This window comes from Providencia sp. Me31A, assembly GCF_050487165.1.
GTDB lineage: Bacteria > Pseudomonadota > Gammaproteobacteria > Enterobacterales > Enterobacteriaceae > Providencia.
Genome location: NZ_JBKQGZ010000018.1, coordinates 1 through 56,986, shown reverse-complemented (window position 1 = coordinate 56,986; position 56,986 = coordinate 1). Strand labels below are relative to the sequence as shown.

Here is a 56,986-nt window from a genome sequence, read left to right as displayed (position 1 = left end):
CTTGATTGCCTTTACGCTTGCTTGGTGCTTTCCCTTCCCATACGTCTTGAACGGCATTGAGTAGGATAGATTTAGACACATCATCCATATCACCCGAAGGGTTCGCCAACACGATGAGCAGGTCACGAATACTTTCTGCAGCCTCTTTAATGTCCACGACCCCCGCGAACGGATTAAACTTAAGGTCACGGGCATCAACATAAACACCCCCGAGGCTGTGACACAGTTCTTTATAGGAATCCCCCATATCCAGCACATACGCCCAACCGCCTGAATCAAGCACTTGACGGATCAGCGCTTGCATGAGAAACGATTTACCACTGCCTGACGTCCCACACACGGCGGCATTAAAGTTGTCGTTACCGAGACCAGAACCCCGCTCAAAAATGTCGAGAAAGGAGAGTTGATGCCGATACGACGGGATAGGTAAGCCTTTTTGACAAATTCGATTATCAGCCACCACAGGCAATAAGTTGGCGACATTAAAGGTTTTGGCTCTCAGCGTGCCGCCAGAACGTACCATGTCACCCCACAACCCTTCTTGCATCACAAAAGGGAACAGCGCCAAGTAGTTGCGTAATTGCATAAAGGTCGGTGGACACAGCTTCAAATAATTGGTGGTGTAGGTATTCATCAACGCCATTTCTGCTTTTAACGCTTTATCATCATCGTCTTCGCAAAATAAAGTGATACCGTAACTGAAACGTGCGAGGGCAATTTGATTGGTATCCAGCCCACTCTGTAGCCCCTTCCACTCATCAGCTTTACGCTTGACCCCAGGCACCCAATTGATGTACTTAGAGTTAGCCCGACTGTTATTGGTAATAAATTTTCTCTTGGCCTCATTTTGGGTTTTCACCAAATCTTCAACATACACGGTCATGGTAATGGCGAATGGGCAGGACACACTGGACGCAGGATCAAGCAAATTACTCAAGTTATCGCCCGTTTGCCACAAAGCAAACTGTGTCGGGTTTTTCTCCAACATATAATTCATGATACGGGTTTGGCTTTTTTGCCCTTTTTCCATCGATAACGACTGATGAATGGCATCAGGCCGAATTTCAAGGGTCAAAGAGCGGTCAGCACATTGATCATTGAGTGACTCATACGGATCAACTTTGCTGCTTGGCAATGCAATCTGGTCATGCCGAAAGTTGCTGATTTCACGTACCAGTTGAAGTAATCCTTTATCGTTCATTTGCTCACAATGTAGGGATGCGCCAGCCAAGGACTCCATGACGATACTGAGGGTTTGATTCACTTTTTGTAATGTCAGGGCATCGGCTTTTTTATGCTCTTCCGCATAACACACAAACAAACGGTAATTGCGTAACGATAACGGAAGATTGAGCTTGTTATCTAACCCCACCAAGGCACCGCGCTCGTAAAACGCACGAGTGATATGGTTAAACTTCTCCGCTTCTTCACCTTGCCACCCAAAGTCTTTTAGCCCATAGCTTAGCTGCTCGCTGATACACTTACTCCCCAATAACATGAACGTTAAGGGTATTTTGCGTGGGAGTTTATTACGCAAAAAATAATCCAGTGCATCGACAATTTTGTCATTGGCCCCCACTAAGGGCGTGCACTCTAACGCAAAACCAATGGTGGTTTTATTGATAAACAGACCGGATTTTGCATCATAATTACGATACGGTAAGAGGCTGCAAAAGGAGGGGTAATCCATGTTCTCCAAGGCCTCAGCCGCCCGTTTATTTCCATCCGGCTCTCGCCATGCGGTAAATAAGTTCTTGAATAACGCTTCTTGCAACGATACCGGTTCTGACTCGTCATCAAACACAATGTCTTTTGACTTGGGGAGAAACGGGGCAAGCAGCTTATCGATTAAGGACGGTTTTTCATTCATGTTACTGGACTCTCCACTGACCATCTTTCACCACAAAAGAGACAACCGCAGGCTGATACAGGTTATCTTGTTCATCTATCCACGGGGCTATCCATAAGCGAGCCGTCGTGGTCGGTAATCGTTGAGGCGGTGCCATGCCAATATCTCCCCAACTCGACCAGGTTTGTGCCGTGTGTTGAATGGGGGGAAGTGCATTGGATGGCACGGATTTTTTAACCGATGCCGGTGAGGGCTTAAATGCGCCTAACGTCCTCACGCTTTGTGAGGAAACGCGATTATCCTGCATCACAGTACGAACAGACTGAGCCGGAGATGCGGTTGTCACAACCGGTACTGTCAGGGTTGCCAACGGCGCTAACCGCGGCAACTCAACTCGCTTTTTGGATGTGTCCTCCCCATTAGCAGGATGGTTCCACGTGATATTTTGCTGTGCTGCCTTTTGATTGGCTTCTTCCATCGTCATGCAGCTATCTTGCGCGGTGGCATTACAATCAAAGGAATCTTTCATGCCCGCTGTACAACCGGCGAGCAAGGTTAATGCGCCTAGAATTAGGAATTTTTTCATAAAATGAACCTTATAAATGAATGACAAAAAGAAGTGTTTTGTGGAGAAATAACGATGAATTTGTGTCGCCGCTTATTCAGTGACGAAAAAAATATTTTTATTCATAACCATTTAATTAAATACGGTTAATTAACGGATAATCATGTACTTTTTGAGACAAGTGAGTTTCTAGGAATTTGAATTTAAACGAAAGACGTTACTTGATGATTTTATACCAAAGCCTAAACCCGTGAAATTTAACACCACCAAGGCTTCCAATAGCTATTTGGATTTTATTTTCTCAAATAATAATTTGATTAAAAAACACAAGTTAAGCAGCACTGACACAATAAGTATGAACAATATTACTTCGCCGTAATCTGATACAAAATCAGAAAGATGATAGATATCAGAAGGTCCTCTACACCCTAAACAGTGAGCCATTAGTAATCTCCAATTTAATTAAGCACAATTATTAAGTGCTTTTATTTAAATTAATCCGTATAGAACAATTATCAATTGCAGCTCTCGCCGCATTAAAGTACGTCCTTTCTGCCTTAATCTCCCTATCCGCCCACATTAAATAATATATTTCATCAATCACCATTGATTTTTCTCTTTGCAGCAACAGTGAATGAAGCAAGATAGTAATTATGGGTATTATTAATATTTGGCATTAAATGACTTAAACAAATAAAACTCAATTCTTTAGACTTTATTTTCATTTCTTAAACTCTCTTGGTAAACTTTAATTGCATAATCGTAATCTACTTTAGAAACTTCGATTTGATTTTTTTCATTACCTAAATAATAGATAACCTCTCCATTTCTTTCTATTGATTTGAAAATTTCAAGCTTAGAATACCGCTCACCATTTGGAATGTGTTTTTCAATATCCTCACGTTTCCCCGAGTAAATTAACCAAGAAAAAAGAATAACTAAAAAAATCACCATATATAAAGGCAACCACCATAATTTTATTTCCATGTTAACCTTACCTTTTATTTAATTTTAAAACACAATTTATATTATGTTCGTTTTTACTTATTGATTTTTAGCTTTAATTTTTTTGATTAATGAAATTAGTTTTGCTTTTTCCGCATAAGCCCAATATCCCGTCACAGGGTCAAAAACAACAAAATCAGACTCAACAAAGCGCAATCGATAATAAATAGTTTTTTTCAATTCATACTCACACTTCAAACTGGCATTTTCTTCTTTTATTTCTTTATTTCTCGCCCCCGAAAAGTAAATGCCATACACCGCAGTGCAAGCTATACCAAGAACAATCAGTGTAATACTGATAATCATTTGGTATTTTTCTATATTTATTACGGGCATAACCATAAATAGCAACATGATAAAAAACATGGGAATTGCCAATACATTATAGTCAGCAGGCCTAAGCTTTGGTGCCTTTTCCAGTACATCTAAGTTTCTGGCTAGTTCAGACCGTGATACTGATTGTCCCGCCGCACCGCCAACAACTAGACCGCCGCTTCCGACACCGACACCCGCACCATTCCAGTCATTATTGTGTGTCCCATTAGCCACGATACTTGCTAACGAAACGCCATCTGTCGGTAAATACGTTCGTTTCATGATATCTCCTTGCATGTCCTATTTTTTACTGTCCGTAAATTGGTAGTGCTTGGGTTTAGCTTTGTATTCGTCATACGTTTCTTTTTCTACCGCAATCCACTCCTTCAAATAAACAGGGAAGTTATCCGGATTTTCAGCTGTTTCTTTCTTTAAATGGTCGTATGCTTCAGGGTTATTTGGCTTATATTGGCTGAGGAGTTTATCTAAACGTTCATGTTTAATCGGAAACTTGCTTGCCAAATTAAACTTAACGCACATAATGGCAGTGATAACAAACGCAAGCAAAATCCCGGAAACATAGATTGGTAGGTTTAAATCATTAATTAACAGAGAGCCTATCCAATTTAAAATATAAATCATAACAACAACGATAAATAGATAGGTCAAAATAAGTGTTCTAGCTTGCCTTTGATTAAACACGTGATCAGGAATATTGTTTACCATCATAATATAATTAAATAATTTTTTATTTTTCACGTTGACTTTCCTTATAAGCCTTGATCGCCTCTTGATATTCATCCACTGACACATTTTCAATCACATCACCACACTTGAGCTTATTGGTGTTTGGCTGAAATAGCCCATTATTAATATTGGTTTCAATCAGCTGACATTGCGTTGCGTAATACTTTCCTTTACTCACATCTTCAGCTTTATCAAAGTAAGTTGAGTAACACAATCCAGCAATACAGAGAATAATGACGGTTAGCACCGCCGCCTTATCAAACGCTCTATCGATAAATGCACCTATAAGGGAAAGTGTCAAAGCAAGCATGATAAACATAATAACAACCGAGGTCAGTATTGACATTGAGATCCTCCACTCCAGGTTATTTGATGGTTTCAAAGCTACGATTATCGACAACTTTGGGAACGTCTCTATTGAGGATTTTAAGGAGCAACACCGAACGTGCTTCACCATCGGGTTCGTTATAAATTGCTTGAATACCCGCAAAAATACCGTCCGTAATGACAACTTCATCCCCTTTTTGCGGCAGGTTATCACTCATTTCTTTCACGAAGTCAGGTACAACCAGTGTCGCAATCACTTCATTCGGCACTACCACAGGGTTCTGGCCAAAGCGCACAAAGTAGTTCACTCCGCGTGTTGAACCAATTGTTGAAAAGTGGATAACTTCATAATCAAACTTCACAAATAAATAATTGGGAAATAACGGCTCCATCACTTTCTTGCGTCGGTTTCTCACCATTTTTTCCGTTTTGTAGGTCGGGTTATGCACAGTTACCCCTTGACGCTCAAGGTGCTCAATCGCACGTAAAACCTGGTCACGTTTACAATATAATAAATACCACTTTTCCATGATGACTCACTTTAGTTGATGGTCAGCACTCAGGATTTGTACAACCCAAACACTTAACCCGATATAAATGGCTAAAAAGATGACCGAGTCCCAACTCACATGATGGGAAACAAATAACGCGGCCGGAGAAATCGTAATGAGCGTCATAAGTAACGTACTCAAACGCATCCGCTTTTTTAGCTGACGAATTCGGTTTTGCATTGGGCTGTACCTGAATGATGACAATGAAAATTAAGAATAAATAATGAAAGGACGTCTATTACTGCGGGCTATTCTCAACGGGGACGGCATCCCCTAAAGAAATCCGCTCTAATGCTTGTTTTGAAACGGTGATACCTTGGTTAATGGAGTTTTCCAGCGACTGACTCTCTTGCTTTTGCGATTTGGCTTTCTTCATTTGTTCAATAAACTTCAGCTGAAAACCTTCTTGGAAAACCACAGTAATTTCAATGCCCGCACCGATTGGGATAACTGGATGGTATTGCTCAGCGCGTTTAATGAAATATTCCGATAACATTTTTCCGGATTGCTGCACCCCACCGCCAACACCACCGCGCGCCACATCCGCCATCGTGGTTGTACTGCTGGCTCCAATCCCCACTGTTTTATCACCCACTTTTGAAAAACCAGAACCGACCGCTTCAAGAAATCCACCGCCAAAGGCATAGCCGACTAACTCACCATTTCGGATGACCGGTTCACCTTTAATACCATTTTTCCCCATAAAAGAGACGTGGCCTTTAAAGGGCATATCAATGGTATGATCAAACAGTTTGCAAGACAGTCGGTCGGTACGCACTAATCCGCGTTCACTGGAAATATCGCCATACACCCCAGCGGTAACGGCACAACCACTTAAATCATATTCTTCATTATTCGGCATAATCAGCTTGCCTGTTAACCGAAATTGCATCGGAGAGGGATTACTGTTTCCCGTCACTGAAGCATTGGCATCAGCCCCTTCAATCACCATCGCTTTAGCAAAACTGCCTGACGGGATGTAGGGCAAATCCGGTAAATCGGTGTTTTCCTGTTCATCCTCATACTCAATCGTCATCGAGGATAAACCTTGTTTTAGTACGGGATTCACATTGATTTGCGGTTGCCCGACAGGATATTGTCCCCCTTGATAAAATGCCGTTGGCGGCGGAATGATTGGCTGACTAGCTTGTGCATTCGGTGTGGGTAGTGTTCCTACGGGCAGTTGCTGTGGTTGAGGCAAACCGTTATTGCTATCACCGTGTATGAAATCGTTTCCCATTTTCGTGAGTTCTTCACCTAAGGTAGCTAATTCTTTATCCTGCTCAGCAATTTTATCGCGATACGCACGATTTTCTTGTTCCAGCTTCGCAATACGCGCGTTCACTTGCTTCATTTGCTTATCCATTTGAGACGCCGTGGATTGCAAATCTGCCATCGCTGATTTTCCCACATTCTTATCAAATGAGGATGTCACTACGCCTGTCATGTTGGGAGCGGGTCGTGATTGCTTTGTGGCCGCTTTTGGCTTCGCGGGTAAACTCATGTACCAAGCTGCTGTGCCAAGCCCCGTTAATCCCAAGGCCAATAACACAAACAACGCCGTTTGTTTTCGCTTTGCGCGAACATTAATATTTACCATTTTCAACCTCATTACTGACGGTTAACCAGACCGTTGCCGTGGCACCTGCCAACACGGTATCGCTATACGGATAAATAACGACAGAGCGCACCGCGTGTTGATTGAATAATCGCTCACTTAGCGGTTGTGAGACGGCACTGGTGTTCATCACATCCAGTTGGTAGACCCGCAACTCTCCACCATTCCACATTTTGTTTGCCGTCACACGATAGGCTGACGGTAATGCGAATGACGGTAAAGCCGTCACGGGTGCGGGAATAAACCCATTTGGTGTTTGTTGGTTCAGTAACGCTTTGTGAATTTCAACTAAGACACGTGGATACGGTAAAGCGCGCTCCCAACGTTTAGCGACGGCACTTTGTGCCGGTTGATTGGAAATAAACTGCAACACGCGACCATCACGCTTTTGCGGAACAGCCACAACAGATACCGTTAAGCCCCCTGCTGTTCTGACGTAAAAGGTAAAGGGTTTGGTTTGTGCGGTCATCAATACCACGCCTCCATTCGCAACACCCGTTGCCCCTTTTTGATTGCCATTGATAAACATGCCTTGAGCACTGTCGATGGCCACAATTCTGTCACCTGGCACAACCAACATATTCGGTTCACTGTTACTCAGCCCCACTTTCACTTGTGAGTCCGGAGATACCGGAATTTGGGTTGGCAACTGCGCCATTGGCTCAGCACGTACTGTCGAGACAAAACCACAAAATGCGAGCGCTAAACAGAGAAGCTTTATCGGATTACTTTTTTTCTTCATCAATAATGTCCTCAAAGCTGATCACTTCACTAATTCCATTGGCATACTTCATATGCAGCCGCAATTTTTTATGTTCAGGTAACGATTCACGCTTACCTATCCACGTTTTCAGGTCACCTTGAATATCAATAATGCCGTCTGCGGGATAGACTTCCATTTTGGTCATATAAAATGCCGAGGTGACGTTGTTATTGATGATTTCTTTGGCTTCGACCGCCAACACATCTTGCATTTCTGGACGCGCCTCTTTGGCCACATACCGTAATAAGGATTGATGGTTTGCTTTGACCGATTCGGGACTGATGTTATAGCGTAGAAAAAGTAACGACTGCGCGACGGACTCAAGGTAGTTCGCATCCGCATGGGAGCGCGTTAAGGTAAATGGGGTATCAAAAAACATCGGGATATACGTTTCTTGTCGGCTATTGAGTAAATCATCTAATCTCAGCCACGCGAAAATATTACCAGTCAAACTGAGTCCTAACATAAAGGTCAGTGTAATAAACAGTAACGAGGTGTATTTCGTGGCGGATTTAGCTGCGCTCAGTTTCATGGCAGCCTCCTTCCTATTTTAAATAAAGTCTGAACGCAGAGTCAGGGAGAGTTTTATAAATACTTTTGAAGCAGTAGGCGGGTAAGTACCAATAACAGGCATTGAGTAACCACTGACTTCCCCGCCCTTTCTTGAAGTACCTCAGGGCATACCAGAGCAACGTACCAACCACAAGGCCAGTCATGTAATGTCCGTCATAAAAGCCCCATGACATGGGGCCTAGTAGAACGGCGGTTTCATCATTAGGTAATGGAAGAATACCGCCTTGCTCGGTTAATGTCTGAGGGAAAATGAATCGCTGGGCACGTTCGTTTTCCATCATCCAACTCCTTATCCATTAACCGCCTGTTGATGGTGCTTCAATTAAACCAAAGACGATTTTAGTTCCCACAATAAAGACAGGAATGAGAAGGAGTAATGCCGGGTTTTGTGCGCGCATAAACGCTAAGAACACCAACACCGCCTCACCGATCATGATGTAATACATCACGGATGACCCTTCACCGAAGGTATCGCCTGCATCCGCTGCCCCTGCTGCGGCTAAATCGGCTGCTTGAGCAAAACCACGTGCTGCCATCCATAAGAGTAATGGTGAAGCAACATATTTATACAGCGATTTAGCCACTTTAGAATTCAGTGAATTCCAAGCACATGCAAATAACCCTTTTCTTTTTGTTACCGGTGAATCAATAGCAATTTGACTCATAATATATCCTCTTATTAAATGCCCTATGAAGTAAAATATATAAGTACCTAAACGACTGAGCTAATTAGCTCGCTTTATTCCCTTATCCAGAAAAGTCTTAAAACAAATAACACTTAACTTAATAAAGAAATAAAACGCGATAATTTTCCCTGGCTCTGGGTAAAGCTACCGCCCCAGGTGTGCATTACCTTTTTTTAGGCAAAGCGATCCCGTTGCTGTGTGTAATCAACAAAAATAAAAACCAAAATGGAATAAACCCAGTAATAGAGTAAATTAATATTTAATTAACAACTCTTGGTAATTCCCTTCAATATGTTCAACAAGTCGTAGATGATCAGATAATCGTAAAACGGCTTCGACTTTTTTAGAGCGTCGTGCTCGTTTGGCGGATTCTGTTAATAAACGATTTGTTTCAGCACTAATCGGTACACTTATTGTGACCGATTTATATTCTTTTTCTTTCATTTTGACTCCTTTTAACTGGAGTCTACTAAAGTAAAATAAGTTAGGTAAGTCCATTGCTCGGACTGGTTTTATATACAGTCCTGAATTTAATAAGAGTATGCTTGATGAAGTATGCAGGTATGAAATTCTCCCAACCAAGTAACTTTGCTACTTTAGAATATAGATTTCTATTATGTGTAGATGTTTTTTCTAAAACATTTTTAGTTAGTTTTTCTACATACGAAATTGAAATACCACTTAAATTTGATATTTGTTTAGCTGTAAAATTGAAGATTAATAACCAACCTACGATCCATTCCTTTTCCGAAAATAAAATTGATGGTTTCTCATTTGACAAATAATTTATACTCAAATTTAAACTTAGTTTTGATTCGTTGCGATCAAAATAATTAAAGCAATCTTGCGGAAGAATAAAAAACTCAATTGATAGCTGACTCAGAGATATATAAGTGAAGTCAATATAAGAAATATTATTTTCAAAATAATTTGGATTTACAATAACAGTAAAAGGATAATAATTATTAGAATCCTTTCTTTTTAAGAACTGTATGTAGACAATCTGATGTATTCTATGTTTTTCTGAAGTGTTTATAGGTGGGAGAACAAAATTTTCGAATGAATCGACTAAAAAACAATCATCGTTGTCACATAAATTAGAACCACAACACTTTTTAATTGAAAAAATATGATAATTCGCCATTATTGGCGTAAAAAACACTTGAGATCTATCATTAAGATCAATAGGATCATGAATAGACATATAACCGTCTCCTACATTGGGGGTTATGTGTTTAGCTCAATAAGGGAGGTCAGAACTCCTTTATTGGGCGACTCTTAAATTTTAATTAAGCAATCAATATTACCTAAAGTAAATATACCTATATTTACAGATTAAATCAATCATTATATTCAATAAAAACAGCATCCCCATATGCGATTATATAACTTGAGACGCTACCACTTCCTGTCCTTTGAAAGGACCCAGTTTCATATTTGAAATTAATTATTGCATTTCCACCTTTATCTTTAGTTAGATTAATTAGCTCTACCTTTGCCACTTCATCTTCATCTTTGAACTTACCCCATATTTCAGATATAACGACTTTTACCATACCTAGATTTTTTGTTATATTAGCATTATGGATATAACACGATGAGTAAATATTACTGTTAATCAAAGAGTCATGCACTATTGGGTTTGATGTAAAAATTTTCATAGATAATATCACCTGTCATTAATATTAAAAAATTGTTCAACCAGCTTTTCAGTTTCTTTTTTCATCTCTGTAATTCCTTCTCTAAAATCATAGCGGCTATCTTCTTTTATTTCGTTAATATTAAATAGCATCTGAAAAATCATTTGAATACATTGACGTGTTTTAGTTGAATCTTCTAACATTTGTTTTTTATAGAGATCCTCCCATGTCATTCCGTCATCATCTGTTTCATTCGCTTTCTTTTTTAAATTCATCGTGACACGAACGCCAATATCCAGCATTTCTGAGCAGACGCTCGACATATTTGCATCTGCATGACTTGCCCCATCAGCCCGTCGTTCATCAACAATCGTTCTAATTGCATCATAAACTTTTTGTGACATATATACGTTTTGTCTTGCCATTTATTTAACCTATTTATTTGAGTGCTAATTGAGTGCCTATTAAAATCGATAGTATCATATTCTTAGTGCTTTAGAAGTGCTAATCTTAACTTTTTTAAGCACTCCATTAGTGCTAACATCTAGGCACTAATAGAGCACTGCAATTTTCAACTTATTGTTTTAACTTAATTAGCCACAAGATAGCCACAAAACAGCACTAACTTAGCCACATCTCAGCACTCTTTTAGCACTTAACATAAAGATTTTTAAAATTTTCACCTATTTATTTTTAATTAACGCCCTGATTTAATGATAAATTCTAGCAAAATGAAATTTTGCGTGGGGTGTGAGTTCTTTCTTTCAGAGGAGCATATTTATTGCTCCTCCTTTCTTTTGGCTTGCATTTAAATAGTGCTTTATTTTTTTATTAAAATGGGCGATTCTGAGCTAAGAGAACTTATTATTAAATGGGGTTTTATATGCGAATGATCTGTATTCTCATTGCGTTATTTTTTTCGCCTTTTTCATTTTCGTTTGATTGCTATGATAAAGCAGGAAATGATTATCAAATTGACCCTGATTTATTACGCGCAGTTGCCTTTCGTGAAAGCTCATTCCAACCAAATGCGATTAACCAAGCTTCACCGACGCGATACGCTATTGGCTTAATGCAAATTCATTCGCAAAACTTTAACGAATTAGCACAGCATGGCATTACCGAAAATCAATTAAGGTTAGATCCGTGTATGAATATTTATACGGGCGCGTTTTATCTCGCTAAATTTATTCGTATACAAGGGGATATCTGGAAAGGCGTAGGGGCTTATAATGCAGGGTTGAAAAAATCCGAGGCTCAAGAACAAAAAAGAAATCAATATGCGCTTGAGGTCTATCACATTTATCTTAACATTAAAAAAAATAACTAAACTTACTCCTTTTACTTTCTATTTTTAACGCTATAATCACGTTTAATATTAAGTAATGCATGTGGCTTAGTATTAAAACGAGAAACGCGCCTTTATGGCGCGTTTTCTTTAATAACTGGTTTTTCTTAATTCTCGACCAATTTCCCCACCTATCCCATCATTTCCAATAATTTGTTCTCGTCCAATTTTGTATAACTTACCTTGATGATAATTTTCAACGGTCATTAACGTCGTATCAAACTCATAAGACTCGCCATATTTATCAATAAGTGATTTGATTGCCAACGCGATTATTTCATCACTGTAATGACGATTTGTAAAAACATAATCAGCACCACCATAAACCATATTAAATGGTGAGCTTTCATTGTAAGAGTAATCAGTATAGCAATCGAAGCGTGACGTTTTATATTTTTTGACAATCGAGTCGACTTCATCCACTGTCGGGCCATCTGTCCATGATACATAATAAGAACTGTAATATTGTTTACGAACTGAAAATTTAGTTTTTGGAAAATGTTTTTTTAACTCTGCACGAATATTTTTACCCACTATTTTTACTTTATTGTCTGAATTAGCGGTTATCTGGGTTAAGTGTGAATATTGATTATTATTTTTTTGAAATTCGACACCTTGATTAAATTCGATTTGTTTTTTTTCTTCCTCAGATTTTTCCGTTTGTTCGAATTCTTCTGATTGTTTAATTAATGATTCAATTGTTTCATTATCAACAATTTCATTTTTAACTTCCCACTGAATCCCCCCTCTTAAAACAGATTCTGGTAAGCGATTTGATTTATCACCATTGTAAAATACAATATCAAATTCTGCGTTGCCTCCACTTACAATGACATTACATAGATTCGTCACTGTATCTGGTTTTTGTTCTCCATGGATTTGAGTGATCACTCCCAAGCCATGATTATATAAATTTGTATAAACAACCTGACCAACCGATAATAATGTTTGCTGTTCCATAATTTTTTCTCTCTTTAATTAATGAAGTTTGATTAAGCGCAAGCCCGAGACTTGCGCAGGATTTAATTAATCAATGGCATTCAATATCTTTGTTTGTGATTCAGGGGGTAATGTGAAAATAAAATCCCGTAGTTGATGAAAATAAGCAGAAATACGCTCACATTCTTCTGTGTGCCCTTTTTCATCAGTGACGAATGAGAAATGACTTAACATCATTAAGGTCACAATGATCCCCGCTTCTTGGGCGCTAACATCGTCCATAAAGCCGTTTGGTGAGGTGAGCATATAGCCTTTTGTCGGTTGCAAATAAAAACCGTTATTCGACAACGTATAAAAATCCCAATACCCGCCGTTATAGGCTACAGCATTCCGAGTCATCCAGTTATAGATTGCATTTTCAAATGCAATGCAATACCGCCCTAATTTTGAAGGTAAAAATTTTAAACGGGCTCGCTCGTTCTTCACCTCAATAGCAGTGATTACAGTTTCGTCTTTTCCATTTCTTTCGTTAGATTCTTGAGCTGCAAGGCTTTGTTGTTGAGTCATTTTAGTGTCTCCTTTGGGTTAATGATTTCTTTCGTTGAGTTCCTTCGCTGCAAAGGGCGTACATAGACGAAATGAGGAAGGAAGCAAGGGCGGAGGCAAAATTGTTGGAAAGCGCAGCGACAAGAATTTTGCTGGAGTGCACTTTACGCTTGCTGGATGACGAATTGAGTCTATGTTTAAGCCCGAGCGGAGGGGCTTGGCGAAAGATTAACAACACAGTGGCTGAAAATGACGCAACCCGACTTGCGGCGAGAGAATCGAACCGCAAGGCGTCCTTTGAGCTTAACAACGTTAAGCGGTTTATCAGGGGCGGCTCCCTTAGGGAGCTTGCACCCCTGTCCTTTGCGCCACGCGTCAGCGTTAAAAGGCGCAGGGGTTGTCTTTGTCGGATTGAGCCTGGCTCGATGCCAGGATTAAGCCGATGCGCAAATAGGGGAATAAATCCCCTTGAAAATAACGTGAATTAGGCTGTAAGAAAGGATTTAAAGCGGAATGAGTTTAACATTAACATCGGGGTATACAGTGTTTGGCGAACTTCCAAGGTCAAGCTGTTGCCGATATTCACAATCGCAGGTATCCCCAATAATGCCAGTTGGACGTAACACATTCGGGCGGCAACTTCATCAATATCCGTACACACCGCAATCATTTGCGTTTGTGAGTTATAGCCTTGTTGTAAAACAGAATTTGCACAGGCAATCACCATTCCGCCCGCCCCGCACGTAGGCTCGCACACACTGATATAGCCATTTTTTTCAATTATCTTGCTGCAATCACCAATGATAAAATTTGCCATTAGCTGGCTGATATGAAATGGGGTGAAAAACTGCCCCCATGCCCCTTCGCCAAGTTCTAATGACATAAAGAGTTCCCCTAAAAAATCAGTCGCTTGACTGTCTAAGGCATTAACACAAATTGCCATTAATTTGGCGAATACATCTAAATCGGCTCTTTCATAACGCGCAATCACGTTAAAGTAAGTTTGTTCCAACTCAGGACACTGTTTTACGCTGTTTTCTAATGAAATCGCGGCAACATGAATAAAATCTCGAAATACGTCTAAGCGACTGTGATAACGTGCCGTTTGATTAAATAATTGAATAAATTCCTTGTGAAAATCGCGCTTTGATTTGGCGTTAACCGTGGTTAGGTTTGCTTTCTCGACTATTTTGTCTGTCTTTGTGTCTATCTTACTGGGCAAACCTGAGATAATAGGGCTGGCTCCTTTCGCGGGTTGGCTTAAATCCACATCAAAAAAACTCAATTGTGACATATCGACGCTCCAGAACTGCCCCTGAAACAAAAACAGGGGCAGTGATTTAACTTAAATCCACGATTTACGCAGTTCTAAACAACGCAAAAGTTGCCCCAAACACTGGTTATTCATTGCAGGGATGCGAACGGGCTGTTTTCGTTTAAGTTGTTTGTCGATATGCCGCGCCATTGACCGATAACACGGCTCAATTTCACTTATTGTCATATCGTGACGCACGACCCGACGTTTTGACAGGGCGGGCATTTGGGGCTTTACAGGGTTGGCAGCGTATGCCATGATTGTTGAGTTCATAGGAGCTACTCCTTTGAGTGAGTTGATGCCTTGAGTTCCTCGCTAAAGTCATTCAAGGCACGGATTAAGCAGGCGCAAGCCTGCTTTTTTCATTGTTGTGCCAGCAATCCAGCACAACGCACACGCGAAATAATTTGCGCATGGGATAACGTTAATACATCCCGAAACGTAAAATAACGTTCGTCCTCTTTGACAAAAATGTCAGTCACGTTCCCTAAAACCATCTCTTGCAATTTAAAGGACTCCGTATTGTTATTGCCTTGCCAATCCAGCGGGGGCATAACGGATAACGCATCCATAAATTGCATTAAGGTAATCTCTGTCGGGGCAGTTTTAGCCGCTTGTTCACGTCCTATCCAATACATCAATTCCGCGCTTTGGGTTTCTGAGTAACTGTCTGTTTCGTACTGCTCTAATGCGTGATACATACTCTTTCTCCTTTTATGATTTAGTGGTGGGTCAATATCGAACTGGCTCGATATTGAATAGCGCGTTACGATTTCGCGCTATTCAATAGGTCGCTTTAACGGTATTGGCGAACCTGTTTTTTAAACGGTTTAAGGTGGTTGGCGTTTTCAATTTCGCAGTAAGTTAAATCGGTGTTTTTTGTTCCATCGGTTAAGGCATATTGGTAATTCATGTTCATTTTTTCCGCGAATTTCGTTTTTTTCAGAAAAGTGAAGAATTCCGCAATGGAATTGAAGTGATAAACGTCATCCGTTTGCCCTGTCACATTTTTCTTATGGGTTTCCGCAATAAAAATTTGATAATTCATGTTGATACTCCTTGTTTTTGGCTTTTAACTCATCTTTCTGGAGGTTTTGGCGTGGCGGTGTTGACGTTCACCGATGGCCTCGTAGTTCTCTTTGAAAGTGTTAATTCATCTTACTGTCAGTTCAGTCGCGGCAAGGGCGTGCATAGCTGAGACGAGGAAGGAAGCAAGGGCGGAAGCAAAATTGTTGGAAAGCGCAGCGACAAGAATTTTGCTGGAGTGCACTTTACGCTTGCTGGATGACGAGTTGAGGCTATGTTTAAGCCCTAGCGAATGGGCTGATAGTAAGAAAATAACCGTCGGGTGAGGAGGCAATCGGCCGACACGCAACGCGTGGCGTCTTTAACGGCCGTGCGAAGCACGAAATGCCGTGCAGTTAGGTTTCGCTTGCTATCCGAAGGACAGAGACGCTTGCGGCTCTGCGGAAACCCATTCCTAAAACGAATGGAGTTGGAGTGTAGGCGACAGCTCGATAACGTCGAGCTGCCGTAGGAACCCATAAGGGGTTATTTTATGTTTATGATAAAAATTTCTTAACTCATTGTTATTAAAATTAAAGCTGTAACTTACTTAATCACTCGCTCAGTAAAACTCAATCTCTTTTTAACCGTATAGACTGGTTTTACACCGAAATACTGACTTTCTTTTGCTAACCAGATCTTAAGCTCAACAAGAAAATGTTCGGGTGTATACCGAACATTTTCTTGCAATGCGCGGTATAATTCGACATTCATTGGGGTATATTGATGTAATAAATGCATTAAGTTTCCATTCACTATTTAAAATGAGAAATAACTTTAATTTAATGAAAAGAGTGATACTCAAGCACCAATAGACCAGTACTACGGGAACAACTAAGCCCACAATCGGTAAATTCGCCAAGATCAGCCATACAGACCCGACAGTTAACGTCAAAAACCAAACGAAAAGTCCCATTTTTTCAGCGAAATAGCGTGTTCTTACGCCGTGTTTTATTTTGCATAAATCCTGATAGGCAAACTCAAACCGCTGCTGTTCGGTGATTTCAGTAACATCATTTTCGATATTTTTCACTTATCTCATCCTTAAAATAGCACAAGACTGGTTGCCAAAAATGCGCCTTTAACGTCCTGACTCGAGGGGTAATAATAGGTCACATGCCCTTCTCTAGGCACTGCCTTGTAATAACCCACATTGATATCTTCACAGGCTAACCACGTTTCTCGATCACTCTGTGAAATTTCATTCGCGGCAATTGCTGAGTTAATGACCGTTTCTTTTGTGTGCTCACCGCGCATCATTAGCACCAAACTGTCTTCAGTTTCGAGTAAAACCACATTCCATTCATTCATGGTCAACGCCCTTTTTACCGATTAATTTATTAGGAATGGTATAATTATCCAGTAATTGCTCACCGTATGATCGGGTATCGATATCCTCATTGAAATCCAAGAGAGCCGACCACAACGGGGCAAAATCAAGGTATTTTCACAAGTTTAAATTGTTAAATCGCGTCGTCCAGTTTACAAGCAATTCAATCAAATCATACTCTTCAATCCCATCATGATTAAACCGGTTGTACCACGATTTAAACTCACTGGGGGTAATAAAGGCTAACTCAATTTCGGCTTGGGCTAATCGATTTTGATACTGTTGCTGCGCTTTAATTTGGGCTTTTTGTCGGGCACGGCTCACTACCTGTACTTGAGAATGAATTTTTCGCCCCTGCCGTTCACGGTCGCGGTAATCCAGCTCAGGAAAAAAATCACGCACATGATGATCGCATAACGGCAATGGACAAATATAACCACGGGACTGAATAAACGTATCTAGAGCCGAAAGATAGCGATTTTTTGACGGCATTTCACGTTTATCATCAAAAGATAACACCAACGTAGAGTGCAAATCTTTTGCGGTTATTGCCCCTTTATTCCCTGTAAAAAATCGAATTAACGCACTCGCATAGGGATAGCTTTTTTGGTATTGCCCTTTTTGCATTTTATCTTCGACAAAAAGGATGGCTTTTGCTGCGGCATATTGACGGTCATTAAACGGCACAAGGGCTAAATGGTTTGGAATCGTTGTCATGATTATTCACACTGCCCTTTCGGGCAGTGTCTCCAGTCTGATTATTGCGCGTTATCGGTGTGGTGAGTGTCAGCGTTTACATTCAGAAAACAGCTCGGCAACCAATGGGTATCTTTGAGGGTATTTTCAGCCAACTCCGCAGCATCCCCTTTCTTCATTTTGACAGCTTCAAGGGCTTTATCTGCTGCCCCTGCATCCACTAAACAATCGCTGATTTGGTCTTTACTGATACGCCCAAAGAAATTGGCTTTTGTTGGCTGCCACCACTGACGAAAATCAAAGGCAATTGCCTGTTCAATTGGGCGCAGGGCTTCGGCTAACGTGTTATCGTGCGGAGCATAATGATTGACTTCACTCAACGTTTGCGCAGAGCAAAACGCCAGTAACGCGACTAAATCCGCTTGCTCCCATGACAACAACCAAGAAAAATCGGCTTGCCATGCGTCAGGGAGACGCGCTGACCACGACTCAAATTGCGTATTGAGTAATTGCAATGCTTCACTGTCTTGGGCGGTCGGGGCATTTTTGAGTAACTCTTCCTGAGAAAGCGAAAACTTAATGTTAAATGCAGTTTTGGCATACGGTGAACCAAACACTTGAATGCATGCATCATGAACCAAAATCGCCAGTGCCACGTTTGGATGTTGTGTTAATGCCGCTTGAACCGCTAATGTGCGCTCCGAAGAAAGACTTTTGCACAAGGCTGCGCTGTAGGTAGAAACCGTCTCAACTTGAGTCGTTGATTGCTCACTTTCACTACTTTCCGTTTCGCTTTCCGCTTCACTGCACGGTGACTCTTGCTGTGCTAAGTCAATGACGCCACGGATGACACACGGTTCTCCATCACGGTCAAGGTAGACAACAACGCCTTTTGTGGCTTTTCCATCGGCTGTCCACGCTTGATTTTTAGTCCGACTTTCAATGCCCTCGATTTGATTTTCGCAATCATTCACGGCTTGCCAAAGGTCGATTTGTTCATGATATTCCTCTGCATTTAATGCTTGTTCCCGTAAATCCGCTTCACGAGCACGCAATTCAGCCAGTAAATCCGCAAATTCAGGGGGAATGACCGCCTCGGGCGCATGACTGAGAGACAAGGTTTCCCCACCATTACCGTAAAAGCTCGGACGCTCTAAACGGGCAGTACCGAACTGCCAACCCTCAATATCCGCTAACAGTTCCGCACACGCACTGAGTTTATCTAGTGCCATTTTTTCTAATAGCGGGGCGTTTTCAATAAATCCTGCTTCGGTAAATAGGTCAATTTCAAGGGTTCCCCCTGCTTGCTCGTAGGCATCCAACCCCACAAACTTCACCAGTCGATTATTTTCGACGGGGGTTTTGGTTTCTTCAATCGCTTCACGTAAGTAAGGTGGCTCTTTTTTCCAACCCATTGCATTGTTCCACACCATCACTTGACGGTCATGGTCAGGGGTTCCGGCTAACGCTTGCAGTTGGTCTAGGGTAATATTATCCGCATCCAATTCGGCTAACAGCTCAGGCGCCATGTTTGCTAAACGCAGACATTTTTTAACGTGATGAGTGCTGAACCCTAATAAGTCACCGATTTCAGCCGCATTTTTGCCTGTTTTTTGTAGCTCGATAAAAGCATGAAGTTGGTCGGCTGGGTGCATAGCTTCACGTTGGCTATTTTCCGTCAGGGAAACAATCAGCGCATCGGACTCTGAAACCACTTTGACAGGCACAGGGAAACTCGACGCTAAATGCCCTTTTGTCACCAATTGTTGTAACGCCAGTAAACGACGTTGACCCGCAGCAACCCCGTAGACGTCATTGTCCATCGGGTAAACCACCAAGTTTTGTAATACCCCGACCGCTTGAATACTGTCTGCCAGTTCGGACAAGGCTTTTTCGTCGATTGGACGTTTACGGACATTGAGTTCACTCTGTACCAATGCCGATAACGGCAATACATGCGCTTCCATACTGTCCAATGCCTGATAAATCGCGTCGGTTTGTGCGGATTTTGTGCCTTTTTTTGCTTTACGTTGTTTTGGGTTAATGATAGTTTCTAATGTAGACATAATTGATACCTCTATTGTTTTTAATGTGTCTTTGCTAAGAGAGTGACAAGGCTCTCTTAGCACCTAAGATGCCTGAATCAGTTCAGGACGCAGATAGAACATGTTGTTTAAATTGTCACTAAAGCCAATCGGATAACCGTCTTTCATAAAAATACTGTTGGAATCGTATGCATCACTGTGCAGCGTGATTTCTTCGTCGTACAACTCAGGTGAGATATCTCCCTCGAATAAATCCAATAACCGTGTTAATGGCGCAATGTAATGCAATAAATCGGCTTTCTGACTATCCGTCAGTGGGTTTTTAACCCTTCTTTCGTTAGATTCTGGAGCTGCAAGGTTTTGATGTGATGACATTTTTGAATCCTCCACCGTGTTAATGATTTCTTTCGTTGAGTTCCTCCGCTGCAAAGGCCGTACATAGCCGAGACGAGGAAGGAAGCAAGGGCGGAGACAAAATTGTTGGAAAGCGCAGCGACAAGAATTTTGGTGGAGTGCACTTTACGCTTGCTGTATGACGAGATGAGGCTATGTTTTAGGCCAAGCGGAGGTGCTCGATGAAAGATTAATCACACAGGTGATGAAAATGACAGCACCCGACTTGCAGCGAGAGAAGCGAACGGCAAGTCGCCATTAACGCTTAGCGTAGCTAAGCAGTGAACCAGGGGCGGTCCCGCAGGGAGCTGCACCCCTGCCCTTTGCGCCACGTTGAAAACGGAAAAAGGCGCAGCGGTTGACCTTTCAAGCCGGTTGTCCCCATTTTCCACATTTGGCGAGCCAGTGAACGCGCCCCAAACAGGCGCGTGAACGGAAGTGTACGGGGAACCTGCGCCAACTGTGTGTAAATGGGGTCAATCCGGCGTTCGGCTTAAGCCTGGCTCAATGCCAGCATGAAGCCGTTGCCCCGAAACGCAAAAAAAGCGTATCCACAAAATCAGTGGATAACTTGAAATAGCCCTGTTAATAAAAAGGTTAATAGCCTGATTAATGAATGAACATCAACACTGCTCAAAAAATCACCACCCAATGATTAGCATTTTACGATAGGAATATCCGAGAATTGCGTTGTCCAGCGAGGCGAGAGAAATTGCTGCTTCATTTTCCATAAAGCTGATTGCGATTGAACACCCTGACCTGCAAACCAGATAGCCCCTTTTCCGCGATTAATCTGGTCAATCGTCTGCATCAGTTCACCACTTTTGCGAAAAGCATGGCCACTTTCAAACAAATTCAGCTGCACTTGCCCTGAAGGGGAAAATTCACTGAGTAATATGCCACTTTTGCTGTATTTCACATTCGGAAGCCAAAGTCTGTCAAATAACCCCACGGCTGCCTGAATAATCTCGCGTGTATCTTGGGTCGGATAAATGAGCGCTTGGGTTTCTTGTCGATAATAGTGCGGCTCATGATGAGAAAAATGGCTACTCTGCACCCACAATGTGACTAATCGACAATACTGTTTTTCTTCACGCAATTTTTCTGCTGCACGTTCAGCAAAGGCACACACCGATTGGCGAACTAACTCATAATCCATCACTTTATGGCCGAATGAACGGGAGCAAATAATTTGCTGCTTAGCGGGCGCAATTTCTTCCAGCTGAAGACACGATTCACCGTTCAGTTCGCGCACGGTTCGCTCTAATACCACTGAGTACATTTGGCGTGCCTGGGTCGTTGACAACCGACTTAAATCCAAGGCAGTTTCAATTCCGCTTTGATTCAGGCGTTTTGCCAGTTTACGCCCTATTCCCCAAATGTCCCCAACCGGGACGAGTGCCATGAGTTTTTTCTGACGATTGGGTGAACTTAAATCGACGACACCACCTGTTTTCTTCCACGTTTTGGCGGCGTGGTTCGCTAGCTTAGCTAACGTTTTGGTACTGGAAATTCCCACGCCGACAGGCAAATGTGCACACCGGAATACATCCTCTTTTAATTTATGGCCAAGTTCATGCCATGAATACAATGTATTCATGCCCGTCAGGTTACAAAAGCTCTCGTCAATACTGTAAACCTCAATTTGAGGCACGATTTGAGCAACCACCGCCATAAATCGATTACTGAAATCGGCATACAATGGATAATTTGAAGAAAATACAGCCACTTGCCTTTTTTTGATTATCTGCTTAATTTCAAAATAAGGGGCTCCCATACGGATATAGGGCTTCGCCTCCGCCGAACGCGCAATCACACAGCCATCATTATTCGAAAGGCAAATAATCGGCTTTCCTTTTAAATCGGGGCGGAAAACGGATTCACAGGAGGTATACATAGAATTGACATCGATGAGCGCAAACATGTTATTTACCGACAGGTATGCACGGCATAACGAACAACGCCGAAAATTTTCACGTCCGTATCGTCATTGATGGGGATAGCGGGAAATTGACTGTTAGCAGGAATAAGCGCTTTAGTCGGTGTGATTTGCAGGTACTTGCAGGTGAATTCGCCATCGTATTCAGCAACCACTATTTCCCCATGACGGGCAGTCAGGTGACTTTCAACGACTAATAAGTCACCGTCAAAAATCCCCGCATCCTTCATCGAATCGCCAGAGGCGCGAAGAAAATAGGTACTTTCAGGATAACGAATAAGTTCGGCATCAAGCGATAAACGACGCTCAACGTGGTCTTGAGCTGGACTGGGAAAACCACAGGCAATTAGACTTTCGAAAATGGGAATTTGCATAGCGCACCAATACTGTATAAATACACAGCATAAGTATACTTTACTCCATTTTAAAAAACAAACATGTGAATTTATAACTCACATCTACTATTTCGCATGCGAAATGGTTTTCTAATTCCTTCTATACAAACGTAATACATCAGATGTTAATTTATAATGTTGCTTACCCCACCGTCCAAAAATGTTCTCCTCAATATAATCTCGATTATTTTTGTCACCTTGATCTCTATAGTAGTATATTAAAATGATTCCTTTATCTTTTAGATAGTTTGCAACTTGAGTTATATTTGTCCTTACATAACCAGTATTTGATTGGAACAAATCCAGATCAATACCATCTAATCCGTTATCAAAAGCATCAAGTAAATATGCTAGCAAGGATGATGATATTGAACGACGTCCTGAAGATGTAATTATTTTTTCTATTCCCGAAAAAGTCATTTTCTTTTTTTATGCCTTCTAAAATTTGCATCTTCCTCTATGGCTGCAGTAACCCAGCCTGCTGCAATATCTTGATTTATATGTTTAGGTAGATAACTTAACATCTCAGCTATACTATTTTTCTTATATAACCGTTGCAATAGCGATGCCATTCCGCACCATTCTACATGTGTGCTTGGTTTCCATTCATTAGCAAATAATAATAGAAGAGCGCTTTGTGCAGCCCAAAGTGGCGTGTTTGTCGGTGTTGTTTTTGTCCATTGGATTAATGCAGAACCTGGAATTGATTTAGACCTTTCAGTAAGACCGAGCTCAATTGCTGTTTGACATAATATTTTTGATTTTTCTGTTGCTGTACCAGATATTTGCAATAACCATGTTTTAATAATCTGGCCACGAAACTCTGTGGCCATAGTTGAAAATGGCGTACCTATCATTTGATCTGTACTAACCCTTTTACTATTAATTTATCAACATTGACAGAGTTGATGCTATTTTCAAGCTTTACCCATACAACCCCGTCACTTTCAGGCTTTTTATCCGTGAGAATAATACCTATCTTGTTATCAAACTCCACCTGAACATGCCACACATCATTTGTATTAACTTGAGATTTTGAATGAGAAACTTGTTTTGATTTCGCATGCGAAATTTTTTCTTTATCTCTATTTTTTATTTTACTTAATTCATCTTTTGCTTCATTACGAGAAACACCATTTTTTCTTGCTTTTTCAACAAGTTTTTCAGCAATTTTGGGGTTAATTTCATTTATCTGAGTAAGTGTATATGCTAAGTCTACATCTAAAGTTACTTTATCTTTTAGTAATGTGGTAACACTTTCAGGAGCACTTATTAATTTTAAATGTTTACTCACAAATGATGTAGGTTTACCTACAGTTTTTGCTATTTCTTCTCCAGTCATTCCATGAACTGTTTTAAGCTCATTAAATGCTATTGCTGTTGCTAAAGGTTTAAGGCCGGATTGTTGTAGGTTTTCTATCAACTGACCAATAATTCGAAATTTATCGTTTTTGGGTGGAGAACCGACATAAATATCAATAAAGGTATCTCCTCTTTTTTTTGCTGTTCGCCAACGAGTTTCACCCATCCAAATTCTATAACCAGTCCTATCTTTTGGATAACAACGCGGTGGTGTTAATATCCCTACAGTGTTAAACGTATCAGCCATTCCCTCTATTATGGAGTCATCAAAATCTTCCTCTGGACGAACTTGACTCTCTGCATAAACTTCATCTATTGAAACTCTAATTATTTGCCCTTCCGTTTCTAATTCAGGGCGGGCAATATCAGTCATAATTTGGTGAGCAGCAATATCTCTGATTTCCTCATTAGGTGACTTAGTTTCAATAACTTTGTTAATTGCTTCGGTTGCCGATTTACGATTTTGATCACGTAGTCGACTCAAAAATTGTTTTTTAGCCATTTAATTTATCCTACCTGTTTCACAATTCGTTTTGCTAATTCTTCATATTGAATTGCTGGTTTAGATTTAGGCTCATATTCTTTAAATGTCATACCTAATTCTATAGCTTCTTTTGCTGTTGCTTGAGCAAACGAAATATAAGCTAAGATATAATCTTGGGTATAACCTTTATCTTCAAGTATTTCGACTAGCATATTAAGGTTATGAGTATCCACAGCCCCCAAATAACCATCAAAAAGTGGTTTTGAATAGTTCGCAACTGTAGCTTGAGTCACATAGGTTCCCAAAAATTGTAACGATGGATTATAGTTTTTCTTTATTTTTTGCATGTAAGTTAATTGTTTAGCTACAGCATTCCTTGATTGTTTTTCTAGTAAGGTTGGAATTAATAAATAATCAGCAGCCATATGACTTGCTACCATTACATTAGAATATGAAGGGGCTGAGTCTATAAAAATAAAATCATATTTTTCCTTCAATTCTAATATACGATCTCGGAAATCAAACATACAATCAGAGTGTCTATAGTTAACCTCATTAAGTTCACTCGTTGTGCCTATGAAGTCACGTCCATCATCTAGAGTTATCGGTTTAATGTCAGTATTAGAAAAAAACAATTGATAGGTATTAGCCTCACCAGGGGTGAACTCATGCTTTAATGGTTCTTTTTCAATTTCCAATGGAAGTTCATTCGGAAAGGTACGTTCTGTTAACCCTGTAGTCCAATCCGCATCAATTTCTAGAACTGAATACCCCATTTTTTGCAAGTTGAAAGATATTTCATTAGTAGATTGAGACTTAACTACACCACCTTTCTGGCTGCACACTACTATTAGCTTGCCAAGTTTTTTTCCTGTTTTGAGTTCCATATTAGAATCCTTAGTATTTCGCATGCGAAATGTTGAGAAAGGTGTGGTGTGACAAGAATATACTTATATTAATATCAATTTTCATATCCACTCCTATGAGTCAGGCGTTTCGCCTAAAAAGACACAACTTCATGTATCTTTGAAAGCTATGAATCTAAATTCATATCTTGAGGGGATTATATCATAAATTCATTGCATATCAATATTGATATGCAATGAATTTCGCATGCGAAATTTTCTAAAAGATTATCTTATTCTTACATTAAGAACCTTCAACATACCATTTAAGTATAACTATATAATAAGTATATTTTAGTTATCAATTTTCATATCATTGGAGTTATATTTTTGATTTAAACGATACACTGTCATTTAAATCACAATGGAAGGTTCTTGAATGGAGTGGCGAATGGAGTTTGGCGCGATTAAATATTTATCTCGTAGATTATAATCAACACTGATAGTCAGCTTTGAGCAAAAAGATGAAGCAAAGCATAGATCGCACAATAATGATCAGCAATATTCTGAAAAAGATACAGTTTAAACCTTAAAATGAATTAACATTGATGAAAACTTAAGCTTAATTTAGTCAAAAATGCAAAGGGATATTTATGATTCCAACGTTCACTAAAGCAAAATTTTGGAAATGTGAACTTCAAGTTAATCCCTCGAACTACATTAGTTATAGAGGGAAACAACAAGGGTTGACTGAGGATGAATACAACCAAAAACTTCTAGAAGTTTGCCTTGAAGAAAACATCAAAGTTGTTGGCCTTGCAGACCACGGAAATGTTGGCTCAGTAAACAAAATTCGAGCCTTAATGTCCAAGCATGGCATTGTTGTTTTTCCAGGGTTTGAAATTGCGTCGAGTGAAAAGGTGCATTTAGTTTGTCTTTTTCATGAAGACGAAACAGTTAAAAATCTTGAGCACTATCTTTACGAACTAAATATTGATCCTAACCAAGGCACATTGCCTTCACCACATAGTGCAGACTATATTTTAAATAAAGTGCGTGATAAAGGAGGATTCATATATGCAGCCCATTGCACAGACGACAATGGGGTACTCAAACAAAAACTGAACAATATTTGGAAAAATGAGTTATTAGTTGCAGCTCAAATCCCGACAACACTTCAAGCAATAAAAGAACAAGGTGACCAAGCAAACTTTCAAATTCTGACAAACAAAGACATGGCGTATCATCGAAATGTTCCTATGGCGTTAATTAACGCAAAGGATATTGAAGAGCCTGAAACTTTAAGGAAAGACAACGCGTCGTGTTTAATCAAAATGACAATACCCAGTTTTTCAGCATTTAAGCAAGCATTTAATGATCCAGAATCAAGGGTCAGATTAAACTCAGACATCAGCGAACAGTATTACTCTAGGTTGGAGTCTGTTGTTTTTATTGGCGGGTACTTAGGCGGCGTCGAAATAGACTTTTCCGAACACCTAAATACCGTTATTGGAGGTAGAGGTACGGGTTTGAATGTATTCGTTACGCGCTCGATATTACTCCAATCGGCAAGCAAGCCAGTGAACAACACGAGAAAATAGTCAAATCGAACTTAAGCACTGGACAAATCAAACTTTCGATAAAGTCGACAACTAAGCATGGTAATAACTATCAGATTACAAGGAGGTATGGACAATCTCCTATTATTACAGAAATGTCAGGGCAAATATCAAGCTTCGTACCTAGTGATTTATTGCCAGAAATCGAAATATTTGGACAGAATGAAATTCATGAAATTGATAAAGATTCTAGTGAACAGTTAAAAGTCGTCGATAGATTCTTGAACAGGGGCAAGATTGAGCAAGAGTTTGGCGTTGTCAAAATTGTAGACGATTTAGCTCAGGTCAGGCAGAAAATAGTAGATTTAACAGTCCAGTCATCAGATCTTGAGTCCGATGTTAAACGGCTTGAACAACTGGAAGAGGATGCTAAACGCTTTAAGGAATTGGGAATTGATGAACAACTAAAAATTTTGCCGTTGCTCGCATCAGAGAAAACGCTATTTAGAACCGTAAGTGAAATGCTTTTTGATTTTTCCACCGCATTAGGTGAGATGGTAGAAGGTATTCCCTCAACAGACTACATTTTGGAAGAAGATATCAAGGATTTTCCCGATATATTAATCTTTAGAGAACTTAGAAACATCATCACAAATTTGAACAAAGATTTAGGTACTATGCTAGGGCAAGCAATGACTAGACTTGCTAGCGACAATATCGCGATAGTTGAACTAGAAAAGCGCCTTGATACAAGTATTCAAGCCAATGAGGCTACAATAGAAAAAGAGTTTAAGAAGATTAGCCCTATAGCTGGAAAAACAGGCTCTCAGATTGGTGATGAATATAACCAGTTAGTGAAAGACATTGCGCTGTTGAAATCGAGCAAAAACAAAATTAATCGAGTCAAAAACTAAACTCGCTCAAATGGTAGCTATGAGGAAAATATTACTGTCTTCGCTCTCGAACAAAATGTCTCAGCGAAGTAGTCAATTTGAACAAGGTGTGAAAAAACTAAATCGAAAGCTGAAAGGCAACATAAAAGTAAACTATACTCCAGAGGGGAATCGCAATTCTTTAATTGACAAACTCGTATCCTTCAGAATGCCAAACGTTGCTAACAAAAAGCTTCAGTGGATTAGTACCGCAGAGCATTTCTCTCCAATGCTATTAGCAGAAAAAATTATTGAAGGTAAAGACGCAATCCTCACACAAAATTGGGGCTGTACAGAATCTGTTGCGGAGCAGCTAACTAAAATTTCAGAATCTCAAATCATGGAGATTGAAGAATTTATCGTTGAAGACTTAGTAAGTATTGAACTCAATGTTTCCAGCAGCGAGACACCTACACCTATTTATAAAGTTCTCAACTCATTATCAACGGGTCAACAATGTACAGCCTTACTACATTTGTTGCTTTTAGATAACAAAGATCCTCTGTTACTAGACCAACCCGAAGATAACCTAGACAACGCATTTATTACCGACAGAATAGTGTCTCAGGTGAGAAGTGCCAAATTAACACGACAATTCATTTTCGCTACACATAATGCAAATATTCCAGTATTTGGTGATGCTGAATGGATTGGTGTTCTTGAAGCAACAGCAGACAGCGCGGCACTACCAAAAAATAATCAAGGCTCGATAGATCAAAAATCAATACAGTCATTAGCCGCAAAAATACTCGAAGGCGGTAAAGACGCATTCAATCGTCGAAGAGAAAAATATGGATTTAATTAACATAGTCAAATTCTAATCATTTAAAGAAACTTTAATATCTGCTTCTTTCATAATAGATATCAAAGCACAATGATTAATCGGTTCACCTTGAGTATACCCGATTGCTATAGGTAAGCCGGTTCAAAAAACAGGCTTACCGTACAATAATTTTCGATATCCAAACTGCCCCTAGGAGGGTGTTTTTATAAACTCAATCCTATCCGCTTACCATTAGGTAGCGTGACATCTATAGAAAGTTCACCACCTAAAGCTTTAATATAGCGCTTTAGAGTTGAAAGCTTAGGATCGTTATCAACCTTCTCAAGCTTAGCAATAGAAGGTTGTGAAACGCCCAGTGATTGAGCCAGCTCCGTTTGAGAAAGATTAAGTTCCTCACGAATTTTTGCCAGCGTTATTTCACGCCGAATTTCTTCAGCTCTTGCTTCGATTTGTGCCCGTGCTTCAGGGGATTGTTTTGCAAGTAGTTTATCTAAAGTGGACATGTTATTTCTCCTGCTCTAATAGATGCGCTGCATATTCAGCATCAGCCATCTTGATCAATTTCTTATAGAAACGGGTTTCGTCTTTTCCTTTTTTATCACCCGCGCATAACACAATACCACGGCGTATAAGGTCAAATGCAAAACACGCTCTAATTGGATGACCGCCAACCTGGATTCGCAGTTCCTTCATGTTGGGAAACTGTGAGCCTTTCAGTGTATCGACTTGGGGCCGGCCAAGGTTTGGACCATCCTCGCGCAAAATCATTAACACCGCCAACACTTCAATCTGAGTTTCCTCGTTTTGTTCTTCAAACCAAGAATCAAAGAGATCTCTCGTTAATATTTCCCACATAAACAAATATAACCTCCTAGTTATAATGAATGATATAACCTATAGGTTATATTGTCAATATAAGCAGTGTCTTATATGTTATGATTTATCAGACAAAAAATCCTTAACGTATGAAACCGTTCCATTGAGCGTCAAACCCCTGATACCGCCCCTACAGCGACAAGTAGGCTCTGTCACCGTCTCATCGTACGATATCAGATGCCTATGAAAGTCTGGACTTCGGTTGACAATTAGTTTTTTCTAATTGTAGCCGGAGGTCAGATATGATGAACATTAAAGCTAAACGAGATATTACACATAAAACAAAAATCTTAAATCATGCCCGTGAGAGCAAAAATATTGCTAAAACTTGTCGTCATTTTGGGATCAGTAGAGAAACTTTTTATACTTGGAAAAGAGCTTATGAACGAGATGGCGAGAAAGGATTAATCAACAATAAACCCTGCCCTGAAAATCCAACCAGAAGAGTTGCAAAACACATCGAAGAGCTGGTTATTTATCTGCGTACGACTTACCATTTTGGTCCCCAACGTATCGCTTGGTATCTTCTACGGTTTCATAACATCAAAATATCACGCTCTGGCTGCTATTATGTATTGCTCAGAAACAAATTAAACCAACTTCCCCAAAATCAGCGAAGTCGCTCTAAACCACTATTTAAACGTTATCAGAAACAAGTGCCAGGGCACCATGTTCAGGTCGATGTGAAGTTTTTATTTTTTAATACGCCTGATGGACAACGAATTAAACGTTTTCAATATACAGCAATTGATGATGCGACACGGATCAGAGCACTTAAAATTTATGAAAGGCACAATCAGGCTAATGCTATTGATTTTATTAATTATGTTGTAAATAAATTTCCCTTTAGAATCAAAACGATTAGAACGGATAATGGGCACGAATTCCAATCTAAATTTAATTGGCATATTCATGATCTAGGGATGGAGCATGTCTATATTAAGCCAGCTACCCCCAGATTGAATGGGAAAGTAGAGCGTTCTCATTTAACAGATAAACAGGAATTTTATCAATTAATCGATTATAAGGATGATGTCGATTTACACGAAAAATTAGCTGAATGGGAGGCATTTTATAATTGTCATCGCCCCCACTCAGCTCATGCTGGTAAAACACCGTATGAAGTGTTAAAAAATAAGCTTGGTCTTTAAGACCAAACGTCAGCCGAGGTTCTGAGTGACACAAGTTCATTAAACTATTTATCCAGCTTCCTAGCCATGGACTGTGTCCACATTACGCGGGTAGGATCAGTTCGCTTAGGCAGTTTTTTCAAAAAGCCCGTAGTAAATAGTAATTCGAACTAAATTAAGTCAAATAATGAATAATTAAATATTAACAAACACTATTAATATCAATATTCAATCAGGATAATTTCATTATTTTTTCTATGTTGAATGCTATAATATGCAAACTCTTTACCCTCAATTAAATTAAATAATTAACAATAATCTATACACCTTATCTTTTATTATTATAACACCTGCATGACCACTATTAACTTTTTTGATTTAAGGAAAGTACAGTATGAAGGTAAAAACTATTCGTGATGTCACTTTTAATTTACTACGCAAACTTGAATTAACTACTTTATTTGGTAATCCAGGCTCAACTGAGGAAACTTTTTTAAAGGATTTTCCTGAAGATTTCCGTTACGTGCAAACATTACACGAATCATCCGCAGTTGGTGCTGCTGATGGCTATGCACAAGCAACTCGTAAACCCGCGATTGTTAACGTCCATACTTCTGCAGGTTTAAGTAACTCAATGAGTAACATCATGACAGCGGCACAAAATAAAACACCATTAATTATTACCGCTGGAAACCAAACGCGAGAAATGTTACTTATGGAACCATGGTTAACTAACGTTTCACCTACAGAATTGCCTAAACCCTGGATAAAATGGAGCTATGAACCAGTCAGAGCTGAAGATGTACCTGCTGCATTTATGCGAGCTTACGCGATGGCATTACAGCCACCTGCTGGTCCTGTCTTTTTATCTATTCCATTAGATGATTGGGATAAACCTGCGCTAGGAGATGCCGTTGTGCGGAGCGTAGCATCACGATATGCTCCAGATCCTATTCTCATTTCTCAATTTGCTGATCTTCTTTCAACAGCTAAAAATCCGGCTCTTATTTATGGCGCTGGGATTGCTCGTGGACAAGGTTGGGATATCGGTATTCAATTAGCCGAGAAATTGAATTGCCATGTATTCAGCGCACCGGCTTCTGAAGTGCCATCATTCCCTGAAACTCATCCACTGTATGCAGGTGGCTTGCCTTTTGCTATTGAGCCATTATCAAAACAATTAGCAGGTTATGATGTTGCTATTGTCATTGGAGCACCAATATTCCGTTATTATCCCTATGTAGCGGGTGAGTACATTCCAGAAGGATTGCAGTTATTGCATATTACAGATGATCCTAATGAATCAGGAAAAGCACCTGTTGGTGACAGCCTATTATCTAGCCCAGTATTAGCACTAGAAGCATTACTCAACCGAGTACAAAAACGTACAGCAACACCTCCTAAAATACCACAACAATCACACAGAATGTCTCCCCACCCTGCGGCAGAACAGCAAGAAGGTGAACAACTTTCAGCATTAGAACTCTTTAAAGGTTTGCGTGAGTTTACACCTGAAAATACAATATTAGTTGAAGAATCACCCTCTAACCTTGGCGAGTTACATACCGCATGGTCAATTGATAAACCCGATTCTTTTTATACTTTTGCCAGTGGAAGCCTTGGCTGGAATTTACCCGCGAGTATTGGTATTGCATTAGCTGAAAGAGATAGCGGTAAAAATCGTCCGGTTCTTGCCATTATTGGTGATGGTTCTTTGCAATATTCAATTCAAGGTTTATGGACAGCTGCTCAGCTTAAATTACCAATATTGTTTGTTGTGCCACGTAATGGTGAATATGCAATTTTGAAATCTTTTGCAAAATTAGAAAATTCACCTGGCGTTCCGGGTCTAGATTTACCTGATTTAGATATTGTTTCTTTGGCAAAAGGTTACGGCTGTGTTGGTGTACGAGCTGAAACATTAGATGAAATCAACCAAATCTGTAAGGAAGCATTTTCTCGTTCAGTTCCTACTGTCATTGAAGTTCCTATTATTCCAACAACCCCGCCTTTGTTGTAATTAAATAAACTAAAAGGTGCAATAAATATTATTGCGCCCTATTGTTTCGAATAGTAAGAGGCTATCTGATGTTAGATACAATTATTACAGCATTATTACCGATCGTGGTAACGCTTTTACTTGGATATTTTGCAGGGTGTAGGCATGATTTCAATAAAGATCAAGCTACTGTATTAAATAAAATGGTGATGTTATATGCATTACCACTATTACTATTTGCGGGAATTCTGAGTACTCCACTCACTGAAATAATCAGTAATGTTGATGTTTTCTTGTGGATCTTCGTTGGTATGGTTGTGGGATTTATTACTGTTTTTCTTATCTCCCGTTTTATTTTCAAATCTAGTGCGCGTTTAGCTGCATTGCGCGCTATTGCCATTGCCGGTCCCGCTGTACCTTTTGTTGGAACTCCCGTATTAGGTGTGTTATTTCCTATTGATGCAGACATTGCAATTGCCGTTGGCAGCTTATTAATGAATTTAATTCAGGTTCCATTAGCCTTAATCTTTTTAGTGGGGGCCGATACCAATGATACTTCAACAAGTAAGCAAGGTGCTTTTTCAGTTATTGCTAGCAGTATAAAAAATGCAATTATACAACCTGTTGTATGGGCACCAATCCTTGCTTTTATTTTGTTATTAATTGGCTTAGATATGCCGAAGTTCTTAAAAGGCTCATTTATTTTATTAGGTCAAGCAACAGGCGGGGTTGCATTATTTGCCGTCGGAGCTGTTCTTTACGCACAAAAAGTCAGTTTTTCTATTCCAGTAATCATAAACGTACTTAGCAAGAATATTTTATTGCCATTAATTATTCTAGTGATAATGATCGCCTTATCTATACCTCATGTTGAACGTGGTTTAGTTTCGGTTACCTTAGCTATTCCTACAGCATCCATTGCTGTTATTTTTGCGGTGGAATATAAAACAGGTGAACAAGAAATGGCATCAACCCTATTTTGGAGTACGATTTTGTCTGTAATAACAATGGGAGGCTTTATTTGGTTTACAGGAAGTTAGCCAAATATTTCAATTATTATGCTCGAGCAAAAAACACACTAATTCATTATTTGCATCACCCCCAATAATAGAGTGATAATTTGTCACTCTATTATTATTTCTTCGATTTTTATATTACAAACCCCCATGTCATTTAGGTATACTCAAATATCCCATCAAAGTCTTTAGCCACTAGATTGGAAAGTTTATACATTATGAGCATTCTTCACTTTTTTAGCGATATCATGTAGTGTTAACGACGACTCACCACTTTGTTCACCTGCATCAATTAAAATTTTCAATGCTGCCGTTTGTTTTTCTTGAACCTCAAGTAGACGTAGAGCAGAGCGAACAACTTCACTTGTTGAACCATATCTTCCAGACGATATGAGTTGATTTACAAACTCATCCAATTGAGCCCCGATAGTTACACTTGTTGTACGAGCTATAGGATCACCTTGTGTGTTAATTATTAACACAGTAATTTTAGTTAGCCTATTTGATAAAATCGAGTCAATTAGGATTATAGCTTATAGGCATACTTAAGCTGAACTGTTTTTTGGGGCTTGTTGCAAATAATAAATTAGCGTATTTTTTGCCCCATGGCATCTTTCACGCTAAAACCGTCTCCACATTGAATAAGCGATTCATAAAGCGGAGCGCTCCCGTACACGAAACTCGAGTTCATCACGACGTAGCCATTCATCAAATTTACCCTTATTCAGTTTTCGCAAAGTTTCAAAGCCTTGGATTGTCGCCCAGGCCCGCTTAGCGACTTTGCCCTCCCCCCCCGTTCAGCCAGCATATCACTGACGTTGGCATAACTGAATGGTGTTGAGCCATACCAACGTAAACACCAAAGGATAATCGTGGGGGCAAAATGTTTCCATTTAAACTCATTCGATGGCATGGCCTATTCCTAATAAGACATAATCAATATCGTGAGTGTTTCTCATTTAGGTAATTTTTGCAACAAGCCCCTTTATAGCGCTTCAAGAATTAAAATTCCGTTACTCGTTGTTATGCCTGAAGTAGAAGCTGAACCCGATAATGTTGCCTTTACTTGAATTTCGCGACTAACTAATCCATTTAAATTAATTCCATCACCATTAGCATTAATATGTATACCATCGAGTGATATTTGAGCATAAACTCCATTTTTGAAATCCAATTTCCCATTTGTGACATTTGTTCCCGTTAACCTTAATTTATAATCCCTAGCATTACCTGCAGTGCAGGTAATAGTTAAATTTGTATTTTTACTCAGACCTGCAACCATGAGGCTTTCTGATGAAAAATTAAGCAATAAGTTTTGACTATTTAAATTACAAACACTTAAAGACTCAGGACCTCCAATTATATTGCTCGGCGGATGTGAGTTATAAAGAATAAAATTTTTATTTTGTTTATCATAACATTCTACGGAAGCTGCGGCTGAAACCCACGGTTCCCATAAACCCGATTGTCGATAAAAATATAGTCTTTTTTGTACGAGTAATATATCGCGGGAGAAAATCATAGCTGCTTCTCTATTTGTAAAAGCACCATCACAATTAATGGGGATTTTATAGATTGTAAATTCTCTACCCTCAGATGACATTTGAATAGTAAGTAAATTATCGCCATTCATAATGTCATCGGCGCAAATGATTTTCGCACAAGGTGCCCATGTAGGGGCACCATTTGTATTATCTAATGGCCCCTGTGCCAATATGGAATTTATTGGTATTGTGTTACTCTCCGCTGTTATAGTGAGTGTAGCTGAAGAGTAAAAAGAAATAAAAATTAATAATACAGAATAAATTTTCATCTACGTCCTTTTTTAAAATCATTATGACCGGTTATTTAAATAATATATAATAGGTGATGATGAGTTAATTTCATTATTTCATATCACTATCTTCACTATATATAAAAATGATTAAAATAATCATACAAAAATACACAACCTATTTTTGTATGAAATCTATTTTAACCACAATACTAATATTTCATATATTTTTCCTAATGGTACCCCAATCACTCTTACTCCAACATAAAAGCTGTCGTCGCCTCAAATGCTCCCAACCCAATTCTGATATAATTTCGCCACTTCCCTGTGCGTTGTATCCTATTCCTATCATCTGTCCTATACCACAGTTACTGACAACTGCGTTCATGTAAGGCCTATGACCAAAACCTACAGTTGAATTAGCTGAATTATTAAAATTGATGATTAATGGAAATACTATATAAGATTGTCTTCATTCTATATTTTGACATATATAACTCCTGTTATATTTATGTGGTATTGTGATTTTGAATAATTAACAAAAATTAGTCATTTCTTTAGAGTTATTCATATTCAAGAATAAAAGTGGTAGTAGCCTCGAAAGTTCCGCGTGTAATTGATTTATCGCGAAGGGCGATAGGTTCGCCTCGAACATAAGCTTTCAAATTGATGTTATTGGTGCCACTGGCTTGGAGCTGTTGAGTGTAGTCTTTTGATCTATTTAACGAGATAGGTTCACCACTTTGAGTTTCAAAACCAATAGCGATCCCATTTGCTTTGCTCCCTGCATTAAGTGCTAATAATCCGGGTAATGCTGCACTTTCAGTTCCCATAAAGGTTACTTGAACTTCTTTACCCAACACTAAATCACAATTAATTAACCTAATTGTAAATAGCTGGCTGTGTGTTCGTGTATTCAAATACAAATATTTGTCTACAATAGTGCCAAAATCCAATTCGATATTTTCATCGCCAGGATATATTTCGCAGGCGTCCTCAACCAATGTTCCATCAAATTGTACGGTTTCCGACCGCGCACAAAGCGGGCCTCCAACTAAACTTAGTGACAAGACTAAAGGCCATAATTGACGTAATGGTATTTGCATTTTTCTCATTTCCTTTTATCGTGTCATTGAAAATCGATGGTCAATGTCCCTGTCGCAGAAAAATTATCACCAACCAGTTCCGATCCTGCACGCTTAATCGGAACCGCCGATAATTTTGGTAGATTTGAACTATTAATTGCAAACGCCTTGTTCAGTTCTAACGGTATCCCGTCCTTTTGAATTTGAATGCCTAATTTTCCGTTATTCATAGGGCTGCTTGTTTGTAATGTCGCATTATCAAATCCCGTACCCGCGAGTGTTCCACTGAACGTCAATGTCACATTCCACGGTTGCTTTAAGTCACCTTGGCAATTCAATTGATACGGTATGTCTTGTTTAAATAAATTCCCATCCACTTTACGCACCCCCACCTTTCCAAAAGAAACACGTATAGGATTTTTTTGTCCTAATTCACAGGCGGGGGGCAGTATTAGCGTACCATCAAAAAACCAATTGGCTTCCACTGCAGAGGACATCATCATGAAGAGCCCTCCTAAACTGCATAAATAACAATAACGTTGACTTGTGCTTATCAGTAATTTTATCATTGGTAGTTCACCTTTAATGTTGCCAAAGCAGTAAAACTACCACCATCTGTATCATTAAAGCTTGCAGTCATATTTTTAATCGGCGCAGCTTTTAAAGAAGGCAAAGAAGTATAATTAATATTCACCGGCTGGTTAATTGCTTGCCTGATATTGTTAACATAAAAAATAACGCCTAATTTATCATTGCTTGTTTTTAATGCGCCATTGCTATTAAACAATGTAGGGTCGCCTTCTAAGATCAATGTCAGATTATTTTTTGCTAATCCTGTACACGATAGACTCAATGGCAATGTTTGTAAGTAGTTATTACCGTCAATGCGCGTTAATAAAATATCACCAAAATGAATCTCCGCTTGATTATTGTTATTTAGAATACATTCAGGTGGCGTCACGATTAAATTACCGTAAAGATTTGCCCCTAACCCCAATGCAAATGGAGAGCTTATTACACAAAAAAAGCAGAGAGCTACTTGTTGTCGGTGAATAAATTTCATCTTGTTCTCCTTAACGGTAATCCACCACAAAAGTTAATGTCCCATTAAAATTTCCGCCATCAGTTAATACCGTTCCCGAGGGTTTTACTGGTACTGCATAAAGTGCAGGTTGATTGCTACCATAAGTGAAATTCACAACATCACCATTACTTAATCGAGTCGAATTCTGATAAACCGCTATCCCGAGATTCGTCCGACCAGTACGAATAACATTTTGCCCATTGAGCGTAATCGGGTTCCAGCTGACCGTCATCTTTAATGCATTGCTATAGACATTCGTACAATTTAACGTGTAATCAATACGTGTGCGTTTATAACTGCTATTGTCAATCAGTGTTTCATGGATATCGCCAAAATTGACATCTGCCACAGTACCACTATTCACGGTACATTCTGGCGGCGTGACAACCAATGTTCCTGTAAAATAGACATCCAATGCTCGTGATAATATCGGACTTAATAAACAAAGCAGGCCGATAAAACACCGAACAAAGAGAGTATTATTCATGAGATAGTCCCACATTTATTGATAATTTAACGTCACTGTCATTGTGCCAGTAAAAGATCCCGCATCACTAAGCATCATACCGCTAGGTTTTATCGGTACTGCGTACAAGTTCGGAGGATTACCGTAAGTAAAGTTAATTGATGCGCCGTTACTTAAGCGAGTCGAATCCCGATAAATGGCAATACCCAAATTTGTTCGGCTTGTACTGATAGCAGAAACGCCATTAAAGGTTACCGGATCCCATGACAACGCCATATTCAACGCATTTTTTTCTAATGCACGGCAAGATAATCCGGTATCAATAGGGGTTCGCTTATAACTCACTCCATCAATTAATCCTTGTTGTACCTCTTCAAAACGTACAATTTGTATTGAACTACCACCACCAAACGTACACTGTGGAGGCATCGTAATGGTCAACGTTAAATTCAGATTTGCAGTGTCCGCACGTACGACATGAAATAGACTTTCAAATAATAGCGAGCTAAAAAAAAGAAAGCTGAGCGTAATAAAGCCTTTAATCCCTATGGTCGCATGCTGTATCAATAACATCGTTAACTCCTAATCATAACTGACCTGAAAGCGAATAATTGCCTGATAAGCTCCCGAACTTAATCCTGCTGTAGTACGGATCGGGGTAATATAATAGGTCAATTGATTCTGCCCTGGAGAAACTAGCTCAGGAGTACTGTATTCCCCTATTGCAATAGGATGATAAGAAGCATTACTCAATTGTAATGCGATTCCTTGCGCCCCCGTAACGGCAGCTAATTGTGGGCTTTGATTGTCCGCCTCTGCCAAAAAACGAATTTTCATTGCAGGCATATCAGGACTCCACAATAAGTTTCCGAGTTTATTACGATTACGACTTTCACCACTTAAACAATCTTCTAAACGCAGTTGTACCGCGATAGGGGTACCTGTTTGACCAACTTTCTGTAATTGCCCTGTGCCTAATATCCCCAGTTCAACTGTTTGATATGCTGACGACATCGCTAATCGACAAGCACTTTCCGTTAAAGCTCCGTGTACATATAATGTGCCATTAGCACCATCGACATCCCAGTTATCCACTTTATCGAGTTCAGTACTGAGTGCTGTGCTACTGAGTAAGGACAATCCTAAACCGCACGCCATCATACAATGAGGGATCTTATTGGCTTCTTTCATGAGGCTCTCCTGCGTTGAAATCTGCTTTAACGTCATCTTGTTCTAAGCTACTGTTTATCTGATACCACATGACAGCGATTATCTTGACAAGTAAACATCAACGTTGGTCGCCCACCATAATCATTGATATAAGTGAGTACAGGCTTACTTCCTAAGGCTTTTGTACTCCCCCCCATAAGCAAACTGCTTTTAGGTGCAACCATCAACGGTTCAAACCCCGCGACTGTTTTTCCATCTTTCACTGAAGCAGCATCAACAAGCGTTACAAAATACGGCGTTGGATTCTCCACACTGTATTGGTCACCTTGACGAGTGAGGGTGATTTTTTCTTGCCATGGATTCTCCATTTGTTGGCGAGTTGGAATAATCGCCTTTGGGCGATAAAACAACTTAATTCGCGTTTGTAATGCCAGCTGAAGTGTGTTCGGCTTATCACTTTTAGGTGGGATTTCACGTAAATTGAAATAATAAACGGATTCCCTGTCTTGCGGCAGTGACGCAACACTCGGTAGTGCTTGAATTTTTACTTGGCTTTTAGCACCAGGTTCAACACGCTGAACGGGAGGTAATACTGTAAAAGGTTCCGTGATTTTTTCACCTTGGGCATTTTCAATCCAGCCTTGCGCTAAATAAGGTAATTGTTTATTTTCATTACTGATATTTAAGCTAATAGATTTATCTTCACCCGTCATAATTGCACGTGTGCGATCTAAAGCGATTGCAGCTTGCGCGGAAGACAGTGTCGCGGATATCAACACTGCTCCAACCAAAAAAATGGCAATTAGATGATGATTTTTTTTATTGGTTTTATTACTCTGTAACATATTTTTTACCTTAGTATGAAGGAGGGATAACCTTCTTCAATCATGTTATTTTTTATTTTCTTAACCAGCTCGCTGAGCTGGCCAAACCCGGTTTATCTGATGCCTCAGAAATTAATGAATGAGGCGACGGTAAACTGGCTGTATTCGATTCAACAACTATCTGTGTCTGCTCTATGGGTAAGATGCCAGTCGCATCGCACGGTAATAACCAATTCGTTAACAACGTGTCGCTCTTCGGTAATATTTTAGGTAAGGTGATTTCACATTGTGCTTTGTCATCCCAACGAACTTGTAATTTATCGTTAGGGTTGAGCCCCGTTAAATACGTACTCCCATCATCCCCCACCATTCCCACTTGTTGGCCTTTTATATTGAAAACTTGTGCTCCAAATGGGGGGAACCTATTATCAGATAAACGCAATAAGGCCATTGCACTGTGTCCAGCGACAACATCAAACTGGCGGTAACCAATAGCACCTTCTGTTAAGGTACCTTGCTTAATCGATTGTGATACCTGAGCATCTTCAGGTAATGTATTTAAATCGACACTGACCTGATTACGGTAATAACTGTTCACATCTGTTAATACAGCCTGACCAAAATAGTTTGTTCGAATAGTTGAGCCATAACCTCGTAATGGGATATTCGGAACACCATCCGTATCAACAAAAATTCGAGTCCCCCCAAGCTGATTACCACGATGCATCACCACACCTTGCTTAATCGCCGTAAAACCACCTTGAAGTGATAAGCCAGCAGAACGATATCTATCTTGCTGATAAGTGGCATTTGCATTGATTTGAGCCAAATCAGCTTGATGTGTGTAATAACCACTCACTAACCCACCAGAACGAGACCATCCGGTACTTAATTGGTAATTAGTACGTTCATCTAATCGATCGTAATAACTGACTCGTTGAGAATTATCACTCTCATCCCAACTGCTGTTCATGCTAAGCGAGCCACTCTCCCCCCAAGGCAATGAAAAGGAAAGGTAGGCCCCATCATCATTAGTCTGCCGATAACGATTTCGATAAGCCGTCAAGTTAACACTTAAATTTTTCCATTTCCCGATATCAAAATAACGTGCTAAAGACAGACTATAACGGTCATTATCAGGCTGATCCCAGTAGGTTTGATGGTAATAATTTATATAAGCACTGAGCCCCAGCTCCGGAAATTGTTGGTTATAGGAAACCGTATACATTTCCTTACTGCTATACTGGCGGCTCCCCGTAGACTGGGCATTTAAGTACTCAGACATACTCATAAAACCTTGCTCAGCAAAACGATATCCCGCAAATGTCACTTGGCTATTGTAGGCATCAAATCGTTTTGAATAGCTCAAACGATATGAATTACCGTGATACGTTTTATCGCCGACTTCAGTTAACCCTTTTAACCGTGAACGCGCATGGGTGATATCAAAAGACAGCGCGCCAAACGTCATCAGATCTCGACCGATACCAACCGCAACGGAAGTGTAATTCTCCGCTGCAACGCCGCCACCATATAATGACCAACCGTTATTTACTCCCCACGAAAACTCGCTGCTGGCAAACGTTTCACCGCTCACGTGGTGGCGCCAATCAGTTGGACGTCCAGCGGCAAGCTTATAACGTACTTGGCCTGGGCGAGTGAGATAAGGAACACTGGCTGTATTCACCGTAAACGTTTGAATTGAGCCATCTTGTTCTTTAACTTCAACATTAATCTCACCGGATAGTGCATCATTTAAATCTTGAATACGAAAAGGGCCAGCGGCAACTTGTGTTTGATAAATAATACGGCCTTGCTGGCTCACAATAACGGTAGCATTACTTTTAGCTACACCTGTTATTTCGGGGGCATATCCCCGTAAATTAGGTGGTAACATATTGATGTCGGTGATCAGACTGAGTCCCGTAAATCGAAAACTGTCAAAAATATCTGAGGCTAAATAATCTTCACCTAAAGTGAGTTTTGCCCCGAGAGATTTAATTGCACGATAGACATAGTATCGAGTCCAATCTAATGAACTAGAAGTATCTTGTCCTTGCTGTTTGTCTAAACGCATTTGCCAATCAGCACGCATACGCCATACACCTAAGTTAACACCCGCAACACCATTACCGCTGGTACTGACATTTGTTCGTTGTCCGCCTCGAGTTTGCTGACCAACCTGTGCATTGAGGTTATAATCAAAAATAGCGCCAGGTAATCCATCTTCCCAACGAGCAGGTGGATCCCAGTTTTCGGCTGTATATTCCAAATATGCTTGTGGTAAACTGACATATAAAGCGGAAGCAGCTAAATCCCCTTTAACTTCAGTGCCCGGTAAGCTTTCTAGTGATAAACACTGCCCATCATGCCACCATTTTAGGGTTGGCAATAAATAAGGTTTAAGCGCAAGTTGCTCAACTAATGTAGGGCTTAAACAGGCCACGCTCTCATCTGGCTGACCATCGGGTACATAATAAAATACGGTTTGTTCAGGTAGTTGATGCTTATTTATAAAAATAGAAAAACGATATTCTCCTGGCATTAAAAAGCCTGGACGTGAAAACTGAGCTAAATTAATATTTGCGCGGTCATTGACATCTAAAATATCCGTATTAAATTCAATCTGCTCAGCGTAGCTATTACAACTTAGGGATAAAGCAATAAGTAGTCCCATCAACCGAGGACGGCTTACCCGTAACAACGGCATATGAATAAAACCTGGGGCCATCATCTCGACCTTCTTATTTCTTTTTTATTAATAAAACCATTTAGCTTTTTTATTCAAAATCAATACTTGGTTTTGACATATAAAATTAATAATTGAATTATTCATAATCCAATTTAAAGCTTAATTGGCTGTAGTACTGCCCTGATACTAATGGAGTATGATTAGCTACCAACCTTAATTCGTAAGCTAAATCACGGGAGCCTTGCGTCAAAGTTTGAGCAGATAGAGCTTGTCCTGGAACAATAATTTCTCTGCCATCATTACGTTGAATTTGTAGTCCAACACCTTTGGCTTGACCATTCACACTAAATAATCCGTGTTGATGTGCACCATCAAAGGTGACTCGAAAGTATTGCCAATTAGGTTTATTCGGGTTTTGACGTTCAAGAACACAATTAACTAACTTAATAACAAACGGATGTACTGGGCCTTGACCATCTCGACGGATATCACTCAGAGAGAGGCTTCCCATATTAATAGTTTGATCACGGCTACCAACATCAATAGCACAGGCTGTTTCAATGATACTGCCACTCATCTTTACCAAACCTAGCGCATTGGCAGGGGAAATATTTATGAGAGAATACATACTAAGACTCAACGAAAGCAGTCTACTGATCATTAAATATTTCATTGCTTCCTCTCCTACGCTGGCTTCCATTTGAAATAAGCCAGCAAAATATCCTTTTTTGCTAGCTACTAAATATTGATTATTCGTATGACAGCGTAAAGTCAGCTACGGAGCTAAATTCACCGGCAGTAATAGTTTTAATATCACCACCATTACCCATTAAATACGCTGAGAAACGCAGGGTATTATTCCCATCTTGAATATTTTGGAATGGTATTGGTGTACCTAACGTAATTACATTCCCGCCACCATTTGTAATTTGTATGCCTGCTCCTGCACCAGTACCAACGATACCTAACGTTTTGTTTGAATTATCAAATGAAGCCGCTGCACCACTAAATGTTAATTGAACGCCTTTCTTTACGTCAGTTACATCACAATTTTCTAATGCAATATCAAAAGTACGTGGAGTAGATTTACCACCATTAACTAAAGCCATATTTGATATTTGTCCAAGCTCAACAGTTTGATCAATTGAATTTGGTGAAATAGAACATGGTGCATCAATAATAGAGCCTTTAAAATTCACTTTTCCATGGCCCATATCTGCAGCAAGTACAGAAGTGCTCATAGCACTAGAAACTAGTGCTAATAATAATATTTTCTTCATATATTCCTCAATGATTTATAAACAAACAACTTGATTTACTTCTATTACTAAAAAATATTTATTCAACTATGATTAATAAAAGTGGACGGTATTAGAAGCTATTATTATTTTTTTCAATATTAACTCATCATCACAATTTGATTTTTCCATTTTAAGTAAAGCATTTTTAATTACTTTTTCACATGGGACATTCAATGCTATTGATAAATTAAATAACATATCTATTGAAATCTTATTAATACCTCGTTCATACCGAGACATCTGTTGCTGTGAAACATTTAATTTTCTTGCCAGTTCAGTGCCAGTCATCCCACACTCTTTTCTGATCTTTTTAATAGCAGCCCCACAGTAAATTGAAAATAGATTATCACACTGACTATTAATGCTATTCTTTTCAAATTTCATATTAGTAATCTTTCCAGTAATTGAAAACAATTACTAATTTAAAATTAGTAATTAAATAAATATAAAATTCATAACTGGTTTAACCAAGCGGGTACAATTATAAGGTGTAAAACTTAAAGATCAAATCGTCTCCTATCGAACTTTTACTTAATTACTCTCATGTTACAATTTTTAATACCCTTTAATTTTACCTACATATCATTAGGTAAGTTAGGTTAGTTAATTTTTTTAAATTTTAATTAGTCAAAAATTGATAAGCTAAACACAGAATAATAAATCATAAAAAATTAAAAAACAAAATATTAATCTAATATAAACACATATTGATAATTTGTATTACTTTGTAACATACGCACAAATAAAAACAAGCAAATACGCTTATTTTGGGTTGTTTGGCCATACTCCAATTTGTTCTCAAGTATTCAATCTGGGGGCTTGTTGCAAAAATTACCTAATTGATAAACACTCATACTGTCGATGCTCTCTTTAGGAAAAGCCATGTCAGCGAATGAGTTCAAATGGAAACATTTTGCCTCCACGATTATCCTTTGGTGTTTACGTTAGTATGGCTCAACACCACTCAGTTATGCCAACGTCAGTGATATGCTGGCTGAACGGGGGGTTCAAAATCTCTAAGCGGGCCTGGGCGACAATCCAAGGCATTGAAACTTTGCAAAAACTGAATAAAGGTCAATTTGATGAATGGCTACGTCGTGATGAACCCGAGTTTCGTGTACGGGAGCGCTCTGCCTTTATGAGTCGCTAATTCAATGTGGAGACGGTTTTAGCGTGAAACATGCCATGGGGCATGGGGCAAAAAATACGCTAATTTATTATTTGCAACAAGCCCATTAATACCATGTTGATTGATTTGATGACGGCCATGTCACAAAAAGATTGGATCAGTCGCCTTGAACGACAAAAACAAGGTATCGAACGTGCCCAAAATTTAGGTAAATACAAAGGAAAGCAGGCAGATAAAGAGCGCCATGAGAAAGTGATTTATTACCGAAAATACAAAGAGCTGAGTATTCGTGAAACCGCCGATGCCACAGGCTATAGTTGTTCACAAGTCTGTCGAATTCAGCTGCGTTATCAGAAAAAATAACCTATTTTCTATTTATAAAGGAGGATAAATATATGGCGGTATCAACAGAACAGCTGCTCATCCTATTACGCCGAGCGTACACAATCACTACATTTTATCGTTTATCCACGAAATCTGTGTTTCAATCCTCTGTTCGCATACCTGAAGGTTATCTTCTGATCTCACCAAAAGGAGAAGAGGTGAAGTGGTCAACTAATATTGGCCACACTATTAGACTGTTTGTAAAACAGTCGCTCTGATTCATTTGGCGTCAATCCCCCGTTATACCAGTGAGGTCTGATGCCGCTGTAATAACCCGTGATATAACCGATAATTCTACGCTCTGCTTCTTTCAAGCTTTCATAACCGATTGAAGGCATCCACTCATACTTTAAACTTCTAAAAAATCGCTCCATTGGGCTATTATCCCAGCAGTTTCCCCTTCGGCTCAGACTTTGGGTGATTTGATAACGCCATAATCGTTGACGGTATTCAAGGCTGGTATAATGACTCCCTTGGTCACTATGAAACATCAGCCCTTTTGGTTGCCCCCTCATTTCCCAAGCCATTTGTAGGACTTTTAATGTCAACCCTGTGTCGGGGGACGTGGATAGCGCCCAACCAACAGGTTTTCGGGCAAAGAGGTCTAACACAACAGCCAGATAAGCCCATCGCCTTCCTGTCCAAATATACGTAACATCGCCACACCACACTTGATTGGGGGAGGTAACAGCAAATTGGCGGTCGAGTAAATTAGGGATGTCGACATGTTCTTTACTTCCGCGTTTATAGCGATATTTTACGTGCTGGCAACTCGTAATTCCAAGTTCTTTCATTAACTTACCGGCAAGGTAACGGCTCATATTCACTCCGTATTGAGTCGTCACTATCGTGGCGAGAGTCCTTGCGCCAGCAGAGCCCCCGCTTAAGTTCCAAGCGTCTTTAACTAAGCTGCGTTTAATCGCTCGTTCCCCATCCGGTATGGCATTTTTCATCCGAAGGTGCCAATGACGATAGCTGCTGCGATGACGTTCAAAAAGTTGGCAAAGTGTTGTGACAGGATAATGCGCTCTTAGTTTGTCGATTATCGAGAATCCTTCAATGAGTCCGACATTAAGAGCGCCGTAGCCTTCCTAAGAAACACATTCTTCTTTTGCCTGTAAGAACATCCCCATTCTCTCAGCCTGACGTTTAAGGTTTTTTATTACCCGTTCTTTATACCGCTTCTCATAGTATTCAGCGCCAGGATCTTGATACTTTGTTCCATATTTCATTGCATTGTAAAACAGTATGGCTATTTTTCTTGCTGTCGCGGTTACCGCTTTTGCTTTACCTACCCTAGATGAGAGTCTTCGATAAAACGCACCTAGGGCTGTATCTGACCGACCCACCGTCGTTGCAGCAAGCCTGAGATGAGCGACAACTCGATTATTACTCTTTCGGGAGTGGGACGACATCACCTTACCACCACTAATTTTTGACCCTGGGCACAATGTTAACCATGATGTAAAATGCTTTTCGGTTGGCCATTTATTCATATCCGTGCCACATTCAGATATCAGTCGTAATGCAAGAAAAGAGCCGATGCCATGTATTTGTGTGAGATCTATTCCTATTAAGCGATACAATTTTTCTCGCACATCAAACGTCATTGCGTTGGGCTGTTTGGTTCTATTCTTGGGTTTGGGAATAGGCTCTTTAGGCTCACTTGAATCCATGCAAAGCCTGTTGAGTACTGATTCAATTTGCACATCACATTCATCGACTCGTAACTGATAGGCATCATACATAAGAACAGCCTGACGAAGTGCAAATAAATGTTCTGGCTGATAATTTCCGTTTAGTGCTGCACTAATCGTTTGTTCGTCCGCTTTACAACGTGGATCTCTTAATTTTGCCAAGACATTTGGGTCCTTCTCTCCTGCGACTATAGCTCTAACAATCTTCATACCCGTGACGCCAGAGATATCCGAAACCACAATACTCAATTGGATATTCATATAAGTGAGTGCTTTTTGCATATGTTGAATATGCGCAGCTGCATAGTCCAAAAGGCGTTCTCTCACACGCATATACGCACGAAGCTCAGCAATGATCGCTTCGGGTCTAAAACTGGCTTTGAGCAAACCACATGCATGAAGTCGTTGGATCCATTGCGCATCTCCCACGTCGGTTTTTCTTCCAGGAACGGCTCGGGTATCACGTGCATTGGAAAGGACAACCTCAAAACCATGCTCTTCCAGAATTTCATACACAGGTACCCAATATACTCCCGTGGACTCCATGGCAATGGTCGTTATGCCACACTTAGCTAACCAATGAGCCATGTTATGAATATCGCCAGTGAATGCTTTGAAGGTTTGGACTGGTTCGTCACAGCACTCTGGAGGAACTGCGACAACGTGAAAGCGTCCACCGATATCAATCCCCGCAGCATTGGGGTTGATGACGGGAAGCGATTGGGATTTTGGTTGTAATTTCGACATGATGACCTCGACTTAATGGTAAATACCGGATGGGGAACTCGGATTAATCACTTTCCTAAACGGGGTCTATGTCACCAACATCGGGTCCGCAGCTTTCCCTGGGTCAGGTTTTTTGACGGGATTTATGTCTCCAAAAGGCGTACGACCACTATCCGGTTAATGTAGAGTATAGATCGTTATGTGTTTCTAGTCAGATGGGGGATGTTGTGACATGTAGGCAGTTTTTTAGAATTTCGTTTTCCATTTTAAGGCGTTGTATCTTTTTTTTCATCTCACGAAGTTCAATCTGTTCAGGCGTAAGTGGGAGCCCTGTTGGTGTTTTACCTTGACGTTCTAATCGCAGCTTTTTAACCCAGCGATTAAGTGCGGCCAGGCTCACGCCCATTGCCTGTGCGGCTTTCGCCACGGAGTAATGATGGTCAACGACCATTTTAGCAGCTTCGAGTTTAAACTCTGCGGAATATTGCTTAACCATGTGCTCACCTGTGATGTTATTGAGGTAAGAATATCACCTCTACTCAGGTGGCCAAATTAACTATGCCACTTCAAGGAATGCGTTTTAAGCGCTATCGAATTTCAATCGGTTAAACACTTACTCATCGAACATGGTATATGGGAAGAAATCGTTGGCTCTACATTGTATGGTGGAAGTTGTTGGTCTTTAAAAACCAAATAAAATTAATGTGTTATTGAGAAATGAAGTTTATCATCATTAACATATATGGGAACCGACCGCGGTTTATGAGTACAGAAAAAGGGGGGTGTATTCAATATAGAGATCATCATAATAATAGATAGTATTCACGCTCTATGAATGTGCCGATGATTTTGTCATGCATTTCTGGTGACTTTGAGTAACCTAAAGTCTTACGGTTAAGTCGCTTTAAACGGTTTCTCAAGTTCAAATTCTCTCTTTCTATTCGTTGTGTATAAAACTTACTTACCACATATTTTTGTTTGGACAATATCTCATAAGCACTGAACTTATCCGCGCACCAAAAAGCCACATTAAACCTCGATAGTAAAGCCAGTAACTGACGAAGGGGGCTCTTGTTTCGACGACCAAATATATGAGCAATAATCCGTTTTAGACGGGGCTCCCAAGCATATAAGAGCCAGCGTTGTTGCCTCTTATTAGCGACAAAAGACTACTATTCATCAACCTTGCAAAGGAGTTCAATGTGCAAATTATCAAGGGGTAAAGAAGTTACCTGATTAGGCGAGAGTTTTTAAAGTACGAACAACAGCATTAATGCTGATATGAAGAGCCCTGGCAGTATCACGAATACCTGCATTATTCATCGTTAGGTCGATAATTTTATCTTGAGTTCCGGGTTGGCAGGCTCGATATTCATAATCGAGTTGGAAGCTTCGGCTGCAGTCTTGGCAACGATAATGTTGGTTGCCAGTACTCCCTAATCCATGTTTTTTCACTGAGGAAGTTTGTAGACAAAATGCGCACCTTACATCGACTTTAGTCATGACTATTTTCCGGTAAATTACCTATATTACAGGATACACACCGGATTGAATACATGACCCGTTAAACAATTCATCCATTTCCCTAACCATTAACGCTCTAATAGAGTTTTAAGGTAATTATTTGAAAAATAATGATTATTATTATTTTATTAAGCTTTTTTCATTAAATAAAAAACCCAATAAATGCGTGTTGTGTTTCTTTTTTGTTTTTTTTGCAAATATTTAAGTCAAATTATTAATTTTCGTAAATTTCAACGTTAAATATCTATTTTTAGTTTATTTTTAGATTAAAATATTGATTTTTTTTTATCCATTTTCGAGTGGATAAAAAACAATTAAACTGATGTTTTTTTATAATTAATTGATATTTAAAGTTTTATCACTATTTAGTAAAAGTTGTAACAATTTGATACTTAATATACGGTTCAATTAAAGGAGTTTTACTTTTAATTATTTAATTTTTATAATTGTGTTAATTAAAAAAACAGCTAATCATTTATGGACAATTAATAATAGATAATCATTTTTATTTTTTTGGAAGTAATAATAAACATGCAAATTAAAAAAAATATAATTATTAGTCACGAAAATGAAATTTCCACTTATTGCGGAAAAATTATTAAGAGAATTAGAAGAGAACGTGGAATGACAGGAGATGAACTAGCAAAAAAATTAAATATATCACAACAACAGATGTCTCGATATGAACGTGGAGTTAATAAAATTTCTTTGAGTACGTTATTTAATTTATCATTTATTTTAAATGTTCCACTTGAAAAAATAATTAAATATATTTTAGTTGAAATGGAGGATGGGAATTCTGATAACCCAATATTATTGAAATCAATAATTGCATCTTCCGATACTACCTACTTTTAATAACCATCGTAATTTAAACATTTTCACAAAAATAAAAACTTTTGAAAATTTTGTAAATAATCTAGGAATATATGAATAAATATTTTTATTAGCACTAGTTTCTAGTGCTATGAGCACCTCTATTTTTGCAGCAGATATGGGCCATGGAAAAGTGAATTTTAAAGGCTCTATTATTGATGTACCATGTTCTATTGCACCAAATTCAATTGATCAAACTGTTGAGTTTGGACAAATATCAAATATGGCTTTAGTTAATGGTGGTAAATCTACTCCACGTACTTTTGACATCTCTTTAGAAAATTGTGATGTAACTGACGTAAAGAAAGGCGTTCAATTAACATTTAGTGGTGCAGCAGCTTCATTTGATAAGTCAAATAAAACATTAGGTATTGTTGGTACTGGCACGGAGCAGGCGTGCAAATTACAAATGGTGGCGGGAATGTAATTACGTTAGGTACACTAACTCCATTCCAAAATATTCAGGATGGTAATAACACTCTGCATTTTTCGGCGCATTTAATGGGTAATGCTGATGATATTAAAACTATCACTGCCGGTGAATTTAGCTCCGTAGCTGGCTTTACGCTGTCGTACGAATAATTAATGCTTAATAGCCAGAAAAAAAATATTTATTAGAGGTTTTTATATATAATTAAAATTTTGATCTTTTCTGTGTTGGGATTTTATACTTCTATTTGTTTTGCGGATTTTAATGTTGATTTATCTTCGGATGGAAAGAGTGGTTCTGCTATATATGTAGGGGATCCAAGTAACGTTTTTTTATTATAAAGGAGATTGGCCTGGAGATAAGTGCGGTGGGTGCCATAGAAAAGATTCGGTTTATATTTCCATTTTATACTCCAATGGAGAATATGTGAGATATTTTACTATAGATCAGATAGATTGTAGTAATTTATTAGACAATGAATCTACTGCTCGACGTTATATCGAAAATGTTGTCAAGGTTAGGCGCTCTATTATGACTACAGTGTATATCCCAAATGCCTCAGCGAAATCAGCAACATCAGGAACTTTTGATTGTAAAAAGTATGGCATGACAGGAAATAATTCATCGATTGTTTACGTATGGAAAGAACATAAGCACGCCTACGGCGTGAGCATCGCGGCAGAGCCGCTCTATTTCTAGGCAACTCCCTTCTCGTCTTTTATACTCAGCTCTATGTATATTCCTAGACCTGCTAAACGGCTATTTCAATACGATGATGGATGGAATCGCTTCATCGAAAATAATCACGTCGATGAATGGCAATTCCTCTGTGTTGAAAAGATGCTCGCCTGTAGCACCTGTGCGATGGGCGTTCGTCGTTATTGCTGCTCTTCTCCTGATTGCACCCATTCTCGCTTCTTTTGCCAAACCTGTAAATCTAAATCCTGCAGTGCCTGTGGTCTCAAAGGTACCGAACAGTGGATTGCACAACAACGGCATATCTAACCGGATTGCGAATGGCAACACATCACTCTCACGATGCCTCACCTGCTTTGGCCTTACTTCAACAATAATTGGCCCTTGCTCAACCAACTCTTTCGCTGTGCAACGCGTGCTATGCTCAAACACGCCAGATGGCTTGGGCTCGAAATCGGTATCTTTTGCACCCTCCACACCTACGGTCGCCAACTCAATCAACATTCGCATATTCATTTGTCAGTAACCCGAGGCGGTCTCACCAAATACGACACCTGGAAGCCCATTTTCTTTAAAAAGAAAGACGTCGAAAAAGTCTGGCGTAGTGCCGTTATTCGGCTCCTGCGTGACAGCTATTATTCAGTTACTACCGAATAAATTGCCTGGTTTCGGGCATATTCGCGATTCCCCAACGTGGTATCGTTACCTCAATGCCCAGTTTCAACGTTATTGGAAACTCCATTTTGCTAAAAAGACCCGATGGGCCTGGCACAATATAAAATATCTGGGCCGTTATCTAAAGCGGCCCCCTATCTCAGCGTCTCAATTGAAGCACTACAGTGGCGGCACCGTACTCCATCATTATTATGACCACCATAGCCAACAATACCGACGACAGACCCTATCCCAAGAAGAAATGATACATCCTAACGACCCTGAAAAACTGGGCTTTGCAGCGCTTGCCAAAGGATTTTTAAACACGGATCCGTACCAATGCATTTTATGTGGTAACCGACTGCGGTTTATGAGTGCGGAAAAAGGCCTACACGCGGTCACTTTACTGTCAGAAAGGCGGGATAAATGGCTAAAAAACGATGGCTACAAACCGTAGCCTAGGAGCAGTGTGCCTAAAATTTCAGTTTTTGGTTAAAAAAAGTGCGATTACACACTAGCATGGTTAGGTTTAAATAGGGGTTACGCGCCCATTTCATCGAAAAGTCCAAAGTTTGCTCTTAGCCCTGTAATATCAAGGGCTACAGGCGATATCTTATACGGTAGCATTAACACTCGATGCTATTACATTGAAAAATTAAAATTTAGAAACCCTGCCGTCTAAGGATATATTAGTAAAACTTATTGCCGATATGAAAATTACGGTAAGGGCGTTATTACGAAAAAATGTTGAGCCGTATGAGCAATTAATTGATTTTATGTTGCAGTACCCAATACTGATTAATAGACCGATTGTTGTTACACCAGTAGGAACTAAGCTTTACCGACCTTCAGAAGTCGTTTTGGATATATTACCTCATTCGCAACAACGTGAATTTATCAAAGAAGATGGCGAGGTTATTGTTGATAAACAAGGCATCAGAGTAAAGTAAATCTCTGACGATATTTATCATGATGAGCGTACCGATGTATGGCATCAGTACGCTCATGTTAATCCGGTACTTGCTTAAGGTCGTTGATATTGGTATTTTAAAAAAAACATACTATTCATAGGAACAGCTGATCATATTATGCGCCTTACGCCACCCTGAGATACCTCCTTCCTTTTAGGTTGATACTAAATCAGCCAATTCCCACATCCCTTCTTTGGGATAATTTCGTTTATTTAAAATATAATCTCCCATCTTGGGATTGATAGATTACAAGGTAGTCTAATATGCTTTTGTCCTCCACTCGTCAGGACTGGCTGGGTAATATCCGTGGGGATGTCCTAGCCGGTATTGTTGTTGCTTTAGCGTTAATTCCTGAAGCTATCGCTTTTTCAATTATTGCCGGCGTCGACCCCAAAGTGGGGTTATACGCCGCATTTTCTATTGCGGTAATTATCGCTTTTATCGGGGGGCGCCCCGGCATGATTTCCTCCGCAACGGGTGCAATGGCACTTTTAATGGTCGTTCTGGTGAAAGAACATGGCCTTCAGTACCTATTAGCTGCGACGGTATTAACTGGGATATTTCAAGTTATCGCAGGATATTTAAAGCTCGGTAATTTAATGCGGTTTGTTTCACGCTCTGTCGTAACGGGGTTTGTTAATGCGTTAGCTATCTTGATTTTTTTAGCCCAACTTCCAGAGTTAACCCATGTAAGTTGGTATGTTTATGCGATGACCGCGGCAGGCTTAGGGATTATCTATCTGTTTCCATTAATCAATAAGACCATTCCTTCACCATTAGTGTGTATCGTTGTATTAACGGTAATTTCAATTAGTCTGGGTCTTGATATCCGCACAGTCGGTGATATGGGCGTTTTGCCTGACAGTTTACCCATCTTCCTTGTGCCTGATATTCCCTTGAATATCGAAACGCTACTGGTCATATTACCCTACTCACTAGCGCTTGCCGTTGTTGGCTTATTGGAATCGATGATGACCGCAACGATTGTGGATGATTTGACCGATACAACCAGTGATAAAAATCGAGAATGCAAAGGGCAAGGTATTGCGAATATTGCCACTGCCTTTATTGGCGGGATGGCAGGATGTGCGATGATTGGTCAATCCATCATCAATATTAAATCGGGTGGCCGAGGCCGATTATCTACGTTGGTTGCCGGTATTGTTTTATTGTTAATGGTGGTTTTTCTTAATGATTGGGTATCAAAAATTCCAATGGCGGCGTTAGTTGCTGTGATGATTATGGTGTCAATTGGAACCTTTTCTTGGCGCTCCCTTGCTGATATACGAGTTCATCCGCTATCAACCAGTGTCGTTATGATAGCCACCGTCATTGTTGTCGTTTGGACCCATAATCTGGCTTACGGGGTACTTGTCGGAGTGCTCATCACAGCGCTTAATTTTGCTAATAAAGTCGCGCGATACATGGCAGTTACATCAAGCAGGGATAAAAAAGCACGCCATTATGAGGTTCGAGGACAAATTTTCTTTGCTACATCGGAACGCTTTGTTAATGCTTTTGATTTTAAAGAAGACATTGATAAAGCGATTATCGATATGGATCATGCTCATTTTTGGGATATCACCTCCGTCAGTGCGTTAGATAAAGTGGTGATTAAGTTTAGACGTGAAGGCATTGATGTTGAAATTAAAGGGATGAATGAAGCCACTGCAACATTGGTTGATAAATTTGGTATTCATGACGACCCGAAAAAAATTGAAAAATTCATGGGAGGTCATTAATTATGGCAGCAGATATCATTCAAAAAAATTGCGTAATTGGGTGTATTGACCGTTCGTCTTCGGCAATTGCCGTTTGTCAGGCCAGTGTCTGGATAGCCCAAACACTCGACCTACCACTGACACTGTTACACATGAATGAAAAAATCTCGACATCAGCACACCATGATTTAAGTGGGATCATAGGATTTGATACCCGAGAAACTTTATTGAATGAACTCGTGGATATTGAGGAAAAGCGAGCGCGTTTAACCCGTGAGGAAGGCCGACAATTATTGATGAGAGCAAAAAAAATCACTCAAGATTTAGGTCTTCATGATGTTAATACACTTCAGCGACAAGGAACGTTAGCCGAAGTACTAAATCAAGAAGATACGCATATTGTTGTACTCGGTCGTCGAGGCGAGCAATCTGAGTTAACGGGTCATATTGGCCGTCAACTCGAAGGCATTATTCGACTTCAAAAAAACTCAGTGCTTATCTGTAAGCGAAACTTTACCCCACCGAAAAAGATGATGATTGCATTTGATGGCAGTGAGGAAGGTGAACGAATCATTCATCGGTTAACACAAGTGAAATTATTAGCCGATAGTGATTGCTATCTGGTGATGTACGGTAACCAAGACTGTCAGCTCAAAAAAGCACAAAACCAACTTCATCAAGCCGGTATTCAGGTGAAAGCCAATTTACTTGAGGGTGACAATAGCATCGTTGATGAGTTGTGTAACTTTGCAGTACAACACCATATTGATTTGATCATCATGGGGGCTTTTGGTCATTCGCGATTGAGGCAATTTTTTACCGGAAGTCATACGACAGAGATGATACATAAAACGCCCGTGTCATTACTCATCATTCGTTAGTTTTTTCGTCTATAGTCATTATTACCAAGAGAGGTGACTCGCTTTCGTCACCTCTCTATCATAATAAGTGGCTACGATTTATCGACAATATGAATAAAATGAATGTGTTTTTCATATTGATCGAGGATATCATGAATAATCTGCGCTTCACTCCATCCCATAATATCGTAGTCTTGCCCACCTTCCTTTAAATAAACTTCAGCGCGGTAGTATTTCTGAGACTCATTATTTTCATCATCATCCATACCCACTAATGCAAAAGAAGGCGTCAGATAGTCCCGTAATCGTATTTCATAGAGAAAATTGAAGTTCTCACCAAATTGTACTTCAAGAGTCACCCTATCGTCTTTCTCATTATGGATAGCGGCCTCGGTCCCCTGCTTTTCCAACTCAGTGACAACAGATTGCATAGCAGGCTCAATCACTTCAGTCATGAAACGTTTAACCTGATTACGTTTAGGAAAGAAAGCTATTTTACGTAATCGACGCTCCCATGATAACCCCCCACGTCCGGTATTCGGTGCTAAGGTAGCGAGCTGTTGACTGTCTTTTTTATACACATCAATCCGTAAAGCTTTTAGCAATCCGACAATAGCAATCAATAAAATAATCGCAAAGGGGAGTGCGGTCGCTATCGTCATGGTTTGCAATGCCGTTAATCCGCCGGCCAGTAAAAGTGTGATTGCAACGGCCCCCATCAAAAAAGCCCAAAAGATACGTTGCCAAACAGGTGTATGTATTTCCCCCCCAGAGGCCAATGTATCGACAACCATCGCCCCAGAATCCGCAGATGTCACAAAAAAAACAATGACCATCAACATAGCGACAAAAGAAAGAACAGATGAAAACGGAAAGTAATTTAAAAATTCAAATAAGGCGAGAGCAACATCTTTTTGAACGACTTGCGCCAACATTTCTGCCCCATTATCACGGATCAAATGGATGGCACTATTTCCAAAAAAAGTCATCCAAAGCAGTGTAAACCCAGCAGGAACAAACAAAACACCTGTAACAAACTCACGAATAGTACGGCCTCGAGAGATCCTCGCAATAAACATGCCCACAAAAGGGGACCATGAAAGCCACCATCCCCAATACAATAATGTCCATCCCCCTAACCATTCACTCGATTGCGGCTCATAGGCATAAAGATTGAAGGTTTTATTGATGATATCTGAAAGATAAGCCCCGGTATTTTGGACAAAAGATTTAAGTAACAGTACTGTCGGGCCTAAAATCCCAATTAATAATAATAATAAACCCG

Annotated in this window: 63 protein-coding genes and 10 pseudogenes (1 of these 73 cut by a window edge); 17 read left to right on the top strand and 56 right to left on the bottom strand. The window is 39.7% G+C overall.

Annotated elements, in window-relative coordinates; translation table 11 throughout:
* The 17 genes from traC to ACLPIE_RS15400 form a co-directional block, all read right to left on the bottom strand.
* Positions 1-1,870 carry the 5' portion of a type IV secretion system protein TraC gene (traC, locus tag ACLPIE_RS15480; RefSeq protein WP_430262627.1) on the bottom strand. It extends 842 nt beyond the left edge of the window, so only the first 1,870 of its 2,712 coding nucleotides appear in the window; its start codon is at positions 1,868-1,870; its stop codon lies off the left edge, out of view.
* A gap of 1 nt (position 1,871) precedes the next feature.
* Positions 1,872-2,435 (bottom strand): type IV conjugative transfer system lipoprotein TraV, encoded by a 564-nt coding sequence (traV, locus tag ACLPIE_RS15475; RefSeq protein WP_283126742.1) that lies wholly within the window; start codon positions 2,433-2,435, stop codon positions 1,872-1,874.
* Between the two features lie 687 nt (positions 2,436-3,122).
* The gene (locus ACLPIE_RS15470; protein ID WP_283126741.1) at positions 3,123-3,401 is read right to left on the bottom strand and encodes a hypothetical protein; all 279 of its coding nucleotides are present in this window, start codon (positions 3,399-3,401) and stop codon (positions 3,123-3,125) included.
* A gap of 57 nt (positions 3,402-3,458) precedes the next feature.
* Positions 3,459-4,016: a hypothetical protein gene (locus tag ACLPIE_RS15465; RefSeq protein WP_283126740.1), complete on the bottom strand. Its 558-nt coding sequence runs from the start codon at positions 4,014-4,016 to the stop codon at positions 3,459-3,461.
* A gap of 18 nt (positions 4,017-4,034) precedes the next feature.
* A complete protein-coding gene (locus tag ACLPIE_RS15460) occupies positions 4,035-4,493 on the bottom strand; it encodes a hypothetical protein (RefSeq protein ID WP_283126739.1) in 459 nt (152 codons plus the stop codon).
* Positions 4,483-4,827 (bottom strand): hypothetical protein, encoded by a 345-nt coding sequence (locus tag ACLPIE_RS15455; RefSeq protein WP_283126738.1) that lies wholly within the window; start codon positions 4,825-4,827, stop codon positions 4,483-4,485. Before ACLPIE_RS15455 ends, ACLPIE_RS15460 begins: the two co-directional genes overlap by 11 nt.
* A gap of 19 nt (positions 4,828-4,846) precedes the next feature.
* Positions 4,847-5,338, bottom strand: a complete 492-nt coding sequence (gene rfaH, locus ACLPIE_RS15450; protein WP_152716364.1) for a transcription/translation regulatory transformer protein RfaH — start codon at positions 5,336-5,338, stop codon at positions 4,847-4,849.
* 6 nt (positions 5,339-5,344) lie between these two features.
* Positions 5,345-5,539, bottom strand: coding sequence for a hypothetical protein (locus ACLPIE_RS15445; RefSeq protein WP_430262625.1), 195 nt, complete (start codon positions 5,537-5,539; stop codon positions 5,345-5,347).
* Between the two features lie 58 nt (positions 5,540-5,597).
* Complete coding sequence (locus ACLPIE_RS15440) at positions 5,598-6,959, bottom strand: TrbI/VirB10 family protein (RefSeq protein WP_283126737.1); 1,362 nt, start codon at positions 6,957-6,959, stop codon at positions 5,598-5,600.
* The gene (locus tag ACLPIE_RS15435) at positions 6,946-7,719 is read right to left on the bottom strand and encodes a TraK domain-containing protein (protein WP_267751279.1); all 774 of its coding nucleotides are present in this window, start codon (positions 7,717-7,719) and stop codon (positions 6,946-6,948) included. The genes ACLPIE_RS15440 and ACLPIE_RS15435 overlap by 14 nt, the downstream gene beginning before the upstream one ends.
* The gene (gene traE / locus ACLPIE_RS15430; RefSeq protein ID WP_038601410.1) at positions 7,703-8,272 is read right to left on the bottom strand and encodes a type IV conjugative transfer system protein TraE; all 570 of its coding nucleotides are present in this window, start codon (positions 8,270-8,272) and stop codon (positions 7,703-7,705) included. The genes ACLPIE_RS15435 and traE overlap by 17 nt, the downstream gene beginning before the upstream one ends.
* A gap of 13 nt (positions 8,273-8,285) precedes the next feature.
* Positions 8,286-8,591 (bottom strand): type IV conjugative transfer system protein TraL, encoded by a 306-nt coding sequence (gene traL / locus ACLPIE_RS15425; protein WP_210847205.1) that lies wholly within the window; start codon positions 8,589-8,591, stop codon positions 8,286-8,288.
* 18 nt (positions 8,592-8,609) lie between these two features.
* Positions 8,610-8,978 carry a type IV conjugative transfer system pilin TraA gene (locus ACLPIE_RS15420; protein WP_283126736.1) on the bottom strand — a complete coding sequence of 123 codons (369 nt, stop codon included), beginning with the start codon at positions 8,976-8,978 and terminating at the stop codon, positions 8,610-8,612.
* 273 nt (positions 8,979-9,251) lie between these two features.
* The gene (locus ACLPIE_RS15415; RefSeq protein WP_036965549.1) at positions 9,252-9,443 is read right to left on the bottom strand and encodes a TraY domain-containing protein; all 192 of its coding nucleotides are present in this window, start codon (positions 9,441-9,443) and stop codon (positions 9,252-9,254) included.
* A gap of 40 nt (positions 9,444-9,483) precedes the next feature.
* Positions 9,484-10,203: a helix-turn-helix transcriptional regulator gene (locus ACLPIE_RS15410; RefSeq protein ID WP_283126735.1), complete on the bottom strand. Its 720-nt coding sequence runs from the start codon at positions 10,201-10,203 to the stop codon at positions 9,484-9,486.
* A gap of 136 nt (positions 10,204-10,339) precedes the next feature.
* A complete protein-coding gene (locus tag ACLPIE_RS15405) occupies positions 10,340-10,660 on the bottom strand; it encodes a hypothetical protein (protein WP_335674318.1) in 321 nt (106 codons plus the stop codon).
* 8 nt (positions 10,661-10,668) lie between these two features.
* Positions 10,669-11,064, bottom strand: coding sequence for a relaxosome protein TraM (locus ACLPIE_RS15400; RefSeq protein WP_335674317.1), 396 nt, complete (start codon positions 11,062-11,064; stop codon positions 10,669-10,671).
* 458 nt (positions 11,065-11,522) lie between these two features.
* Here ACLPIE_RS15400 and ACLPIE_RS15395 point away from each other — a divergent pair, with 458 nt between their 5' ends.
* Complete coding sequence (locus ACLPIE_RS15395; RefSeq protein ID WP_249890925.1) at positions 11,523-11,969, top strand: transglycosylase SLT domain-containing protein; 447 nt, start codon at positions 11,523-11,525, stop codon at positions 11,967-11,969.
* Between the two features lie 108 nt (positions 11,970-12,077).
* Here ACLPIE_RS15395 and ACLPIE_RS15390 read toward each other — a convergent pair whose 3' ends face one another.
* The 17 genes from ACLPIE_RS15390 to ACLPIE_RS15310 form a co-directional block, all read right to left on the bottom strand.
* Positions 12,078-12,947: an LPD29 domain-containing protein gene (locus tag ACLPIE_RS15390; RefSeq protein ID WP_249890924.1), complete on the bottom strand. Its 870-nt coding sequence runs from the start codon at positions 12,945-12,947 to the stop codon at positions 12,078-12,080.
* Between the two features lie 66 nt (positions 12,948-13,013).
* Positions 13,014-13,493 carry an antirestriction protein gene (locus ACLPIE_RS15385; protein ID WP_249890923.1) on the bottom strand — a complete coding sequence of 160 codons (480 nt, stop codon included), beginning with the start codon at positions 13,491-13,493 and terminating at the stop codon, positions 13,014-13,016.
* A gap of 463 nt (positions 13,494-13,956) precedes the next feature.
* Positions 13,957-14,766, bottom strand: a complete 810-nt coding sequence (locus tag ACLPIE_RS15380; RefSeq protein WP_249890922.1) for an N-6 DNA methylase — start codon at positions 14,764-14,766, stop codon at positions 13,957-13,959.
* Between the two features lie 51 nt (positions 14,767-14,817).
* Positions 14,818-15,060 carry a hypothetical protein gene (locus tag ACLPIE_RS15375; RefSeq protein WP_249890921.1) on the bottom strand — a complete coding sequence of 81 codons (243 nt, stop codon included), beginning with the start codon at positions 15,058-15,060 and terminating at the stop codon, positions 14,818-14,820.
* A gap of 89 nt (positions 15,061-15,149) precedes the next feature.
* A complete protein-coding gene (locus ACLPIE_RS15370) occupies positions 15,150-15,488 on the bottom strand; it encodes a hypothetical protein (RefSeq protein ID WP_249890920.1) in 339 nt (112 codons plus the stop codon).
* Between the two features lie 95 nt (positions 15,489-15,583).
* Positions 15,584-15,835 carry a hypothetical protein gene (locus ACLPIE_RS15365; protein ID WP_249890919.1) on the bottom strand — a complete coding sequence of 84 codons (252 nt, stop codon included), beginning with the start codon at positions 15,833-15,835 and terminating at the stop codon, positions 15,584-15,586.
* 663 nt (positions 15,836-16,498) lie between these two features.
* On the bottom strand, positions 16,499-16,885 hold the full coding sequence (locus tag ACLPIE_RS15360; protein ID WP_249890918.1) for a hypothetical protein: 387 nt from the start codon (positions 16,883-16,885) through the stop codon (positions 16,499-16,501).
* Between the two features lie 11 nt (positions 16,886-16,896).
* The gene (locus ACLPIE_RS15355) at positions 16,897-17,163 is read right to left on the bottom strand and encodes a hypothetical protein (protein WP_249890917.1); all 267 of its coding nucleotides are present in this window, start codon (positions 17,161-17,163) and stop codon (positions 16,897-16,899) included.
* Positions 17,164-17,299: 136 nt separating this feature from the next.
* Entirely contained in the window at positions 17,300-17,899 is a 600-nt protein-coding gene (locus tag ACLPIE_RS15350; protein ID WP_249890916.1) for a plasmid SOS inhibition protein A, read from the bottom strand.
* A 41-nt stretch (positions 17,900-17,940) separates the two neighbouring features.
* Positions 17,941-19,944, bottom strand: coding sequence for a ParB/RepB/Spo0J family partition protein (locus ACLPIE_RS15345; protein ID WP_430262621.1), 2,004 nt, complete (start codon positions 19,942-19,944; stop codon positions 17,941-17,943).
* Between the two features lie 63 nt (positions 19,945-20,007).
* Positions 20,008-20,298: a hypothetical protein gene (locus ACLPIE_RS15340; protein WP_249890914.1), complete on the bottom strand. Its 291-nt coding sequence runs from the start codon at positions 20,296-20,298 to the stop codon at positions 20,008-20,010.
* A gap of 673 nt (positions 20,299-20,971) precedes the next feature.
* On the bottom strand, positions 20,972-22,240 hold the full coding sequence (gene umuC / locus ACLPIE_RS15335; protein ID WP_430262619.1) for a translesion error-prone DNA polymerase V subunit UmuC: 1,269 nt from the start codon (positions 22,238-22,240) through the stop codon (positions 20,972-20,974).
* Positions 22,241-22,245: 5 nt separating this feature from the next.
* Positions 22,246-22,629, bottom strand: a complete 384-nt coding sequence (gene umuD / locus ACLPIE_RS15330; protein WP_249890912.1) for a translesion error-prone DNA polymerase V autoproteolytic subunit — start codon at positions 22,627-22,629, stop codon at positions 22,246-22,248.
* Between the two features lie 111 nt (positions 22,630-22,740).
* Entirely contained in the window at positions 22,741-23,070 is a 330-nt protein-coding gene (locus ACLPIE_RS15325; protein ID WP_430262617.1) for a hypothetical protein, read from the bottom strand.
* Positions 23,067-23,507 carry a hypothetical protein gene (locus ACLPIE_RS15320; protein ID WP_423727155.1) on the bottom strand — a complete coding sequence of 147 codons (441 nt, stop codon included), beginning with the start codon at positions 23,505-23,507 and terminating at the stop codon, positions 23,067-23,069. Before ACLPIE_RS15320 ends, ACLPIE_RS15325 begins: the two co-directional genes overlap by 4 nt.
* A complete protein-coding gene (locus ACLPIE_RS15315) occupies positions 23,504-24,514 on the bottom strand; it encodes a ParB/RepB/Spo0J family partition protein (RefSeq protein ID WP_249890909.1) in 1,011 nt (336 codons plus the stop codon). The genes ACLPIE_RS15320 and ACLPIE_RS15315 overlap by 4 nt, the downstream gene beginning before the upstream one ends.
* A gap of 5 nt (positions 24,515-24,519) precedes the next feature.
* Positions 24,520-25,383, bottom strand: a complete 864-nt coding sequence (locus ACLPIE_RS15310) for a ParA family protein (protein WP_071548932.1) — start codon at positions 25,381-25,383, stop codon at positions 24,520-24,522.
* A gap of 611 nt (positions 25,384-25,994) precedes the next feature.
* Here ACLPIE_RS15310 and ACLPIE_RS15305 point away from each other — a divergent pair.
* The 3 genes from ACLPIE_RS15305 (at position 25,995) to ACLPIE_RS15295 (ending at position 28,637) form a co-directional block, all read left to right on the top strand.
* Complete coding sequence (locus tag ACLPIE_RS15305) at positions 25,995-26,942, top strand: PHP domain-containing protein (RefSeq protein ID WP_430262615.1); 948 nt, start codon at positions 25,995-25,997, stop codon at positions 26,940-26,942.
* 152 nt (positions 26,943-27,094) lie between these two features.
* The gene (locus ACLPIE_RS15300) at positions 27,095-27,814 is read left to right on the top strand and encodes a hypothetical protein (RefSeq protein WP_430262614.1); all 720 of its coding nucleotides are present in this window, start codon (positions 27,095-27,097) and stop codon (positions 27,812-27,814) included.
* 55 nt (positions 27,815-27,869) lie between these two features.
* On the top strand, positions 27,870-28,637 hold the full coding sequence (locus tag ACLPIE_RS15295) for an AAA family ATPase (protein ID WP_430262613.1): 768 nt from the start codon (positions 27,870-27,872) through the stop codon (positions 28,635-28,637).
* Between the two features lie 182 nt (positions 28,638-28,819).
* Here the strand turns inward: ACLPIE_RS15295 and ACLPIE_RS15290 are convergent, their stop codons facing one another.
* Both ACLPIE_RS15290 and ACLPIE_RS15285 read right to left on the bottom strand, forming a co-directional pair.
* A complete protein-coding gene (locus ACLPIE_RS15290; protein WP_249890904.1) occupies positions 28,820-29,119 on the bottom strand; it encodes a helix-turn-helix domain-containing protein in 300 nt (99 codons plus the stop codon).
* 1 nt (position 29,120) lies between these two features.
* Positions 29,121-29,471 carry a type II toxin-antitoxin system RelE/ParE family toxin gene (locus tag ACLPIE_RS15285; RefSeq protein WP_430262649.1) on the bottom strand — a complete coding sequence of 117 codons (351 nt, stop codon included), beginning with the start codon at positions 29,469-29,471 and terminating at the stop codon, positions 29,121-29,123.
* 263 nt (positions 29,472-29,734) lie between these two features.
* On the opposite strand from ACLPIE_RS15285, the gene ACLPIE_RS15280 reads away from it, so the two are divergent.
* From ACLPIE_RS15280 to ACLPIE_RS15270, 3 genes are all read left to right on the top strand, one after another.
* Positions 29,735-30,643 (top strand): IS481 family transposase, encoded by a 909-nt coding sequence (locus tag ACLPIE_RS15280; RefSeq protein ID WP_421668122.1) that lies wholly within the window; start codon positions 29,735-29,737, stop codon positions 30,641-30,643.
* 373 nt (positions 30,644-31,016) lie between these two features.
* Positions 31,017-32,642: a benzoylformate decarboxylase gene (gene mdlC / locus ACLPIE_RS15275; RefSeq protein ID WP_249890903.1), complete on the top strand. Its 1,626-nt coding sequence runs from the start codon at positions 31,017-31,019 to the stop codon at positions 32,640-32,642.
* Between the two features lie 68 nt (positions 32,643-32,710).
* Positions 32,711-33,661, top strand: a complete 951-nt coding sequence (locus tag ACLPIE_RS15270) for an AEC family transporter (protein WP_249890902.1) — start codon at positions 32,711-32,713, stop codon at positions 33,659-33,661.
* A gap of 185 nt (positions 33,662-33,846) precedes the next feature.
* Here ACLPIE_RS15270 and ACLPIE_RS15265 read toward each other — a convergent pair whose 3' ends face one another.
* The 15 genes and pseudogenes from ACLPIE_RS15265 to ACLPIE_RS15195 all read right to left on the bottom strand — a co-directional run bounded on the left by ACLPIE_RS15265 (position 33,847) and on the right by ACLPIE_RS15195 (position 44,417).
* Positions 33,847-34,089: a type II toxin-antitoxin system ParD family antitoxin gene (locus ACLPIE_RS15265; protein ID WP_249890956.1), complete on the bottom strand. Its 243-nt coding sequence runs from the start codon at positions 34,087-34,089 to the stop codon at positions 33,847-33,849.
* 163 nt (positions 34,090-34,252) lie between these two features.
* Positions 34,253-34,413 (bottom strand): annotated as a pseudogene (locus ACLPIE_RS15260) (IS6 family transposase); the annotation flags it as partial.
* Positions 34,414-34,427: 14 nt separating this feature from the next.
* Positions 34,428-34,550, bottom strand: a pseudogene (locus ACLPIE_RS15255) (IS6 family transposase); the annotation flags it as partial.
* A gap of 72 nt (positions 34,551-34,622) precedes the next feature.
* Complete coding sequence (locus tag ACLPIE_RS15250) at positions 34,623-35,450, bottom strand: hypothetical protein (protein WP_249890901.1); 828 nt, start codon at positions 35,448-35,450, stop codon at positions 34,623-34,625.
* Between the two features lie 524 nt (positions 35,451-35,974).
* On the bottom strand, positions 35,975-36,517 hold the full coding sequence (locus ACLPIE_RS15245; RefSeq protein ID WP_249890900.1) for a fimbrial protein: 543 nt from the start codon (positions 36,515-36,517) through the stop codon (positions 35,975-35,977).
* A gap of 23 nt (positions 36,518-36,540) precedes the next feature.
* On the bottom strand, positions 36,541-36,999 hold the full coding sequence (locus ACLPIE_RS15240) for a fimbrial protein (protein WP_335674338.1): 459 nt from the start codon (positions 36,997-36,999) through the stop codon (positions 36,541-36,543).
* 62 nt (positions 37,000-37,061) lie between these two features.
* Complete coding sequence (locus ACLPIE_RS15235) at positions 37,062-37,559, bottom strand: fimbrial protein (RefSeq protein WP_335674337.1); 498 nt, start codon at positions 37,557-37,559, stop codon at positions 37,062-37,064.
* A gap of 10 nt (positions 37,560-37,569) precedes the next feature.
* Positions 37,570-38,067 (bottom strand): fimbrial protein, encoded by a 498-nt coding sequence (locus tag ACLPIE_RS15230; protein WP_249890897.1) that lies wholly within the window; start codon positions 38,065-38,067, stop codon positions 37,570-37,572.
* Positions 38,068-38,082: 15 nt separating this feature from the next.
* Positions 38,083-38,619, bottom strand: a complete 537-nt coding sequence (locus tag ACLPIE_RS15225) for a fimbrial protein (RefSeq protein ID WP_249890896.1) — start codon at positions 38,617-38,619, stop codon at positions 38,083-38,085.
* A 9-nt stretch (positions 38,620-38,628) separates the two neighbouring features.
* Positions 38,629-39,237: a fimbrial protein gene (locus ACLPIE_RS15220; RefSeq protein WP_249890895.1), complete on the bottom strand. Its 609-nt coding sequence runs from the start codon at positions 39,235-39,237 to the stop codon at positions 38,629-38,631.
* A gap of 47 nt (positions 39,238-39,284) precedes the next feature.
* Positions 39,285-40,061: a fimbria/pilus periplasmic chaperone gene (locus ACLPIE_RS15215; RefSeq protein WP_281111423.1), complete on the bottom strand. Its 777-nt coding sequence runs from the start codon at positions 40,059-40,061 to the stop codon at positions 39,285-39,287.
* 52 nt (positions 40,062-40,113) lie between these two features.
* Positions 40,114-42,774, bottom strand: coding sequence for an outer membrane usher protein (locus ACLPIE_RS15210; RefSeq protein ID WP_281111422.1), 2,661 nt, complete (start codon positions 42,772-42,774; stop codon positions 40,114-40,116).
* A gap of 94 nt (positions 42,775-42,868) precedes the next feature.
* Positions 42,869-43,405, bottom strand: coding sequence for a fimbrial protein (locus tag ACLPIE_RS15205; RefSeq protein ID WP_430262612.1), 537 nt, complete (start codon positions 43,403-43,405; stop codon positions 42,869-42,871).
* Between the two features lie 76 nt (positions 43,406-43,481).
* The gene (locus ACLPIE_RS15200) at positions 43,482-44,012 is read right to left on the bottom strand and encodes a fimbrial protein (protein ID WP_281111420.1); all 531 of its coding nucleotides are present in this window, start codon (positions 44,010-44,012) and stop codon (positions 43,482-43,484) included.
* 72 nt (positions 44,013-44,084) lie between these two features.
* On the bottom strand, positions 44,085-44,417 hold the full coding sequence (locus tag ACLPIE_RS15195; protein WP_281111419.1) for a helix-turn-helix domain-containing protein: 333 nt from the start codon (positions 44,415-44,417) through the stop codon (positions 44,085-44,087).
* A gap of 498 nt (positions 44,418-44,915) precedes the next feature.
* Here ACLPIE_RS15195 and ACLPIE_RS15190 point away from each other — a divergent pair.
* From ACLPIE_RS15190 to ACLPIE_RS15180, 3 genes and pseudogenes are all read left to right on the top strand, one after another.
* Positions 44,916-45,041 (top strand): annotated as a pseudogene (locus ACLPIE_RS15190) (IS6 family transposase); the annotation flags it as partial.
* The gene (locus tag ACLPIE_RS15185; protein WP_430262654.1) at positions 44,983-45,183 is read left to right on the top strand and encodes a hypothetical protein; all 201 of its coding nucleotides are present in this window, start codon (positions 44,983-44,985) and stop codon (positions 45,181-45,183) included. The pseudogene ACLPIE_RS15190 and the gene ACLPIE_RS15185, both read left to right, overlap by 59 nt.
* Positions 45,184-45,267: 84 nt before the next feature.
* Positions 45,268-45,525 (top strand): annotated as a pseudogene (locus ACLPIE_RS15180) (recombinase family protein); the annotation flags it as partial.
* Positions 45,526-45,713: 188 nt separating this feature from the next.
* Here the strand turns inward: ACLPIE_RS15180 and ACLPIE_RS15175 are convergent.
* From ACLPIE_RS15175 to ACLPIE_RS15160, 4 genes and pseudogenes are all read right to left on the bottom strand, one after another.
* Positions 45,714-46,637: pseudogene (locus ACLPIE_RS15175) on the bottom strand (IS3 family transposase); the annotation flags it as partial.
* On the bottom strand, positions 46,638-47,990 hold the full coding sequence (locus ACLPIE_RS15170) for an IS110 family RNA-guided transposase (protein ID WP_430262611.1): 1,353 nt from the start codon (positions 47,988-47,990) through the stop codon (positions 46,638-46,640).
* A gap of 223 nt (positions 47,991-48,213) precedes the next feature.
* Positions 48,214-48,465 (bottom strand): annotated as a pseudogene (locus tag ACLPIE_RS15165) (transposase); the annotation flags it as partial.
* Positions 48,466-48,772: 307 nt separating this feature from the next.
* Positions 48,773-49,472, bottom strand: a pseudogene (locus ACLPIE_RS15160) (IS1 family transposase).
* A gap of 552 nt (positions 49,473-50,024) precedes the next feature.
* Between ACLPIE_RS15160 and ACLPIE_RS15155 the strand changes: the two are divergent.
* The 7 genes and pseudogenes from ACLPIE_RS15155 (at position 50,025) to ACLPIE_RS15125 (ending at position 55,722) form a co-directional block, all read left to right on the top strand.
* On the top strand, positions 50,025-50,351 hold the full coding sequence (locus ACLPIE_RS15155; protein WP_281111417.1) for a helix-turn-helix domain-containing protein: 327 nt from the start codon (positions 50,025-50,027) through the stop codon (positions 50,349-50,351).
* 109 nt (positions 50,352-50,460) lie between these two features.
* Positions 50,461-50,951: pseudogene (locus ACLPIE_RS15150) on the top strand (fimbrial protein).
* A gap of 379 nt (positions 50,952-51,330) precedes the next feature.
* Positions 51,331-51,498 (top strand): hypothetical protein, encoded by a 168-nt coding sequence (locus ACLPIE_RS15145; RefSeq protein WP_430262610.1) that lies wholly within the window; start codon positions 51,331-51,333, stop codon positions 51,496-51,498.
* 33 nt (positions 51,499-51,531) lie between these two features.
* Positions 51,532-52,611, top strand: a pseudogene (locus ACLPIE_RS15140) (IS91 family transposase).
* Between the two features lie 200 nt (positions 52,612-52,811).
* Positions 52,812-53,099: pseudogene (locus tag ACLPIE_RS15135) on the top strand (ArsC/Spx/MgsR family protein); the annotation flags it as partial.
* A 284-nt stretch (positions 53,100-53,383) separates the two neighbouring features.
* A complete protein-coding gene (locus tag ACLPIE_RS15130; protein WP_273840467.1) occupies positions 53,384-54,862 on the top strand; it encodes a SulP family inorganic anion transporter in 1,479 nt (492 codons plus the stop codon).
* 2 nt (positions 54,863-54,864) lie between these two features.
* Complete coding sequence (locus tag ACLPIE_RS15125; protein ID WP_071548921.1) at positions 54,865-55,722, top strand: universal stress protein; 858 nt, start codon at positions 54,865-54,867, stop codon at positions 55,720-55,722.
* Positions 55,723-55,793: 71 nt separating this feature from the next.
* Here the strand turns inward: ACLPIE_RS15125 and ACLPIE_RS15120 are convergent.
* Positions 55,794-56,986 (bottom strand): BCCT family transporter (locus ACLPIE_RS15120; protein ID WP_430262609.1); only part of this gene is annotated, 1,193 nt, incomplete at its 5' end.

Bases quoted from the DNA above. Each gene is read 5' to 3' on its own strand.
- traV (WP_283126742.1), bottom strand. From the start codon at position 2,435: ATGAAAAAATTCCTAATTCTAGGCGCATTAACCTTGCTCGCCGGTTGT.
- ACLPIE_RS15470 (WP_283126741.1), bottom strand. From the start codon at position 3,401: ATGGAAATAAAATTATGGTGGTTGCCTTTATATATGGTGATTTTTTTA.
- ACLPIE_RS15465 (WP_283126740.1), bottom strand. From the start codon at position 4,016: ATGAAACGAACGTATTTACCGACAGATGGCGTTTCGTTAGCAAGTATC.
- ACLPIE_RS15455 (WP_283126738.1), bottom strand. From the start codon at position 4,827: ATGTCAATACTGACCTCGGTTGTTATTATGTTTATCATGCTTGCTTTG.
- rfaH (WP_152716364.1), bottom strand. From the start codon at position 5,338: ATGGAAAAGTGGTATTTATTATATTGTAAACGTGACCAGGTTTTACGT.
- ACLPIE_RS15445 (WP_430262625.1), bottom strand. From the start codon at position 5,539: ATGCAAAACCGAATTCGTCAGCTAAAAAAGCGGATGCGTTTGAGTACG.
- ACLPIE_RS15440 (WP_283126737.1), bottom strand. From the start codon at position 6,959: ATGGTAAATATTAATGTTCGCGCAAAGCGAAAACAAACGGCGTTGTTT.
- ACLPIE_RS15435 (WP_267751279.1), bottom strand. From the start codon at position 7,719: ATGAAGAAAAAAAGTAATCCGATAAAGCTTCTCTGTTTAGCGCTCGCA.
- traE (WP_038601410.1), bottom strand. From the start codon at position 8,272: ATGAAACTGAGCGCAGCTAAATCCGCCACGAAATACACCTCGTTACTG.
- traL (WP_210847205.1), bottom strand. From the start codon at position 8,591: ATGGAAAACGAACGTGCCCAGCGATTCATTTTCCCTCAGACATTAACC.
- ACLPIE_RS15420 (WP_283126736.1), bottom strand. From the start codon at position 8,978: ATGAGTCAAATTGCTATTGATTCACCGGTAACAAAAAGAAAAGGGTTA.
- ACLPIE_RS15415 (WP_036965549.1), bottom strand. From the start codon at position 9,443: ATGAAAGAAAAAGAATATAAATCGGTCACAATAAGTGTACCGATTAGT.
- ACLPIE_RS15410 (WP_283126735.1), bottom strand. From the start codon at position 10,203: ATGTCTATTCATGATCCTATTGATCTTAATGATAGATCTCAAGTGTTT.
- ACLPIE_RS15405 (WP_335674318.1), bottom strand. From the start codon at position 10,660: ATGAAAATTTTTACATCAAACCCAATAGTGCATGACTCTTTGATTAAC.
- ACLPIE_RS15400 (WP_335674317.1), bottom strand. From the start codon at position 11,064: ATGGCAAGACAAAACGTATATATGTCACAAAAAGTTTATGATGCAATT.
- ACLPIE_RS15395 (WP_249890925.1), top strand. From the start codon at position 11,523: ATGCGAATGATCTGTATTCTCATTGCGTTATTTTTTTCGCCTTTTTCA.
- ACLPIE_RS15390 (WP_249890924.1), bottom strand. From the start codon at position 12,947: ATGGAACAGCAAACATTATTATCGGTTGGTCAGGTTGTTTATACAAAT.
- ACLPIE_RS15385 (WP_249890923.1), bottom strand. From the start codon at position 13,493: ATGACTCAACAACAAAGCCTTGCAGCTCAAGAATCTAACGAAAGAAAT.
- ACLPIE_RS15380 (WP_249890922.1), bottom strand. From the start codon at position 14,766: ATGTCACAATTGAGTTTTTTTGATGTGGATTTAAGCCAACCCGCGAAA.
- ACLPIE_RS15375 (WP_249890921.1), bottom strand. From the start codon at position 15,060: ATGAACTCAACAATCATGGCATACGCTGCCAACCCTGTAAAGCCCCAA.
- ACLPIE_RS15370 (WP_249890920.1), bottom strand. From the start codon at position 15,488: ATGTATCACGCATTAGAGCAGTACGAAACAGACAGTTACTCAGAAACC.
- ACLPIE_RS15365 (WP_249890919.1), bottom strand. From the start codon at position 15,835: ATGAATTATCAAATTTTTATTGCGGAAACCCATAAGAAAAATGTGACA.
- ACLPIE_RS15355 (WP_249890917.1), bottom strand. From the start codon at position 17,163: ATGAATGAATGGAATGTGGTTTTACTCGAAACTGAAGACAGTTTGGTG.
- ACLPIE_RS15350 (WP_249890916.1), bottom strand. From the start codon at position 17,899: ATGACAACGATTCCAAACCATTTAGCCCTTGTGCCGTTTAATGACCGT.
- ACLPIE_RS15345 (WP_430262621.1), bottom strand. From the start codon at position 19,944: ATGTCTACATTAGAAACTATCATTAACCCAAAACAACGTAAAGCAAAA.
- ACLPIE_RS15340 (WP_249890914.1), bottom strand. From the start codon at position 20,298: ATGTCATCACATCAAAACCTTGCAGCTCCAGAATCTAACGAAAGAAGG.
- umuC (WP_430262619.1), bottom strand. From the start codon at position 22,240: ATGTTTGCGCTCATCGATGTCAATTCTATGTATACCTCCTGTGAATCC.
- umuD (WP_249890912.1), bottom strand. From the start codon at position 22,629: ATGCAAATTCCCATTTTCGAAAGTCTAATTGCCTGTGGTTTTCCCAGT.
- ACLPIE_RS15325 (WP_430262617.1), bottom strand. From the start codon at position 23,070: ATGACTTTTTCGGGAATAGAAAAAATAATTACATCTTCAGGACGTCGT.
- ACLPIE_RS15320 (WP_423727155.1), bottom strand. From the start codon at position 23,507: ATGATAGGTACGCCATTTTCAACTATGGCCACAGAGTTTCGTGGCCAG.
- ACLPIE_RS15315 (WP_249890909.1), bottom strand. From the start codon at position 24,514: ATGGCTAAAAAACAATTTTTGAGTCGACTACGTGATCAAAATCGTAAA.
- ACLPIE_RS15310 (WP_071548932.1), bottom strand. From the start codon at position 25,383: ATGGAACTCAAAACAGGAAAAAAACTTGGCAAGCTAATAGTAGTGTGC.
- ACLPIE_RS15305 (WP_430262615.1), top strand. From the start codon at position 25,995: ATGATTCCAACGTTCACTAAAGCAAAATTTTGGAAATGTGAACTTCAA.
- ACLPIE_RS15295 (WP_430262613.1), top strand. From the start codon at position 27,870: ATGTCTCAGCGAAGTAGTCAATTTGAACAAGGTGTGAAAAAACTAAAT.
- ACLPIE_RS15290 (WP_249890904.1), bottom strand. From the start codon at position 29,119: ATGTCCACTTTAGATAAACTACTTGCAAAACAATCCCCTGAAGCACGG.
- ACLPIE_RS15285 (WP_430262649.1), bottom strand. From the start codon at position 29,471: ATGTGGGAAATATTAACGAGAGATCTCTTTGATTCTTGGTTTGAAGAA.
- ACLPIE_RS15280 (WP_421668122.1), top strand. From the start codon at position 29,735: ATGATGAACATTAAAGCTAAACGAGATATTACACATAAAACAAAAATC.
- mdlC (WP_249890903.1), top strand. From the start codon at position 31,017: ATGAAGGTAAAAACTATTCGTGATGTCACTTTTAATTTACTACGCAAA.
- ACLPIE_RS15270 (WP_249890902.1), top strand. From the start codon at position 32,711: ATGTTAGATACAATTATTACAGCATTATTACCGATCGTGGTAACGCTT.
- ACLPIE_RS15250 (WP_249890901.1), bottom strand. From the start codon at position 35,450: ATGAAAATTTATTCTGTATTATTAATTTTTATTTCTTTTTACTCTTCA.
- ACLPIE_RS15245 (WP_249890900.1), bottom strand. From the start codon at position 36,517: ATGCAAATACCATTACGTCAATTATGGCCTTTAGTCTTGTCACTAAGT.
- ACLPIE_RS15240 (WP_335674338.1), bottom strand. From the start codon at position 36,999: ATGATGATGTCCTCTGCAGTGGAAGCCAATTGGTTTTTTGATGGTACG.
- ACLPIE_RS15235 (WP_335674337.1), bottom strand. From the start codon at position 37,559: ATGAAATTTATTCACCGACAACAAGTAGCTCTCTGCTTTTTTTGTGTA.
- ACLPIE_RS15230 (WP_249890897.1), bottom strand. From the start codon at position 38,067: ATGAATAATACTCTCTTTGTTCGGTGTTTTATCGGCCTGCTTTGTTTA.
- ACLPIE_RS15225 (WP_249890896.1), bottom strand. From the start codon at position 38,619: ATGTTATTGATACAGCATGCGACCATAGGGATTAAAGGCTTTATTACG.
- ACLPIE_RS15220 (WP_249890895.1), bottom strand. From the start codon at position 39,237: ATGAAAGAAGCCAATAAGATCCCTCATTGTATGATGGCGTGCGGTTTA.
- ACLPIE_RS15215 (WP_281111423.1), bottom strand. From the start codon at position 40,061: ATGTTACAGAGTAATAAAACCAATAAAAAAAATCATCATCTAATTGCC.
- ACLPIE_RS15210 (WP_281111422.1), bottom strand. From the start codon at position 42,774: ATGATGGCCCCAGGTTTTATTCATATGCCGTTGTTACGGGTAAGCCGT.
- ACLPIE_RS15205 (WP_430262612.1), bottom strand. From the start codon at position 43,405: ATGAAATATTTAATGATCAGTAGACTGCTTTCGTTGAGTCTTAGTATG.
- ACLPIE_RS15200 (WP_281111420.1), bottom strand. From the start codon at position 44,012: ATGAAGAAAATATTATTATTAGCACTAGTTTCTAGTGCTATGAGCACT.
- ACLPIE_RS15195 (WP_281111419.1), bottom strand. From the start codon at position 44,417: ATGAAATTTGAAAAGAATAGCATTAATAGTCAGTGTGATAATCTATTT.
- ACLPIE_RS15185 (WP_430262654.1), top strand. From the start codon at position 44,983: ATGGCTCAACACCACTCAGTTATGCCAACGTCAGTGATATGCTGGCTG.
- ACLPIE_RS15170 (WP_430262611.1), bottom strand. From the start codon at position 47,990: ATGTCGAAATTACAACCAAAATCCCAATCGCTTCCCGTCATCAACCCC.
- ACLPIE_RS15155 (WP_281111417.1), top strand. From the start codon at position 50,025: ATGCAAATTAAAAAAAATATAATTATTAGTCACGAAAATGAAATTTCC.
- ACLPIE_RS15145 (WP_430262610.1), top strand. From the start codon at position 51,331: ATGACTACAGTGTATATCCCAAATGCCTCAGCGAAATCAGCAACATCA.
- ACLPIE_RS15130 (WP_273840467.1), top strand. From the start codon at position 53,384: ATGCTTTTGTCCTCCACTCGTCAGGACTGGCTGGGTAATATCCGTGGG.
- ACLPIE_RS15125 (WP_071548921.1), top strand. From the start codon at position 54,865: ATGGCAGCAGATATCATTCAAAAAAATTGCGTAATTGGGTGTATTGAC.